This is a genomic window from Bradyrhizobium sp. CCBAU 51765 (genome assembly GCF_015291725.1).
Taxonomy (GTDB): Bacteria; Pseudomonadota; Alphaproteobacteria; order Rhizobiales; family Xanthobacteraceae; genus Bradyrhizobium; species Bradyrhizobium liaoningense.
Window position 1 is genome coordinate 1,667,461 of the sequence record NZ_CP030038.1, and the last position, 56,544, is coordinate 1,724,004.

50 protein-coding genes (2 of these 50 cut by a window edge) are annotated in these 56,544 nt (G+C 64.7%); 17 read left to right on the plus strand and 33 right to left on the minus strand.

What is annotated here, in order from left to right:
- Positions 1-891, plus strand: partial view of a histone deacetylase family protein gene (locus tag XH96_RS07825; protein WP_194391944.1) — the 3' portion only. Its footprint begins 135 nt before the window's first position; 891 of the gene's 1,026 nt are visible here — the last part of the coding sequence; the start codon falls outside the window, past its left edge; it ends in the stop codon at positions 889-891.
- Between the two features lie 263 nt (positions 892-1,154).
- Here XH96_RS07825 and XH96_RS07830 read toward each other — a convergent pair whose 3' ends face one another.
- From XH96_RS07830 to XH96_RS07845, 4 genes are all read right to left on the minus strand, one after another.
- Entirely contained in the window at positions 1,155-2,135 is a 981-nt protein-coding gene (locus XH96_RS07830) for an LLM class flavin-dependent oxidoreductase (protein WP_194391946.1), read from the minus strand.
- Positions 2,132-2,863: a 4'-phosphopantetheinyl transferase superfamily protein gene (locus tag XH96_RS07835; RefSeq protein ID WP_194391948.1), complete on the minus strand. Its 732-nt coding sequence runs from the start codon at positions 2,861-2,863 to the stop codon at positions 2,132-2,134. Before XH96_RS07835 ends, XH96_RS07830 begins: the two co-directional genes overlap by 4 nt.
- A 301-nt stretch (positions 2,864-3,164) precedes the next feature.
- A complete protein-coding gene (locus XH96_RS07840; RefSeq protein WP_165936361.1) occupies positions 3,165-3,335 on the minus strand; it encodes a hypothetical protein in 171 nt (56 codons plus the stop codon).
- A 139-nt stretch (positions 3,336-3,474) separates the two neighbouring features.
- On the minus strand, positions 3,475-9,918 hold the full coding sequence (locus XH96_RS07845) for a non-ribosomal peptide synthetase (RefSeq protein ID WP_194391949.1): 6,444 nt from the start codon (positions 9,916-9,918) through the stop codon (positions 3,475-3,477).
- A gap of 136 nt (positions 9,919-10,054) precedes the next feature.
- Here XH96_RS07845 and XH96_RS07850 point away from each other — a divergent pair, with 136 nt between their 5' ends.
- The 3 genes from XH96_RS07850 to XH96_RS07860 all read left to right on the plus strand — a co-directional run bounded on the left by XH96_RS07850 (position 10,055) and on the right by XH96_RS07860 (position 15,361).
- Complete coding sequence (locus tag XH96_RS07850) at positions 10,055-13,519, plus strand: AAA family ATPase (RefSeq protein ID WP_194391951.1); 3,465 nt, start codon at positions 10,055-10,057, stop codon at positions 13,517-13,519.
- 1 nt (position 13,520) lies between these two features.
- Positions 13,521-14,315 (plus strand): protein-L-isoaspartate O-methyltransferase, encoded by a 795-nt coding sequence (locus XH96_RS07855; protein WP_194391953.1) that lies wholly within the window; start codon positions 13,521-13,523, stop codon positions 14,313-14,315.
- 95 nt (positions 14,316-14,410) lie between these two features.
- Positions 14,411-15,361 (plus strand): DUF6492 family protein, encoded by a 951-nt coding sequence (locus tag XH96_RS07860; RefSeq protein WP_194391955.1) that lies wholly within the window; start codon positions 14,411-14,413, stop codon positions 15,359-15,361.
- A gap of 11 nt (positions 15,362-15,372) precedes the next feature.
- Here XH96_RS07860 and XH96_RS07865 read toward each other — a convergent pair whose 3' ends face one another.
- Together XH96_RS07865 and XH96_RS07870 are read right to left on the minus strand one after the other, a co-directional pair.
- Positions 15,373-16,440, minus strand: coding sequence for an endo-1,4-beta-xylanase (locus XH96_RS07865; RefSeq protein WP_194391957.1), 1,068 nt, complete (start codon positions 16,438-16,440; stop codon positions 15,373-15,375).
- Complete coding sequence (locus XH96_RS07870; RefSeq protein ID WP_194391958.1) at positions 16,437-17,525, minus strand: glycosyltransferase; 1,089 nt, start codon at positions 17,523-17,525, stop codon at positions 16,437-16,439. Before XH96_RS07870 ends, XH96_RS07865 begins: the two co-directional genes overlap by 4 nt.
- Positions 17,526-17,788: 263 nt before the next feature.
- Here XH96_RS07870 and XH96_RS07875 point away from each other — a divergent pair, with 263 nt between their 5' ends.
- Both XH96_RS07875 and XH96_RS07880 read left to right on the plus strand, forming a co-directional pair.
- On the plus strand, positions 17,789-19,225 hold the full coding sequence (locus tag XH96_RS07875; protein WP_194391960.1) for a lipopolysaccharide biosynthesis protein: 1,437 nt from the start codon (positions 17,789-17,791) through the stop codon (positions 19,223-19,225).
- 446 nt (positions 19,226-19,671) lie between these two features.
- The gene (locus tag XH96_RS07880) at positions 19,672-21,225 is read left to right on the plus strand and encodes a L,D-transpeptidase (RefSeq protein ID WP_194391962.1); all 1,554 of its coding nucleotides are present in this window, start codon (positions 19,672-19,674) and stop codon (positions 21,223-21,225) included.
- 31 nt (positions 21,226-21,256) lie between these two features.
- Here the strand turns inward: XH96_RS07880 and XH96_RS07885 are convergent, their stop codons facing one another.
- The 8 genes from XH96_RS07885 to XH96_RS07920 form a co-directional block, all read right to left on the minus strand.
- Complete coding sequence (locus XH96_RS07885) at positions 21,257-22,078, minus strand: enoyl-CoA hydratase/isomerase family protein (RefSeq protein WP_246789996.1); 822 nt, start codon at positions 22,076-22,078, stop codon at positions 21,257-21,259.
- 130 nt (positions 22,079-22,208) lie between these two features.
- Complete coding sequence (locus XH96_RS07890) at positions 22,209-22,856, minus strand: isochorismatase family cysteine hydrolase (protein ID WP_194391965.1); 648 nt, start codon at positions 22,854-22,856, stop codon at positions 22,209-22,211.
- A 14-nt stretch (positions 22,857-22,870) separates the two neighbouring features.
- Positions 22,871-23,398 carry a hypothetical protein gene (locus XH96_RS07895; protein ID WP_194391967.1) on the minus strand — a complete coding sequence of 176 codons (528 nt, stop codon included), beginning with the start codon at positions 23,396-23,398 and terminating at the stop codon, positions 22,871-22,873.
- A 355-nt stretch (positions 23,399-23,753) separates the two neighbouring features.
- The gene (locus XH96_RS07900) at positions 23,754-24,566 is read right to left on the minus strand and encodes a class I SAM-dependent methyltransferase (protein WP_194391969.1); all 813 of its coding nucleotides are present in this window, start codon (positions 24,564-24,566) and stop codon (positions 23,754-23,756) included.
- A gap of 109 nt (positions 24,567-24,675) precedes the next feature.
- Positions 24,676-25,215, minus strand: coding sequence for a VOC family protein (locus tag XH96_RS07905; RefSeq protein WP_194391970.1), 540 nt, complete (start codon positions 25,213-25,215; stop codon positions 24,676-24,678).
- A gap of 241 nt (positions 25,216-25,456) precedes the next feature.
- Positions 25,457-26,425 carry a tripartite tricarboxylate transporter substrate binding protein gene (locus XH96_RS07910; protein ID WP_194391972.1) on the minus strand — a complete coding sequence of 323 codons (969 nt, stop codon included), beginning with the start codon at positions 26,423-26,425 and terminating at the stop codon, positions 25,457-25,459.
- Positions 26,426-26,436: 11 nt separating this feature from the next.
- Entirely contained in the window at positions 26,437-27,330 is an 894-nt protein-coding gene (locus XH96_RS07915) for an MBL fold metallo-hydrolase (protein WP_194391973.1), read from the minus strand.
- A 2-nt stretch (positions 27,331-27,332) separates the two neighbouring features.
- The gene (locus XH96_RS07920; RefSeq protein WP_194391975.1) at positions 27,333-28,544 is read right to left on the minus strand and encodes an ABC transporter substrate-binding protein; all 1,212 of its coding nucleotides are present in this window, start codon (positions 28,542-28,544) and stop codon (positions 27,333-27,335) included.
- Positions 28,545-28,711: 167 nt separating this feature from the next.
- On the opposite strand from XH96_RS07920, the gene XH96_RS07925 reads away from it, so the two are divergent.
- The 3 genes from XH96_RS07925 to XH96_RS07935 are packed head-to-tail and all read left to right on the plus strand — an operon-like array spanning position 28,712 to position 30,795.
- On the plus strand, positions 28,712-29,410 hold the full coding sequence (locus XH96_RS07925) for a TetR/AcrR family transcriptional regulator (protein ID WP_194391977.1): 699 nt from the start codon (positions 28,712-28,714) through the stop codon (positions 29,408-29,410).
- A complete protein-coding gene (locus tag XH96_RS07930; protein WP_194391979.1) occupies positions 29,388-29,948 on the plus strand; it encodes a carboxymuconolactone decarboxylase family protein in 561 nt (186 codons plus the stop codon). The genes XH96_RS07925 and XH96_RS07930 overlap by 23 nt, the downstream gene beginning before the upstream one ends.
- A 1-nt stretch (position 29,949) precedes the next feature.
- On the plus strand, positions 29,950-30,795 hold the full coding sequence (locus XH96_RS07935) for an SDR family NAD(P)-dependent oxidoreductase (protein WP_194394068.1): 846 nt from the start codon (positions 29,950-29,952) through the stop codon (positions 30,793-30,795).
- An 8-nt stretch (positions 30,796-30,803) separates the two neighbouring features.
- Here XH96_RS07935 and XH96_RS07940 read toward each other — a convergent pair whose 3' ends face one another.
- From XH96_RS07940 to XH96_RS07955, 4 genes are read right to left on the minus strand one after another with little or no spacing between them, the layout of a single operon-like run.
- Positions 30,804-31,313 (minus strand): DoxX family protein, encoded by a 510-nt coding sequence (locus XH96_RS07940; RefSeq protein ID WP_194391981.1) that lies wholly within the window; start codon positions 31,311-31,313, stop codon positions 30,804-30,806.
- A complete protein-coding gene (locus XH96_RS07945; protein ID WP_194391983.1) occupies positions 31,310-32,092 on the minus strand; it encodes a DNA-binding domain-containing protein in 783 nt (260 codons plus the stop codon). Before XH96_RS07945 ends, XH96_RS07940 begins: the two co-directional genes overlap by 4 nt.
- Positions 32,082-32,999: a DUF692 domain-containing protein gene (locus tag XH96_RS07950; protein ID WP_194391984.1), complete on the minus strand. Its 918-nt coding sequence runs from the start codon at positions 32,997-32,999 to the stop codon at positions 32,082-32,084. Before XH96_RS07950 ends, XH96_RS07945 begins: the two co-directional genes overlap by 11 nt.
- Positions 33,000-33,042: 43 nt before the next feature.
- Positions 33,043-33,348, minus strand: a complete 306-nt coding sequence (locus XH96_RS07955) for a DUF2282 domain-containing protein (RefSeq protein ID WP_194391986.1) — start codon at positions 33,346-33,348, stop codon at positions 33,043-33,045.
- Positions 33,349-33,654: 306 nt separating this feature from the next.
- Between XH96_RS07955 and XH96_RS07960 the strand changes: the two genes are divergently transcribed.
- From XH96_RS07960 to XH96_RS07970, 3 genes are all read left to right on the plus strand, one after another.
- A complete protein-coding gene (locus XH96_RS07960) occupies positions 33,655-35,751 on the plus strand; it encodes an adenylate/guanylate cyclase domain-containing protein (protein ID WP_194391988.1) in 2,097 nt (698 codons plus the stop codon).
- A gap of 80 nt (positions 35,752-35,831) precedes the next feature.
- Complete coding sequence (locus XH96_RS07965) at positions 35,832-36,416, plus strand: HutD family protein (RefSeq protein WP_194391990.1); 585 nt, start codon at positions 35,832-35,834, stop codon at positions 36,414-36,416.
- A gap of 116 nt (positions 36,417-36,532) precedes the next feature.
- On the plus strand, positions 36,533-37,723 hold the full coding sequence (locus XH96_RS07970) for an adenylate/guanylate cyclase domain-containing protein (RefSeq protein ID WP_194391991.1): 1,191 nt from the start codon (positions 36,533-36,535) through the stop codon (positions 37,721-37,723).
- A 469-nt stretch (positions 37,724-38,192) separates the two neighbouring features.
- Here the strand turns inward: XH96_RS07970 and XH96_RS07975 are convergent, their stop codons facing one another.
- Together XH96_RS07975 and XH96_RS07980 are read right to left on the minus strand one after the other, a co-directional pair.
- Positions 38,193-38,372, minus strand: coding sequence for a hypothetical protein (locus tag XH96_RS07975; RefSeq protein ID WP_131874606.1), 180 nt, complete (start codon positions 38,370-38,372; stop codon positions 38,193-38,195).
- 201 nt (positions 38,373-38,573) lie between these two features.
- A complete protein-coding gene (locus XH96_RS07980) occupies positions 38,574-38,942 on the minus strand; it encodes a rhodanese-like domain-containing protein (protein WP_194391993.1) in 369 nt (122 codons plus the stop codon).
- Positions 38,943-39,500: 558 nt separating this feature from the next.
- Here XH96_RS07980 and XH96_RS07985 point away from each other — a divergent pair.
- From XH96_RS07985 to XH96_RS07995, 3 genes are all read left to right on the plus strand, one after another.
- A complete protein-coding gene (locus tag XH96_RS07985; RefSeq protein ID WP_246789999.1) occupies positions 39,501-39,686 on the plus strand; it encodes a hypothetical protein in 186 nt (61 codons plus the stop codon).
- Position 39,687: 1 nt separating this feature from the next.
- Entirely contained in the window at positions 39,688-39,897 is a 210-nt protein-coding gene (locus tag XH96_RS07990; protein WP_194391997.1) for a hypothetical protein, read from the plus strand.
- 188 nt (positions 39,898-40,085) lie between these two features.
- Positions 40,086-40,883, plus strand: coding sequence for an adenylate/guanylate cyclase domain-containing protein (locus XH96_RS07995; protein WP_194391999.1), 798 nt, complete (start codon positions 40,086-40,088; stop codon positions 40,881-40,883).
- Positions 40,884-40,952: 69 nt separating this feature from the next.
- Here the strand turns inward: XH96_RS07995 and XH96_RS08000 are convergent, their stop codons facing one another.
- Positions 40,953-41,939, minus strand: coding sequence for an MBL fold metallo-hydrolase (locus XH96_RS08000; protein WP_194392001.1), 987 nt, complete (start codon positions 41,937-41,939; stop codon positions 40,953-40,955).
- A 93-nt stretch (positions 41,940-42,032) separates the two neighbouring features.
- On the opposite strand from XH96_RS08000, the gene XH96_RS08005 reads away from it, so the two are divergent.
- Positions 42,033-42,962 (plus strand): LysR family transcriptional regulator, encoded by a 930-nt coding sequence (locus XH96_RS08005; protein WP_210337861.1) that lies wholly within the window; start codon positions 42,033-42,035, stop codon positions 42,960-42,962.
- A 278-nt stretch (positions 42,963-43,240) separates the two neighbouring features.
- On the opposite strand, the gene XH96_RS08010 is transcribed toward XH96_RS08005, so the two are convergent.
- The 8 genes from XH96_RS08010 to XH96_RS08045 all read right to left on the minus strand — a co-directional run bounded on the left by XH96_RS08010 (position 43,241) and on the right by XH96_RS08045 (position 51,837).
- Positions 43,241-44,119 carry an RsiV family protein gene (locus tag XH96_RS08010; protein ID WP_194392005.1) on the minus strand — a complete coding sequence of 293 codons (879 nt, stop codon included), beginning with the start codon at positions 44,117-44,119 and terminating at the stop codon, positions 43,241-43,243.
- Between the two features lie 58 nt (positions 44,120-44,177).
- Positions 44,178-44,312, minus strand: a complete 135-nt coding sequence (locus XH96_RS39790; RefSeq protein ID WP_194392006.1) for an SEC-C metal-binding domain-containing protein — start codon at positions 44,310-44,312, stop codon at positions 44,178-44,180.
- Positions 44,313-44,786: 474 nt separating this feature from the next.
- Positions 44,787-45,533 carry an ABC transporter ATP-binding protein gene (locus XH96_RS08020; RefSeq protein WP_210286528.1) on the minus strand — a complete coding sequence of 249 codons (747 nt, stop codon included), beginning with the start codon at positions 45,531-45,533 and terminating at the stop codon, positions 44,787-44,789.
- Positions 45,514-47,253, minus strand: coding sequence for an ATP-binding cassette domain-containing protein (locus XH96_RS08025; protein ID WP_246790000.1), 1,740 nt, complete (start codon positions 47,251-47,253; stop codon positions 45,514-45,516). Before XH96_RS08025 ends, XH96_RS08020 begins: the two co-directional genes overlap by 20 nt.
- 65 nt (positions 47,254-47,318) lie before the next feature.
- Entirely contained in the window at positions 47,319-48,179 is an 861-nt protein-coding gene (locus tag XH96_RS08030; RefSeq protein WP_194392009.1) for a branched-chain amino acid ABC transporter permease, read from the minus strand.
- Positions 48,180-48,321: 142 nt separating this feature from the next.
- Positions 48,322-49,515 carry an ABC transporter substrate-binding protein gene (locus XH96_RS08035; protein WP_246790002.1) on the minus strand — a complete coding sequence of 398 codons (1,194 nt, stop codon included), beginning with the start codon at positions 49,513-49,515 and terminating at the stop codon, positions 48,322-48,324.
- Positions 49,516-49,618: 103 nt separating this feature from the next.
- The gene (locus XH96_RS08040; RefSeq protein ID WP_194392011.1) at positions 49,619-50,719 is read right to left on the minus strand and encodes a mandelate racemase/muconate lactonizing enzyme family protein; all 1,101 of its coding nucleotides are present in this window, start codon (positions 50,717-50,719) and stop codon (positions 49,619-49,621) included.
- Entirely contained in the window at positions 50,716-51,837 is a 1,122-nt protein-coding gene (locus tag XH96_RS08045) for a mandelate racemase/muconate lactonizing enzyme family protein (protein ID WP_194392013.1), read from the minus strand. Before XH96_RS08045 ends, XH96_RS08040 begins: the two co-directional genes overlap by 4 nt.
- A 98-nt stretch (positions 51,838-51,935) precedes the next feature.
- Here XH96_RS08045 and XH96_RS08050 point away from each other — a divergent pair, with 98 nt between their 5' ends.
- Entirely contained in the window at positions 51,936-52,847 is a 912-nt protein-coding gene (locus tag XH96_RS08050) for a LysR substrate-binding domain-containing protein (RefSeq protein ID WP_194392015.1), read from the plus strand.
- 251 nt (positions 52,848-53,098) lie between these two features.
- Here the strand turns inward: XH96_RS08050 and XH96_RS08055 are convergent, their stop codons facing one another.
- The 4 genes in view from XH96_RS08055 to XH96_RS08070 are tightly spaced (at most 52 nt apart) and all read right to left on the minus strand, a layout consistent with a single transcriptional unit that may run on beyond the window.
- Positions 53,099-54,295 carry a hypothetical protein gene (locus XH96_RS08055; protein WP_194392016.1) on the minus strand — a complete coding sequence of 399 codons (1,197 nt, stop codon included), beginning with the start codon at positions 54,293-54,295 and terminating at the stop codon, positions 53,099-53,101.
- A gap of 52 nt (positions 54,296-54,347) precedes the next feature.
- A complete protein-coding gene (locus tag XH96_RS08060) occupies positions 54,348-55,712 on the minus strand; it encodes a thiamine biosynthesis protein ThiF (RefSeq protein ID WP_194392018.1) in 1,365 nt (454 codons plus the stop codon).
- 1 nt (position 55,713) lies between these two features.
- Positions 55,714-56,178 carry a hypothetical protein gene (locus tag XH96_RS08065; protein WP_194392020.1) on the minus strand — a complete coding sequence of 155 codons (465 nt, stop codon included), beginning with the start codon at positions 56,176-56,178 and terminating at the stop codon, positions 55,714-55,716.
- Position 56,179: 1 nt separating this feature from the next.
- Positions 56,180-56,544, minus strand: the 3' portion of a protein-coding gene (locus XH96_RS08070) for a hypothetical protein (RefSeq protein WP_194392022.1). Its footprint extends 103 nt past the window's final position; only the last 365 of its 468 coding nucleotides appear in the window; its start codon lies beyond the right edge, outside the window — the gene reads right to left on this strand; it ends in the stop codon at positions 56,180-56,182.

The window sequence follows — 56,544 nt, forward strand, 5'->3', positions numbered from 1 at the left end:
CAACTGGTCGAACCGACCAGGTTCGGGCAGGGGCCGCGCGCGCGCATTCACAGTCCGGAATATCTGTCGTTCCTGAGCGAAGCCTGGGACGCCTGGACCGCGCTCGGCGATTCCGGCCCGGAGATGATCGGCAACATCCATCCGGTGCGCCATGCCGCGACCTATCCCACCCACATCGTTGGCAAGCTCGGCTGGCACACCGCCGACACCGCGGCGCCGATCGGGCCGGGCACGTGGGCGGCCGCCTGCGCCGCAACCGATGTCGCAGTTACCGCGGCGCAGATGGTGATGGACGGCGAGGACGCGACCTACGCGCTGTGCCGTCCTCCCGGCCATCACGCCTATCGCGATATGGCCGGCGGCTTCTGCTTTCTCAACAACAGCGCGATCGCCGCCGCGCATCTGCGGCTCAAGCACGAGCGCGTCGTGATCCTCGACGTCGACGTTCATCACGGCAACGGCACGCAAGGCATTTTTTATGCTCGGCCCGACGTCTACACGATCTCGATCCATGCCGACCCCGTCGCGTACTATCCTTACGTGTGGGGCTATGCGCATGAGCGTGGCGAAGGCCCCGGTCTCGGCACCAATCTCAACATTCCCCTCGCCATCGGCACCGGCGATGACGGCTACATCCAGGCGCTGGACCTCGCGCGAAAGGCGATCGAGGCGTTTGCGCCGGGCGCCCTCGTCATCGCGCTTGGTCTCGATGCCTCCGAGCACGATCCACTGAAGGGATTGGCCGTCACCACGCCCGGCTTCCGCCGCATCGGCCAGGCCATCGCGAAAATGGGGCTGCCGACCGTGTTCGTGCAGGAGGGCGGTTATCTCTCGGATATCCTCGGCGCGAACCTGACCTCAGTGCTGGCAGGATTCGAAGAAGCGCGATGAGGTCTCTTTCGCCTCTCCCTGCAAGCGAGCAGGGCTATCGCATATGACAGTGGGGGGTTGCCGGATGAGCCGGGCCTGCATGGTTCGAGACGCCCGCTTTGGCGGGCTCCTCACCATGAGGGTCTGATATCTCGCCGCAAAACGCGCCCTCATCCTGAGGGCCCGCCGGAGGCGGGCGTCTCGAAGGATGGCCGCAGGCGAGTTTCCCGCCGCGTTCCCTCATATGCGATAACCCCTGCCGCGTGCGGAGGAGGGAGAAGAACCTAGAACATCCCGCTCGCCGCGAGCGCTTTGCAGACGTGCTGCATCTCGGATTCGTCGGCGACCATGTCGAGCATGATCGTCGTCAGGCCTTTCGCCGAAAACTGCTTCAGCTTCGCGCCGATCTCGTCGTAGCTGCCGACGAGATACGGGCAGTCGGCCTGGAAGGTCAGGAACGGCAGCAGCCAGTAGCCGTTGTCCTGAAGCTCGCCGCTTTGCCCCTCATGGAGCCGCCGCTTCCACACGGAGTCGCTGTTCTCCACCGTGAGCGCGAGCAGCTCGCGATCATCTTGATTGTCGCGGAAGCGCGCCGTTGCGGCCTGCCGGGCTTCGTTGCGGTCCGCGCGCGCGAAGATTCCAAAGTTCATGCCTGCTGCGTCGAGCCCGCGATCGAGGTCGGGCGGCAGCATCTGCATCTTGATGCAGCCGGTCTCCTCCGCGACGCGCTGGGCCGCCTCGGATTGGCCGGCGATCAGGAACTCCGGCATCAGCTCCGCGGGCAGGCGCGGACGAAGCTGCAGATTGCTGGCGCGGTAGAACCGGCCCGCGAAATTGACGGGTCGCGGGCTTGCCAGCAACTGGCGCATCAGTGCGACGTATTCGCCGAGCCGAACGTAACGATCGGCATGCGACTGGTCGTCGCCCAGTCCCTGCAAGTCGCTGATCGCCGTCCCCGTGATCATGTTGAGATAGACCTTGCGGCCGTAGAGCTGCGCGAAGGACGAAACGAATTTCGCGGCCGTGAACGGGTGCATGTAGAGCGGATTGACGGCGATCAGCGGCGAACTCCGCGTCGTCTCTGCCATGATGTGCTGGGCCATCGCCCAGGGCTCGACGAACACGTCATTGCCTTCGAACAGCAGGATGCCTTCGAAGCCGTTGCGGTCGGCGAACCCGGCCACCCGCATCAGCTCGCCGACATAGGCCTTGGGATCGCGGTTGCGTGAAATCGCCGGAAAGACGCGCAGCCGCGGCGGCATCATTCAGCCGCTTGCTGGAGCGGCCAGGCGTGGCGGCTGATGGGAAGGCCGCCGTCCGCACGGGAGCCGTCGGCGATCGCGAGGCGATGCGAGGGCGATGGCGAGCACAGCGAGAAGCGCCAGCCGTCCGGATCGTCGGCGATGTCGGGCTTGAAGCTGATCTCGATGGCCTCGCTCGACACCTGCATCGCGAACGCGTCGAGCGGCAAATTGAGTCCGAAGCCTCTGGCCTTCAGATAGGCCTCCTTGAGCGTCCAATAGTCGAAGAAGCGCTCGATGGCCGCGGGCTCAGGCAGCCCACGCAGCGTCTCCACTTCCTCCGGCGCAAAGAAGCGGAGCGCGGTGGACAGCGGGGCGACGCGCCGTGACACGGTTTCGACGTCGATGCCGACGGCCTCATGCCGCGACACCACGCAGGCAACGCATCCATCGGCATGCGACAGGCTGAAATGCAGCGGGGTCGAGCTGACCGGCGCTGCGACAAACGGCCGCCCATAGCGGCCCGCGGCAAAGGACCAGTCGGAGGGTGCGACGTTGCGCGCGACCTGCGATAGTGCGAGGCGCAACATGGCGTGTGCGAAGATGTATTGCCGCCGGTGCCGCTCGAACATGAAGCGATCGGCCCGGGCTCGTTCGTCGACCGAGAGCAGACGCCGGCACGCCTCGACCGCGCCCGGCCTGTCAATGGCCTCGATCAGCCCGACAAAGAGTTCAATTCTGTCGTCCGCCATCACTTGGGCCCATGACGTCAGGCGGGGCCAAATCCCCGGTCCTGACGGAAGATTCAACTGCGCAAGAATCACCAAGAGGACCGTTCCTAACGGTCCACCCAGGCGAATTCTTGTCGATTTGCAGGCCGGTTTACAGGCGCAAGCTTGTGCGAGACCCCAACTCGACCAGCGAGCGGCCGACGACCGAAAACCAAAGGCCGAAAATTAAAGGCCGAAAGTCAAAGACTGAAATCCAAAGTCCGAGAACTGAAGCTCGAACGTTGAAGTCTGGAGATTGCTGCGGCGTCCCGGCCGGCGAATCTTACTTCTTTTTCTTCTTGGTCTTCTTCGACCCGCCCAGCATCGAAAGGCTGGCGTCGACGTCCTTCAGCGCGGATTGCAGCTTCTTCTTCTCGTTGGTCAGCAGCTTCTGGAGGGCCTTGCGGTCCTTGTCGCTCAACGAGGTGCCCTTGGTAAATTTGACGAAACCCATAATATTCCCCCGGTTGAAAACAATCGTCCAAATCGAAGCGCGAGAATAATCTTGCGCGGCGACGCCAAATAATCAAGACGCAACTTGATCATTCACAGCCTTCGCACGTGAATCCGCACTCGTCCGCGACGCAATCCGCTCAGGCTGCCCTGCGTGCGAGTAACCGGCCGAGCGGTGTGTTGGGCTGCGCGACGGCCGCCGTCAGCAGCGCGACGAGATCGTCCATCCACTCGCCGACTATTCGGCCCGCGAGCAACTCGCGCTTGTAGTTGCATGAGCCGGTGATGCCGGTCGGCCGTTCCTTGAGCATCAGCGACAGCCGGGTCTGGTCGATCGGCAGCACCGGCTGGCCTTCGCGGGCGATGTTGCCGATCGATCCTGTCGCGAGATCGGGAAGATCGAGCGGCTGGCGCAGCGGATTCTGCAGCGTGAAATAGACCTGCAGCAGCGAGGCCGGATCGATCCCCTCCTGCTCCAGATGGTCGGCCAGGATACTGAACGGCAGCTCCTGCCGCGCATGCGCGTCGAGCACGCTCTGGCGCACCCGCACCAGGGCCTGCGCGAACGACAGCTCCGGCGTGATCGTCGTACGGACGATCACCGTGTTCTCGAACGGGCCGATGATGCGGTCGGTGTCCGGCTGGGCTCGATTGGCCATGGCGGTCGCGACCGCGATGTCGGTGCGGCCCGTCCGCGCCAGCAGCATGCCCTTCAGGCCGGTGAGCAGGCACATGAACAGCGTGCAATTGTGCCGGCCGGCGAACGCCGTGAGCCGGCCGACCAGTTCACGCTCGAGGCTGACCGGATGGTGCCCGGTGGATGCGCCCGGGCGTGCTTCGCCGTCGAAGACGGGACCCGCTCCGCGCAAATTCTCCGTCCAGTCTGACGCCTGGCGGCGGGCGGCGTCGGTATCGCACCACCAGCGCTGCCAGCGTGCGACAGCCGAATAAGCCGCTGGCGGCTTCGGCAGCGGCGCCGACGGATATCCGGCCAGCGCCGCATACCGGCTCGACAATTCCTCGAACAGCACGCCGATCGACCAGCCGTCGACAACGGCGTGATGCAGCGTCAGCAAGAGCACGTGGTCGTCGTCGTGGAGCCGCAATAACCGGGCGCGCAGCAGCGGCGCGCGCGTGGTGTCGATCGGGGTATAGGTCTCCTGCTCGATCAGGAGATTGATCTTCCTGAGTTCGAGCGCCCTGCGCCGCTTGTTGTTGTGGGGCTGACCGTCGCCGATCGTCTCGACGGTCATGACGGGGCCAAGGGCGCGAGGCGCGACGATGCGGCTTTCGGGCTCCTCGCCGTTCCAGGTGAACGCGGTCCGCAGCGATTCGTGCCGGCGCACGACGTCGTCGATCGCCTTTGCCAGGGCGACCGGATCGAGCGGGCCCTCTAGACGGAACGCGAAGGGCAGGTTGAACAACGGCAGCTCCGGCAGATTCCGCTCGATCCGCAGCATCTGGTCCTGCGCGATGGAAAGCGCAGGAGGCCCGCTCGCGGCCAATCGCGGCACGCCTGCGACAGGCTTGTGCGGCTTCGCCGCCACGGCCTCGTCGACCCGCCGAGCGAGCTCCTCGATCGTCGGTGCCTCGAAGATGGTCTTGATCGGCAGCGACACGCCAAGCGCGCGCGCAACGCGCGCCATCGCCTGGCCGGCCAGCAGCGAATGGCCGCCGAGATCAAAGAAATTGTCGGTCACACCGATGCTCTCCAGCTTCAGCAGGTCGACCCAGATGTCGGAGAGCACCTTTTCGGTGAAGCGCCGCGCCGGCACGGCCGCGTCCGGCCCGGACGTTTCCGGCGGGGCGGAGGCCAGCAGCGCGGAGCGGTCGATCTTGCCGTGGGCGTTGAGCGGCACCTGGTCCAGGAACAGGAAGGCGGACGGGATGGCGTGGGCTGACAGCCTGGCTTTCAGGAATTCGCGCAGCTCGCTGGCGCTGCTCCGGCGGCCGGGCTTGGCGACGATGTGGGCGATCAGCCTGATATCGCCGCTCGCCTCGCGGCGCGGCTCGACGATGCCGGCGCGCACGCCTGGATGATCGGCAAGCGCGTTCTCGATCTCCTTGAGCTCGATACGATGGCCGCGGATCTTGACCTGGTGGTCGGCACGGCCGAGGCATTCGATCGTCCCGTCGGCGCGGCGCCGGGCGAGATCGCCAGTCCGGTAGAGTCGGCTGCCTTGCTGGCGCGAGAACGGATCGGGGAGGAAGCGCTGCCGGCTTTGCGCGGGATCGTTGACATAGCCGCGGCCGACGCCGGCACCGCCGACGCAGAGTTCGCCGGTCACGCCGATCGGCTGCGGCTGGAGGTTTGCGTCGAGCACGTAGAGCTGGGTGTTCGGCAGCGGCGCGCCGACCGGAACGTTGCCGGTCGCGACCGCCGGGGCCTTGCTCAGGCGATGCAGGGAGACGTCGTCGGAGCACTCCGACGCGCCATAGGCATTGATCACCGGCACTTTCGGACAGCGGGCGAACCACGCGCGGCAGAGCTCGACGGGCAACGGCTCTCCGGTCGAGATCAGGAGACGCAACCTGGAGAAGGCGCGCAGCACCGGCACTTCCTCCAGGCGATCGAGAATGACGCGCAGCAGCGAAGGCACGATCTCGAGCACCGTGATGCCCTCACGCTCGATCTCCCGCGCCAGCAGGATCGGGTCCCGCGCGATCGCGTTGCCGCAGACATGCACGCGCGCGCCGACCATCGGCCCGGCGAGGAATTGCCAGACCGAGATGACGAAGCTCTGCGGCGCGGTCTGCGCGATCACGTCACCGGCGGAGAGGTCGAGCTCGGAGATGAGCGAAGCGAGGTGGTTCGACAGGCCGCGCTGCTCGATCATGACGCCCTTCGGCGCGCCGGAGGAGCCGGACGTATAGACGAGATAGGCGAGGCTGGAGGCGGCCCGCGCTGCGGCGCGAGCGGGCTTGGTCACCCCCGAGGCAATCGCGTCTTCGAGCGCGGCCACCTGGATGCGTTCGACCAGCGGCTCGAGCAGTGTCTCGACCATGGCGGACTGAGCCCGTCCGGTCAGCAGCACGCGGGCACAGCTCGATCCGAGGATGGTCGTGAGCTGGGCGGTCGGCTGGTCGGGATCGAGATTGAGGAAAGCCGCGCCGACGCGCTGCACCGCGATCATCGCAGCGAGCAGGTCGGGCCCGCGCTCCGCGAGCAAGGCGACGACGCTCTCGGCGCCGATACCCTCACGGGTCAGCCAGCGCGCGGCCGCCAGGCTGCGGTGCGCCAGCTCACGATAGCTCAGGGAGGTGCGGCCGTCCGACACCGCAACAGCGTTCGGCGTCTTCCTCGTCTGGCGTGCGAAGCGTTCGCTCAAATTGCCGCGCGTCGTGAAATTGGCCGGCACGCCCCGGCCCTTCGCCAGCAACAGCCGGCGTTCGGCCTCGGTCAGCAGCGGCAGGCGCGAGATGCGCTGTTCCGGATTGGCGATGACGGCCTTGAGCAGAGTCCTGAGCTGGGCGGCCATGCCTGCGATCGTCGCGGCGTCGAACAGATCGGTGGCGTATTCGAAGAACCCGCTGAAGCGGCCATCGGCCTCGACCAGTTCGAGCGTAATGTCGAAGCGCGCCACCTTCGGATCGATTTCCAGCCGCCGTGCCGACAGGCCGGGAAAGCGTGCCGTCTCGATCGAGGCGTTCTGCAGGATGAACATGATCCGAAACAGCGGATTGCCGTCGCTGCGGCGCGCGATCTGGAGCGTGCGCAACACCTCCTCGATCGGGAGGTCCTGGTTGCGATAGGCGTCCAACGTGACCTGTCGCACCCGCCGCAACATCTCGCCGAAGCTCGGATCGCCGCTGAAATCGTTGCGCAGGATGAGGGTGTTGGCGAACAGCCCGATCAGGCGCTCGCTCTCGATCTGGTTGCGGTTGGCGATCAGCGATCCCGTCGCGACATCCTCATGCGAGGTGTGGCGGAACAACAGGCACTGGAAGGCCGCCAGCAGCGTCATGAACGGTGTGACGCCCTGGCTCTGGCTCAGTGCGCGCAGATCGCCCGACAGCGTTCTGGAAAATTCGAGATAGTGGCGCGCGCCGTGACCGCTCCAGACCTCCGGCCTGGGCCGGTCCGTTCGCAGCGGCAGCGTGGTGACGCCGTTGAGCTTGGCCCTCCAATAATCGAGCTGCTCCTTCGCCGCCGGCGTCTGCGCCCAGCTCTGCTGCCAGAGCGCGAAGTCGCGATATTGGAACGCAGGCGGAGGCAGCGCGGCCGGTTGCGTCTTGCGTGCCGCGGCGTAGTGGACGGCAAGCTCCTCCCAGAACAGCCGCTGCGACCAGCCGTCGGTGACGAGATGATGGACGTTGACCAACAGCGCATGGCTGTTTCCGTCGAACGACAGCAACGTGACCTTCAGCGGCGGCTCGTGAGCCAGGTCGAACGGATGTTGCGCGAGCTTGAGCGCCTCGCGCCGGACAACCGCCAGCCGCTTGCCGGCAGGGCAGGGCTTGAGCCTGATGCGCGCGAGTTGCGGCAGTGATGACAGCACAAGCTGCACCGGTTCGCCCCGACGTTCGATGAAGATTGTGCGCAGCGCCTCATGGCGTGTGCAGATCGCAGTGAGGCTCGCAGAAAGCGCGGCGACGTCGACCGGGCCGTCGAGCAGCGCAACTTCGACGACATTGTAATTGTAACGGGTCGGGTCGAGCCGCGAGAGGACGTACATCCGCTGCTGCTGGAACGACAGCGGTGCGTCTACGCCCGTAGCGGGGCGCCAGGCCGGCAGCGCCGCCTCGCGCCGGCTCGCGGCGGTTTCGATCCGCGCCGCAAGTGCTACGACCGTGGTGCAATCGAAGATGTCCTCGAACGAGAACTCGACATTGAAACGTTCGCGCAGGCGCGAGCGCATCTGCGTCACCGCGAGCGAGTCTGCGCCGAGCGCGAAGACGTCCTGGTCGGCGCCGAGCTGCGGCAGCTCCAGCAGACCGGCCCAGATTTCGGCGAGCTGGGCCTCCATCGCATTGTGCGGCAGCCGGGTCTCGTCACGGCCGTCTACTGCTGCAATCAGTCCGGCCAGCGCACCGCGTTTGACCTTGCCGCTGGCGCCCTTCGGCAGTGCCGCGACGCTGCGGATCAGGCTCGGGACCTTGTAGGCTGCGAGCCGCTTTCGTGCGAACTGGCGCAGCTGGTCGGAAGTGGCCTCGGAATTCGGCCGCAGCACCACGACGGCGGCGACGTTCTCGCCAAGCTTCGGGTGCGGCACGGCAAACACGCCGGCCTCCAGCACCGCCGGGTGGCCGAGCAGGATTTCTTCCACCTCCAGCGGCGAGATCTTCTGCCCACCGCGGTTGATGACGTCCTTGATGCGGCCGACGATGAAGAGATAGCCGTCGGCATCGAGATAGCCGAGGTCGCCGGTCCGGAACCAGCCATTGCGGAACGCAGCCTGCGTCGCCGCCTCGTCATTATAATAGCCGCGGCTCATGTTGGGCCCGCGCAGCATGATCTCGCCGCGTGCGCCGTTTGCAAGCGTGCGGCCCGTCTCGTCCATGATCGCGATCTCGGGGCCGGCGGCGCGGCCGACCGATCCGACCTTGCGCAGCTCGAACGGATTGGCCGCGATCTGCGAGGCCGCTTCCGTCATCCCGTAGGTCTCCAGCACGGGAACGCCGAACGTCGCCTCCAGCCCTCGAAGAATCGCAGGCGCGAGCGAGGCCGAGGCCGAGCGGATCACGCGCAGCGACGACGACCGGGCACGGTCCGGGTTCGCTTCCGCCGCCGTCAGCAATGCGCGATGAATGGTCGGCACCGCCGTGTACCAGGTCGGTTGCAGCTCCCGCATCCAGCCGAAGAAGGACGAAGAATCGAAGCCGTCGGTGCAGATCACGCTGGAGCCAGCGGCCAGCGCCGTGAGAAGGCCGGAGATCAAGCCATGGGCATGAAACAGCGGCAGGACGTTGAGCAGGCGATCGCGCGACGTGAGCGACAGCACATGGCCGGCATTGTAAGCGGACAGGCAGACATTGCGATGCGTCAGCGGCACCATCTTCGGCCGCGCCGCCGTGCCTGACGTCAACAGGATGAACGCATCGTCGTCGCCGCGCGAGGGACCACTGGTGCTCGCCGGCCCGACCGAGGGGCCGATGAACGCGCAACCGCCGAGATCGTCTTCCGGCCCCGGCACGAAATCGATCACCGCGATATCGAGCGTCCTGGCGACGTCGCGGCTCGCCGAGTTCATGTCGGCCCGGGTCACGAGCGCCGCCAGCTTCAATTCGCTGAAATAACGTTGCAGCTCGTCCGCCGTCAGATCCGGACTGACGGGGATGCATACGGCGGCCGACGCGACCGCGATCAATGCCAACGCGCTGTCGGCGCCACGCGGCAGTGCAACTGCAATGCGGTCCGCAGGCGCGATGCCGAGCCCGCGCAGCGTGCCGATCAGATCCTGCGTCCGGTCGCCCAAGGTGCGGTAGGTGAGAACCGGCCGGCCAGGCGCGAGGAGTGCGGGCGCCGCCGGTGTCCTGCGCGCGTAGAACTCGAGAAGGCCGCTGATATGCGCGAATATCTTCGTTTCGGCCGTCGCACCGGCTGATCCTTCGTCTGCTCCGGATGCAATGTCCGACAACGCCATTCCCTTTTGATCCGATTGGGCTATTCTTCCAAGAAGTTGGGGAACGCGTCCAGTCCGAGGTGAAGTTTGAGCCCCAAAATCTGTGGTTGAGGGGCATCGGAGCCCTTCGACGGAGTGATGGTCGGGCAGAATCACCATGCTGGAGAATGAGCCGGGCACGGGGACGGAAGGCGAGCTGAAGCGCTGGCTCGACGGTATCGGCCTCGGTCACTACACCGATCTCTTCGCGCAGCACCGTCTCGATCTCGACGTGATCGGGGACCTGACCGAATCCGATCTGGTCGAACTCGGATTGCCGCTCGGCGATCGCAAGCGGATCCAGCGGGCGATGGCGGCGCTGTTTCAAGCGGAAACGGCGGAGGCGCCAATCGAGGCGGTGCGTCCGCAAGCACGGGCGGAGGTCGGAGCCGAACGGCGCCAGCTCACCACGATGTTCTGCGACATGGTGGATTCCACCTCGCTGTCCGCGCAGTTCGATCCCGAAGACGTCCGCGACATGATTGCGGGCTTCCGCGAAACCTGCGTTCGCGTGGTCAAGCATTATGAGGGCTTTGCCGCCCGTTTCGTCGGCGACGGTATCCTGGTCTATTTCGGCTATCCGACCGCACATGAGGACGATGCCGAGCGCGCGGTGCGCGCCGGGCTCGAGATCGTGCGGGTGCTGTCGACGGCGCACGCGGTCGAGCAGCGCGGTGCGCTCGGCCATTCACCCGCAGTCCGTATCGGGATCGCGACCGGCCTCGTCGTGGTAGGCGACCTCGTCGGGCAGGGCACCGAAGAACGCGACTCCGCGGTCGGCGAAACCGTCAATCTCGCTGCGCGCCTGCAGGCCCTGGCGCCGCCCAATGGCGTGGTGATCTCGGCTGCGACGCAGTCGCTGCTGAAGGGGAAGTTCGACTACCGCAATCTCGGCGTCCATGTCCTGAAGGGGATCCCCGAGAAGGCACAGGCCTGGCACGTGGTGCGCGCCTCGCGGGTGGAGACCCGCTTCGCCGCCGCCAGGGGCTCGCGGTTGACGCCGCTCGTCAACCGCGAGGAGGAGATCGCGCTGTTGATGGGGCGCTGGCAGCAGGCCAAGGACGGCGACGGCCAGGTCGTGGTCAAGTTCGGCGAGCCCGGCATCGGCAAGTCGCGCATCATCCAGGAGATCTTCGAGCGGATATCGGGCGACCGCCATGGACAAGTCTCGCTCCAATGCTCGCCCTACTACACCTCCACGGCGTTCCATCCGTTCGTCGACCAGCTCAAATTCTCCCTCGGCCTCGATCGCGAGGAGTCGTCCGCGCTGTCGCTCGCGAGCCTTGAGACCGCGATCGCCGCCGCTCATGGCGACATCGAGCAGGTCACGCCGCTGTTTGCCGCGCTGCTGTCGATACCGACCGGGAACCGCTATCCGCCGCTCGAACTGTCGCCGCGGCAGCAGAAGGATGCGACCGTCGTGGCGCTAGTCGACCACTTCCTCGGCCTTGCGCGCGAGATGCCGCTGGTGATCGCGTTCGAGGACCTGCACTGGATCGACCCGACGTCCCGCGAAGTGATCGACCTTCTGGTCGACCGGGTGCAGAACCGGCCGATCCTGGTCATCATCACCGCGCGCTCCGAATTCCAGCCGAGCTGGAACGCGCATTCACACATCACCACCGTGGTCCTGAACCGCCTGAGCCGGCAATTGCGCACGACGCTGGTCGAGCGCGTGGCGGGACGCGAGCTGCCCAAGGAGGTCGTCGAGGAGATCATCGTCAAGACCGACGGCGTGCCGCTGTTTTTGGAAGAGCTGACCAAGACGGTTCTCGAATCCGACCTGCTGACCGAGCGGCACGGGCGCTATGTGCTGTCCGGGCCGTGGCGGCAGCTTGCAATCCCGGCAACCCTGACCGACTCGCTGATGGCGCGGCTCGACCGGATGGGACCGTTCAAGCGGATCGCGCAGATCGGCGCCACGATAGGTCGCGAGTTCTCCTACGAGACGCTGCACGCCGTCGCCAACACGCCGGCCGAGCAGATCGTGGCGGCACTCAATCATCTGGAGGATGCGGGGCTGATCATGCGCCGCGGCCATCCACCGGACGCGCTCTACTCCTTCAAGCACGTGATGATCCAGAACGCCGCGCATGCGAGCCTGTTGCACAGCGAGCGGCGCAAGCTGCATTCCCGGATCGTGCAGGTGCTTTCCGAATTGTATCCGGAGAAGTCCGAGCGCGAGCCGGAGCTGCTCGCCCATCACCTGACCGAATCCGGCCAGAGCGAGGGCGCCGCCAGCTTTTGGCTGAAGGCCGGCAAGCAGGCGGCGAGGAGCGGCGCCAATCTGGAGGCGATCGGCCATCTGCGCCGCGGCCTCAGCGTCGTGCACGCCAGCGCGGGCATACCGGGGGCCGACGTGATGGAGCTCGAGCTGCGCATCGCATTGGGCAATTCGCTGATTGCCGCCAAGGGCTATGCGGTGCAGGAAGTCGAGGAAAACTACATCCGCGCGCTGGAGCTCGGCCATCAGCTCGATGACGACGAAAAGGTCTTCGCGGCCACTCGCGGACTCTGGGTGTGCCATTTCATCCGCGCCGATCTCACCCGCGCGCACGATCTCAGCGTCGAGTTGTTGAGATTCGCCAAGCGGCAGCGGCTGAGCGAGCGTTCGCAGCCGGCGCAGCAGACCGGGTATCTGATCGAGGCGCACCGTTCGATCGCGATGACCATGCTCTATCGCGGCCGCTTTGCCGCCTCGCAGCATCATCTGCACCGCTGCATCAATCTCTACAGCCCCGATTTGCACTCCGACCTGATGGAGCGGCACGGCACCGATCCCGGCGTCGTCTCGCTGTCCTATCTCGGCTATCTCCTCTGGTTCCTCGGCCGGCCCGACGCGGCGCGCCAGCACAGCGAGCAGGCGATCGCCAATGCCGAGAAGATCCGCCATCCCTTCACGCTCGCCTTTGCGCTCGTGTTCGGCGCCTATCTCTGCCAGCATCTGCGTGACGTCGAGGGTACGCGCGACCACGCCAACCGCGCCATGATCATCGCCAGCGAGCACAATTTCCTGCACTGGAAGCAGCAGGCGACGATCCTGCGCGGCTGGGCGCTGACGCAGCTCGGCGAGACCGACGAAGGCCTCAGCCAGATGCGCTTCGGTCTCGACGAGTACGAGGCGATGGATTCCTGGCTCGCCGGCTGCTGGTTCCGCTGCCTGCTCGCGGAAGCCTACGCCAAGGTCGGGATGCGGGATGCCGCCTTGCGCGCGCTGGACGGCGCGCTCGCAATCGCGCGGCGGACCGGTGATCATTCCTACCTCGCCGAGGTCTATCGCCTTCAAGGCGAGATCATCCTGTCGGATGGCGATCCCGCCTCGGTGCAGGAGGCCGAGGAGCTGTTCGCCCAGTCGCTGGCGACAGCGCGCAAGCAGGGTGCGCTGTCCTGGGAGCTTCGCACCGCCGTCAGCCTCGCGCGCCTGTCGCTCGAAGCCGGCAGGCGCGAGCACGCAAGTCTCCTGCTCGCGCCGGTCGTGGGCAAGTTCAGCGAAGGTTTTAACACGCCGGACCTGAAGCAGGCGATGCAGCTCGTGACCGAGCTCGGGACCGACACGCCCGCGCGCGAACAGGCCGATCTGTGACATGCGCGATCTTGCCGCCGCGCGTGCGCGCTACGTGGAGCGGATTGCCAGGCGCGAGCGGATTTCCTCGCCGCGCCTGCTCGAGGCGCTCGCCACCGTTCCGCGCGAGGATTTTCTGTCGAAGGGGCCCTGGCGCATCAAGAGCGAGGCGGCGCGCAGCTACCGGCTGACGCCCGACGCGGATCCCGTTCATCTCTACGACAATGTGTTGGTCGCGATCGACGCTCGCCGCAAGCTCGACACCGGCTTGCCGAGCCTGTGGGCGCATCTCATCGACATTCTCGACGTCAGGGAGAGGGACCGCGTCGTGCAGATCGGCTGCGGACTTGGCTATTTCTCCGCGGTGTTGTCGAAGATGGTCGGTCCAAAGGGCAGCGTACATGCGATCGAGTGCGACGAGCGGCTCGCGGCCCGGGCGGCGAACCACTTGCACGGATATCGCAACGTCACGGTCGTCAACGGCGACGGATGCAAGGACGTCGGCGAGCCCGCCGACGTGATCATCGTGCATGCCGGCTTCCCGCAGCCGCACCCGCTCTGGCTCCAGTCGCTCCGTCCGCGCGGCCGCCTCCTGGTGCCGCTGACCCAGCGGGATCGCGAAGGCGCGGCGCTCAGGATCACGCGCAAGGGCAGGGGCTTTGAAGCTGAGGCAATCCAGCAGATCCGGATCTTTCCCGGCCAAGGCCGCGGCACGACCGCCCTCGACGACCGCGTCGCCGACTGGTGGCAGCGAGCATCAGCCCTGGCACCGCTGCGCTTTCGCAGCCTCGCGCAGGGGCTGCCGGCGGATGGCTGATGCTCCGTGTCGCTTTACCTTGATTGCGATCGCAAGTTTCCATCGCCTCCCATTGCCGCTATGAGTGCGGACTGACTGCCATTCGAGTGCGCGCCATGCATTCCGTTGCCCTGCTGACTGCCAGCTACGCCAAGGATATCGAGCGCTTTTCGCTGCTCAGCGAGAGCATCGACACCTGGCTCTCGGGATATACGCGGCATTATGTTCTCGTTAACGATGAGGACGTTCCGCTGTTCGCGCGGTTCGCCTCCGACAAGCGGGTCATCGTTCCGGCCTCGCGCTACCTGCCGAAGTGGCTGTTCGCGGTGCCGCCGGCCCTCCAGTTCCTCAGCAGCCGGCGTGTCTGGCTCTCGCTGCTGTCGTCACCCGTGCATGGCTGGCACATCCAGCAGATGCTGAAGATCGCCGGGGTCCTCAATGCGCCCGAGCAGCGCGTCTGCATCCTGGATTCGGACAATCTGTTCTTCCGCGAATTCGACGTCGGCCTATATGCCGGCGGCGAGAAGACGCCGCTCTTCGTCACCCGCAGGGCGATCGGCGCGGACCATCCGGTGCATGGCGTGTGGCTCCGCACCATCGATCAGCTTCTGGGTATCAAGGAACGCTCGTTCCCGGCGGACGACTATGTCGGCAATGCGCTGGTCTGGGACAGGAGCACCGCGCGTGCGATGACCGACGCCATCAAGTCGGCGACGGGCCTCAGCTGGGCGCTGGCACTGTGCCGGAAGAAGAAGTTCTCCGAATACCTGCTGTATGGCAATTTCGTCGCCAATTCGCCGGAGCATCTGGCGGCCCATCGGGTCACCGAAGATAGTATCGCGGTCTCGCACTGGGACGACACGCCGCTCGACCGCCCGGCGATCGAGGCCATGATGCGCACGGCCTCGCCGGAGCAGGTCGCGCTCTGCATCCAGTCCTATTCGTCGACCTCGGTCGACGACATTCGTGACGTGTTCCGCCTCTCCTCGCGCGACCGTCGCAGTCCGAGCCTTGCTCCCGATCACATCGGAGATGCGCCCGCGTTCGAAACGCCGAAGACACGCTGAGGACCGGCGCCTCAGGCGTCCTTCGTAAACCTGCTGATGACGTCCATGAACGGCTTCGGCTTGAACTCGCCGTCGAGCGGCAGCGGACGGTTCGGCTGCTTGTCCTTGCGGGCGAAGGTGCCGTTGATCCAGCTGTAGCGGTCCGAGATGCCCCAGGTCAGGATCGAGCGCACCGGGCCGCTGCTCGAGATCGCGGTGAGGAGATCGTCGACGCGCTTGGCGACGATGGCGTCGCGTTCGGCCGGATTGCCGCTCAGCTTCTGGTCGTCGACGTCGAGCTCGGTGACCAGCACCTCGAGTCCCCAGGACCGCAGCTCGGCCACGAACGCGGCGAGCCCGTGCGTGTCGATCTCGAGCTCGGCGTGCAGATGCGACTGCAGGCCCACGGCGTGGAGCGGAATGCCCTGGTCGAGCAGCTCCATGATGAGGTTGCGATAGGCTGCCCGCTTGGCGATGAACGAGTCCTTTGCCGACTCGATGTCGTATTCGTTGATCGCGAGCTTGACCAAGGGATCCGCCGCAGCCGCCGTGCGGAACGCCAGCGGAATCCAGCCTTGACCCAGATGCTGCGTCCAGAACGTGTCACGGCGGTCCTTCGGACTGCGGGGACTGTCCGGAATCGGCTCGTTCACGACATCCCACGACGTCAGCTTGTCCTTGTAGTAGGAGACGACGGTGCCGATGTGGTCGCGATACGCGCGCTCGACGCCCCTGGAATCCTTGATCTGCTTGGTCCAGTCCGGAATGTCGTGATACCAGGCGAGCGCGTGGCCGCGCATCGTCAGGTCGTTCGCCTGCGCGAAATCAAGGATCGCGTCGGCGCGTTCGAAGGCGAACGTATGCGCGTCCGGCCGCAACATCGGCCATTTCAGCTCGAGCACCGGCACCACCTGGGTGCAATAGGTGCTGATGGCCTCGCCGAGCCTGGGATCGGCTTCCAGGTCCCAGAGCGTCGCCGCAGCGCCATAGCCGGGCCGGCGCTGGGCGCGTTTCGATGCCGGCACTGCGGACGCAGATGAGCCCGCCGCGAGGGCCGCGGCGCTGCCGAGCAGGAATTGGCGTCTGTCGATCCTGGTCACGCGTGACGCTGCATCGCCGCTTCCGCGATCTCGTAATAGTGAAGCGCGCCCTTCTCGAGCGTCAGGTGGTCCAGCACATAGTCGCGCGGCGCGAAGTCCCCCGCGCCGACGCGCGACCAGAAGTCGTCCCAGCTGGCGGTGAATCGGCTGGCATCGGTGAAGGTCATGCCACAGCGCCCGTCGAAATAGGGCACCGAGGACACGTCGCCCTCGAACCTCACCTTGTCCGGGAAATATTTCGGATCCTGCCACGGCCCGCCGCGATCCCAGGCAAAGACGGGAACGCCGCTCGACAGCGCCTGCTGGCAGGCGATGCCCTGGCTTTCGTGCTCGCAGAGGAAGACCATGCTGCGGCAACGCGCCAGCGCGGCCTTGTAATCGTCTTCCTTGTAGTGCCCGTAGCGGATCACTTCGACGGTACGTCCGCTTGCCTCGAGATGCCTGCGGATCGGCTCGATCAGCTCTCGCTCGTACCGCCCCTGATCCCAGCGGACCTTGTCGTAGAGCAACACGTCGACGCTCTTCTGATCCGCCGGCGCGGGTGTCCAGAGATCGGTCTCGATGCCGACCGGCCAGGCGCCGACGTGGGGCCAGTGCGGGCGGAACATGTCGGCATACCAGGCGCACGGCACCAGCACGCGCCTCACATCGAGGTCCTTCAGGCTCTCCGGCGCATCGATCGGGTGGTCATACATGGCGACGCCGAGCAGGAGCGGGTTCTTCCACTTGAACCAGTCGAGCACGAACGGCCGGCCGATGATGCAGGCCAGTTCCTCGGGGTGCTTCCGGATGTGGCGATAGTCGTTGACGCGGTAGCGGATTCCGAGCCGATCGAGGCCTGCGCACAGATTGAGCAGGACGCGCCGCTGGCCGCTGATGAAGGACTTGCCCAGCAGCAAACGTCGCAGCAGCGGCCGGAGATGGCGGTCGCCGGGAAACCAGCGGTCGTCCCGTTCTTCGAAAAAGAGGTTGAGGACCATCCTGTCGCGGCCTCCTGCGCCGAAATCCGAAGGAACAGAAGGCACGTTGGTGCCGCGACGCGGCAGCGAGGCCGGTTTCAGCCGGGTTGGTTCGGCAACGTCCATGTCGGTCACATCAACGCATCGGAGGAGTCGAGCGACGTTTCGCCATCATTGCTTCTTTTCCGTGATCGCACCGGCCGCTTCAAGGACAGGGCAAATTTAACGCTAACGCGCGATAACCGCGCGCTTGCTCCATTCGCGGTCCGATTTGCAGGCTTATGCAGCTATCTTCGCCGATGCCAGCGGCGCAATCCGATTGTCACACCAAAGTCCAACTGCCTTAACGTCTCGTTAATCCTGATGGCCGCCAACGGTCCCGTGCCCGCATGCTGAACCGCCATTTCTCGATCTATCTGGTCGCCTACATCCTGCCCGCGGCGGTGGGCTTTTTCGCTGTCACCGCCTATACGCGGCTCCTGAGCCCGGCGGAATACGGCGTCTATGTCGTCGGCATCAGCCTTGCGGGCATTCTGGGCGCGATCTTCTTCGCCTGGATCAAGCTGTCGGTGTCCCGCTATCAGGCGATGTCGGCGGAGGTCGATTTCCGCGGCACGGCGATGGTCGCCTTCGCTCTCACGGCCGCGGTGCTCTGTGCCACCACTCCGCTGGTAGTCCTGTTCCGCAGCGACGTCAGTGTCGAGCTGCTGCTCGCCAGCATGTTCGTCGCGATCATGGCCAACGCGGTCGACGTCGGCCAGGAGTTCGAGCGCGCCAAATTGCGCCCCTATCGGTTCGCGGCGATCTCGATCGTGCGCAGCGTCTCCAGCGTCGGCTTCGGTCTGCTCGGCATCTGGCTCGGCTGGGGCGGATTGGGGCTGCTCGCCGCGTTTGGTCTGGGGTCGCTCACGGGCATCATCCTGAACCTCGTCGGCGACCGCACCAGGATCGCGCGCTTCCAGCGCAGCCAGTTCATGCAGCTGGCGCGCTACGGCCTGCCGCTGACGCTGGCTGGATTGTCCGTCGCCGTCTATTCGGCCTCCGACCGGCTCATTGTCGCCTATTTGCTCGGCAAGGACGCTGCCGGCATCTTCGGCGTTGCCGCCGATCTGCCGCGCCAGTTCATGGTCATGATCGCATCCAGCGTTGCCGCGGCGACCGTGCCGCTGGTGTTCCGGTCATTGTCCGAGAACAACGGCGAGACGACACGCGAGCGGCTGACCGAAAGCCTCGAGCTCCTGCTGGTCGTCGTTGCGCCCGTGGCGGTCTGGCTCGCGCTCGCCGCGGACCAGGTGGCCGGCACGCTCGTCGGCGTCGACTTCCGGGCCGGCGTCTCGGTGCTGCTGCCGACCCTGGTGCTCGCCCGCTCCTTCGGTATCGCCAATCAGTTCTACGTGCAGATCAGCTTTCAGCTCGCCGAGCGGCCCTTCATGCTGTCGGCGCAATCCTTCCTCACGCTCGTGGTCAGCGTGATCCTGATGTTCGCGCTGATCCCCGGCTATGGCCTCCACGGCGCGGCGCTGGCAACCCTGGCGACCGAGGCGATCGGCTTCCTCGCTGCCGTCGTCCTGATGCATCGGGCCCACCCGGTCCCGTTCGAGTTCAACCGCCTCGCCGGTGTTGCCGTCTCCGCAGCCGTGATGGCAGCCGCGATCTTGATCGCGCGATCGCAGGCGGGCGGCACCGGCCTCGTGCCGCTCGCCATCGTCAGTCTCGCCGGCGGCCTCGCTTACGCGGCTGCGGCCTGGTTGCTGAATGTTGCGAATGTGCGAACCTTGTCGCTGCGATTTCTTCGCACGTTCAACCGCAAGGCGCTGGGCGTTTAGAGCGTGATGAGATCGGTTTGATCGCTACAACGGAGCTGCACTCCCTCTCCCGCTTGCGGGAGAGGGCTGGGGAGAGGGTGTTTCCGCGATGGGACAATCCCCTGGAGGAGAAAGCCCTCACCCGCGCCGGAGCCGAGCCCGTGGCCATCGATTCAGCCTAAAGCCATTCCCACTTTAGTTGCGCGCCGGTGGGCGTCGCCGTCACGACGCATCCACCGGGCAGCTAACTCGGACATTCTGCCGCAGCGATCGACGCCAGCTTCGGACCAGCCTCGGCCGCAGGCCGCCTTTCGCCAGCGCAGACCGTCGTATATGAGAGATTTATCGCGGGAACGTGCCGAATCTCGCCACAGACGGAACGTAAAGCAGCTGCGATTTCTTAATCCAATGATTCCAATCTGACGCGTGATCGACACAGGCGGACTGGCATTTCGACCGAGGATGGCATGAAAAACCGACTGACGACGGCGAAATCCACCTTGGCGATGCGGCGTTGGGGGCCCTCCGCAATTGTGGCCTTGGCGGCAATGGTCGCGTTAACCGCGACCCCGGCAACCGCCGCCAAGCAGCCGCGCCAGGCGGCCGAGGCCGTGGCGCCGCGTGTGGCCGGCGAGCCGATCATGGCGATCGTGTCGATCAAGAGCCAGCAGGTCACTTTCTACGACGCCGACGGCTGGATCATGCGCGCGCCGGTGTCGACCGGCACCACGGGCCGCGAGACGCCGGCCGGCGTGTTCGCCATCGTCGAGAAGGACAAGGACCACCGCTCGACCATGTATGACGATGCCTGGATGCCGAACATGCTGCGCATCACCTGGAACGGTATCGCGCTGCATGGCGGACCATTGCCCGGCTATGCCGCCTCGCACGGCTGCGTGCGCATGCCGTTCGGCTTTGCCGAGAATCTGTTCGACAAGACGAATATCGGGATGCGCGTGATCATCTCGCCGCACGACGCAGTCCCGGCCGACTTCTCCCACCCCTCGCTGTTTGTGCCGAAGTCGGACGCCATCGCGGCAGCGCCCGGCCTGGCCGACAAGCTCTCCGCCGAGGCCGAGGAGGCCACGAGGGCCGCCGATGCGGCCAAGAAGGCTGCTTCCGCTGCCGCGAAGGAAGCTGCCTCGCTTCCCGCCGCGCTGCGCAAGCTGGAACAGCAGAAGGCCCGCGCAGATGCCGAGCTCGCCTTCGCCGACAAGACGCTTGCGAACGCCAAAACCGATCAGGCCCGCGTCAAGGCCGAAGAGCTGAAGCAAAAGGCGGCGGCCAAGGCGGCCGACGCGACGACGCAGCTCGACGCCGCCAGGGCCGCCGCGCAGCCGAAGCGCGATGCGGTGGCCGCCACGAAGGAAGCCGCGAAGGCGGCCGCGACCCGGAAAGCCGACGCCGTCAAGGCGGCGACCGACGCGAAGCTCGCAGGCGAGCCGGTCTCGGTCTACATCAGCCGCGCTACGCAGAAGCTCTACGTGCGGCGGAACACGCACAAGCCGGCGCCCGACGGCGGCGGCGAGGTGTTCGACACTAGCATCGAGGTTCCCGTCACGATCCGCAATCCCGACCAGCCGCTCGGTACGCATATCTTCACGGCGATGGCGAAGACCGATACCGGCCTGCGCTGGAACGTGGTCACGATCGAGAACGGCGACGAGGCGAGGAATGCGCTCGACCGCATCACCATCCCGCAGGATGTGTGGGATCGCATCGGACCGACCGCGTTGCCGCGCTCGTCGATCGTCGTCTCGGATGAGCCCCTGAGCAGCGAGACCAATTACCGCACCGAGTTCGTCGCGGTGCTGAGCAACGAGCCGCAGGGCGGTTTCATCACGCGCAAGCCGACCGCGCCTGCCATGATCGCGAGCGATGACGGCTGGGACAACGGCGGTAACGGCTTCGGCTTCTTCTTCCAGCAGCGCGATCCCTATGTGCAGCCGGCCAATCCGCGCCGCCGCAGCCAATATCAGTACTATCAGCCGGCGCAGCCGATGCAGCGCGGCTTCTGGTAGGAATGCGCCGCGCGCATCGTCGCTGCGGACATCATCCGAGGTCGGCCACCGCTTGGCCCAGCCGCAACTCAATGTCGGAACGGAGCTGCAGGCCGCGCTCGACCAGAGCCGCCGCACGCGCGCGGGTGGCTGGGTGAGATGCCGAGCTGAAGAAGGCCGACAGCGCCGCCGGAAAGACGCCGTCCGCAGGGAGTGTGACGTCGTTCATCAGGGCCTTGGCGCCGACCAGCGCGTGCTTTTCGAACGAGGCGAGACGGCGTGCGAACGCATCGACGAATGCCTCGATCTCGCTGTCCGGCAGGGCTCTATTGACGTAGCCGTAGCGCTCGGCGAGGTCGGCTGAAAAATCGTCGGCGCCCAAGATCACCTCCAGCCCGCGTCCGCGTCCCATCAAGCCGGCCAGCCGCGCCATCGGATTTCCACCGGGCACCGAGCCGAGCCCGACCTCGAACTGCCCCAGGATCGCGCGCTCGCGACTGGCGAAGCGCATATCGCAGGCGAGGACGAATTCGCTCCCCGCGCCGCGTGCGCGGCCACGGATCTCGGCAATGGAGGCGACCGGCGCCCGCGACAGCCGCACGAGCACGTCGATCCACGGGTGCATTCCGGTCGGACCGGGCGGCATCGCTGCGACCTTGGTCTTGTCGGCAAGCACGTCCCAATGCGCGAGGAAGAAATCAGGGTCGGCACTCCGGAATACCACGACCTTCACATGCGCGTCGGTTTCGAGCGCTGCAACCAGCGCCTGCAGTTCGCCGATCGTGTCCGGATCGATCAGGTTGATGGGCGGATTGTTGAATGTGGCGGTCCAGAATCCTGGCAGCGACTTCTCGATCGTGATCTGTCGGCTCATTGCTGTCTCCATGTGATGTTGCGAGGACGTTCGGTCGCATTCGGGCTTTTGCCCGGCGTCGGCGCGCGGGCATTTCCGCGCGGATGCCGCCCGATCCGGTTCGACCGTCCCGGTCTTTCGTCGGATCAGGTCACTCGGCAGCGGTGATCGCCCGGTTTGACGACAGCGCTGCGACGACCTCGTCCGTTGTCACGATCGCACTGGCGTAGTTGGGCATGTTGATGTCGAGCGCTGCGTGCATCATCTCTTCGGAGTAGTCGGCAACCGCATCCTTGACGACCGTGACGTCGTAGCCAAGTTCGGCAGCAAAGCGGACAGTCGCTTCGATGCAGGTGTGCGCGACCAATCCGATGACGATGAGCCGCTGGATGCCGTGCCGCTTCAGCTGGAGATCCAGATCGGTATTGGCGAAGCCACTGGAGCACCAATGCTCGCTGGCGACGATCTCGCCGGGTGCGGGCACGAACTCGGCGCGGAATTCGCCGCCCCAGGTGCCGAATTCGAAGCTCCTGTTCCTCCACGCTCTCCGTTGGATCGGCGCAACGTACTTCCAGGATGCATAATCGCCTTCGCGGTAGCGATGGTGCATGGCGTAGACGACGCGAAGCTTCGCGTCGCGCGCGGCATGCAGGACCTGTTGCATGTGTGGAACGCAATTGTTCGATTCGGCGATGGCCTTGATCCGCGGCCAGATCTTGCCGCCTTCCGAAATGAAGTCGTTGTAGGGATCGACCACCAGGAGCGCCGTGACGGTCTTGTCGTAGGATAGGTCGGTCATGGGACTCTCCGTCGTCAGGCGTTCGCCAGGGCCGCGCGCTCGATGCTTGCAGCGAACAATGGTGTTTCGCCCTGATTGTGGGCGATCGAGGCGGGCTGGCGCTGGGCGCGGAACAGGTCGAACGGAATGCCCTGCTTGCCGATGAACGCCATGAACTCGTCCGTCGCGTACGACCTGACGCGGTTGGTGAACTCGCACTTGCCGGGCTCGATCTCCTTCACGCTCAATTCCCAGGTCACATGAATGGTGGTGCGTCCATTGGGCGTGAACACGTCGGAGGTGGAATCGAGGATCAGATGGTCCTTCTCGCCCAGCGTCTCGACATAGTGCTGCACCATGAGGCTGCCGCCGATGATCTCGACATTGATGGACATCCGCTTGCCATCCGGCGCCGTCGTGAAGCCCGCGGCGATGTGCGCGGGCGAGCAACCCTGATATTCGCGTTCCGGCAGGTTGAAGCACCATTCGGCGATGTCGATCCGGTCGATCGGTGCGTTGATGATGGCGGTGAAACTTGAATCGACGATCTGGTTATCGGTCATCTCCGGAACTCCTCATGGGTTGCAGGCTCGAGGCGTCACGGCTCCGTGTCCCAACGCTGCCCAATGTGCTCGCAGGGGCGGCTGGCCGCTCGTCCTGCGACCAGATTGGCGCGAGCCGCCGGAAATTGCTCGTTATGGGTTGTTATAGGTCGTTAGCTTCCGAGGAGCCGTGGAAAGCGCGCGGATAACGCGCAGACCGCCGCCCGGCGCCGATCGGACCGCCCGGTGTTAGGGACTGCGAGATTTTGTTATGGCGGTGATCGGGAGGCCGCAGGTCTGCGCCTGCCGGCCGGATGCATGCGCCGTTGGTCTTGAAGGCGAAGCCGGTGGCGCAGTGGATTACGCTCCGCGCAAATTACCCGCGCGCCTCGATCACGATAGCCTGGATCTTGCCCTCGACCGGTCCAGAGCCATGGTTCGCCCGGATCGCCTCGGCAACGATATCAGTTGCAGCCTGAAGCTTGCTCGCATCCTTTGCCTCGATCTCGCTGCGCAGCGGTGTGCCCTGGCAGAGCGCGGTGGCGACATATTCGGCCGACGGCGCGCGGCTGATCTCAGATCGGGTTTCGATCGATATGTCATGGAAGCCCGCCCGTTCGAGGTCGCCTCTGATGACGGTCTTGTCGCAATAGCCGTGCGGCGTCCGGATCATGAAACGGGGCGGATCGTCGGGAAACAGCTTTTCGAGCGCGACCATCGCTTCCCGCGTGAGCACATTGTCCTCGATGCGATCCCATACGTTGAAGACGAACGTGCCGTCCGCCTTCAGGACTCGCTTCACCTCTCCGTAAGCCTTGATCCGGTCCGGAAAGAACATCGCGCCGAACTGGCAGCAGACCACGTCGAACTCGGCATCGTCGAAGGGCAGGGCCATTCCGTCCGCCTGGCGCCAGGTGATGCGATTATCTCCCGCCTGGCGCTGTGCGGCAACAGCCAGCATCGGCTCGTTCAGATCGGTCGCAACGTAGCGGATGCTGCCCGGCAACGCCGCCGCCACGGCGCGTGTCACCGCGCCGGTGCCTGCCGCGATCTCCAGCAGCACGGAGGGCGAGAGCGCAGCGATCCGTCTTGCGATGTCCTCGGCGTAAACGGCGAAGATCATCGGCACCAGATATTCGTCGTAGAGTCTGGGGATCGAGCCGGCGAAAACCTTGTCGGTGTCGGGCATGCTTGCCTCCCTGAAGGTTCGGACACGGCTTCAGATTAGCATGATTTGGCCTCGGTCCTTACGTCGTCTTGCGCGCTTCGAACGACGCCGACCAAGCCGGTGATCGGTCCTACGATCGGCTCCCGCCGACCTCCCGGATCGGCCGCGTGCCGTCCCAGCTCATCGCGGCCTGCCGGACCTTCTCGAAGAACGGTCCCTTGGTGCCGCTGATATCGGAGATCTCGATCACGGTGCCCGGATGGGCCTGTGTGTCGAAATAGGCAAAGCGCCCCTTGTCGCCGCCGATCTGGCCCTCATGGCCGATCCTGTAGCCGAGCCCGAGCGCCCTGTCGTAGAGCGCCTGATAGTCGTGGCTCCAGTACGACATGTGCTGAAGGCCTTCGTGGCCGGCGTCGAGAAACTCCTTGTAGAGCGAGGGCGCGTCGTTGCGCTGCTGGATCAGCTCGATCTGGAGATCGCCGGAATTGGCCAGCGCAATGCTCATCTCGACGGCGGAATCCTGGCCGCGATGCCGGAACCAGTCGGTCTTGACGCGGTCCATGTAGTACCAGGGTCCGACGCCCATCACCTCGATCCAGTGTGTCATCGCGGCGTGGATGTCCCGCACCACATATCCGTTCTGGCGCACCGCGCCGAAGATGCGGCTCATGCCCGCGCTCCTTTTCTGCTCTCAATCAGGTCACCGCTATCGCATACAACCAGCGGGGGCTGCCGTATGAGCGCGGCGTGGTTCGAGACGCCCGCTTTGGCGGGCTCCTCACCATGAGGGTCTGAAATCTTGCCGCAAGACGTGACCTCATCCTGAGGGCCCGCCGCAGGCTGGCGTCTCGAAGGATGGGCTGCAGGCAAGCTGCCCGCCACGTCTTCTTCGTACGTGATAGCCCAGCCGCTCACTTGACCTCGATCCCGGCATCCTTGGCAACCTGCTTCCAGGCCGTGATGTCGCGGGCATTGATGTCGCGCTGCTCGTCGCCGGGGACAAATTGGGGCGTGATGCCGAGGCCCAGAAGTTTCTGCTTCACCACCTCGTCGCCGAGCGCCTCCTTCAGGGCTGCCGACAGCTTTTGCGCGGTCGGCGGAGCGAGCCCCGCCGGCGCATACATCGCCCAGGACAGGCTGCGGTCGAACGGCACGCCCTGTTCCTTGTAGCTGGCGACATCCGGCAGGCTCGGCGAACGTTCGCCGCAGGCGGCGAGCGCCTTGATCGATCCGTCCTTCACCAGCGGCGTCGCCGTGGCGACGTCGAGCGTCGCGAGCGAGATGTGGCCGCCGAGCAGATCGCCGGCCAATTTTGCGATGCCGTTGAACGGCACATGGTCCATCTTGATGCCGGCCTGCTGCATCAGGATCTCCGCGCAGAATTGACCGGTCGAGCCGACGCCCCAGCTGCCGTACTGGATCGGCTCGCCCTTCCTGGCCAGCGCGACCAGGCCCCTGATGTCATTGGCGGCAAAGTTCCTGGTCGCGACCAGCATGATCGAGGAGGTGCCGACGCGGCCGATGGTCGTGAAATCCTTGATCGGATCGTAGGGCAGTTTTGGATAGATCGCGGGGGCAAGCACATGCGTGGTCATGCCGCCGACGGTGATGGTGTAGCCGTCATTCGGAGATGTCGCGACCATCTGCGTGCCAAGCGTGCCGGCCGCGCCGGTGTGGTTCTCGATATAGATGCTCTGTCCGAGCGTCTTGCTCATCCTGTCCGCAAGCAGCCGGCCGACCACGTCGCCGCCGCCGCCGGCCGCATAGGGCAGCAGCATCTTGATCTTGCGGGTGGGGTAGGCGGCAGGGTCCTCGGCGCCTGCCGGCAATCCCGCCGACAGCAATGCGAACAATGAGAGCGTGACGGTCCTGAACTTCATGGCGTTTGTCCCTAATCCTCGAAACGAAATCGGTAGGTCTCGCCGTGCCGGATCACGCGGCCCGCAGTCGGCGCCGGGAAATGGCCGGTGAGCAGGTAGCTCGGCGTGTCCGCGAGCTCCTCCAGCAGCGCCATCCGCGTTGCGAGTGCCGCAGCCGGATCGACGTCGGCGGCATTCGACAGCCACGGCGCGGCGCACTGGATCGGATGATGGATGACGTCGCCGGACATCACCGCATGATCGTGGCCGCCGTTGAGGTGGATCTGCATGTTGCCGGCGGTGTGGCCGGGCGCCGGCGCGAAGCGCAGGGCCGCGTCGCGATCGCTGAACAGGCGGTGGTCGGTCTCGACGAGTTCGGCGAGGCCGGCCGCGACCACCGGCAGCACGGAATCCGCGAACGAGCCGTGGTTCACCGGGGTCTTCGGCGCAGCATTGTGCGCGACCTCGAAATGGCGGTACTCGTCCCGCCCCATCAGATAGCGCGCGTTGGGGAAGGTCGGCACCCAGCGCCCGTCCACGAGGCACGTGTTCCAGCCGACGTGGTCGACATGCAGGTGCGTGCACATCACGAAGTCGACCTGCTCGGGGGCAACGCCCAGCGCCTGCAAGTTTTCGAGATAGGGCTGGTCCAGGTTGTTCCACGCCGGCACGCGCGGCCGCGGTTTGTGATTGCCGCAGCAGGTGTCGACGACCGCGGTCCAGCGCGGCGTGCGCACCAGGTAGGAATGGTGACTGAGGATGAATCGGCCGGTCTCCGGCTCGATATAGCGGTGGTCGAGCCAACTCCGGTTCTCCGCGATCACATCGTCGGTGACGTTGGCGAACAGCCAGCTCTTGTCGAACGCGAGCGCAGGAATCTCGCTGACGAGATCGACCCGCATGCTGCCGATCCGCAACCCCCGCATGATCAGTTCTTCAGGAGGTCACCGAACGGCACCCAGCGCGTGCCGTCGAAGCGGATCAATTGAAGGCTCGTCATCGGCGTGACGCGCTCGGGCGAATTGCTCACGGCGGTGCCGTTGATCAGCATCGGCAGGCGCACGTCTTTCATGGTGGTCGCCTGCTTCATGACGCTGGCGCGGGTGAGGTCGTTGCCTGATGCCTTCAGCACGGTCACCAGCGTCTGCGCGATGGTGTAGCCGTAGACGTTGAGCCAGTCGCTCTTGTTGGCGTCCGGCATGTACTTGTCCATGAAGGCCAGCCACTCCTTGTAGCCGGCATCGTCCTTCAGCGCGGGGTCGGTCGCGTCCTTCAGGTATTGGCTGGAGATGACGCCGGTGGAATTATCCTTGCCGGCCGGCTCCAGCACGCCGCTGATCGAGGCCGAGACGTTCGAGATGATGATCACGGGCTTCCAGCCGATCTCGCCGATCTTGCGGATCGCCTGCGCCGCGAATTTCGGCGTCGCCGCGACGAGGACGACATCCGCGCCCGCGGTCTTCAATTGCAGGATCTGGGTGTCGACGGTCGGGGCCGAGGTCTCGTAAGCCGCCCGCGCGACGATCGCCTCGCCGCTGCCGAGCCCTTCCTCCAGCGCCTTCAGATAATCCTTGCCGAGATCGTCGTTCTGGTAGAGCACGCCGACCTTGGCATTGGCGTGGCTCGCCTTGATGTACTTGGCGTAGGCGATCGCCTCGTCGCGATAGGTCGGCTGCCAGCCGACGGTCCACGGGAAATTCTTCGGGTCGTCCCACTTGGCGGCGCCGGAGCCGAGGAAGAGCTGCGGCACCTTGCGCTCGTTGAGATATTTGTGCACGGCGCTGTTGGTCGGCGTGCCGACGCCGCCGAAGATCAAAAGCACTTCCTCGCTCTCGACCAGCCGCCGGGTCTGCTCCACCGTCTTGGGCGGGCTGTAGGCATCGTCGGCAATGATCATCTGGATGCGGCGGCCGTTGACGCCGCCCTCGTCATTCACTTTGCGGAAATAGGCTTCCGCCGATTTCGCGATCTGCGCGAAGGCCGACACCGGGCCGCTCAGCGGCGCGGTGGTACCGATCTTGATGGTCTTGTCGTCGGCGCCGGGATCGTATTTCCCGCTTTGGGCCTGGGCAGTGCTTGCTGCGAGCAGCGGCAACAGGATGCAGGCCGCATAAAGCCGAGGGCGGGCAAGGCGCGCCATGACGTCGTCTCCCAAAATTGCTCTCCGCCTCTCGATGGAGCGGAGTTGAAACGCGAGAACAGTGCCCGACAGCGATCTTGCGGGCCGCGACCGTTGCCGCCAGACTGGCAAAACGAACGATCGTTCGTACGGTTGACTAACGAACGATCGTTCGTTAGTCAAGCCGCATGGCTGTCCACACCTCCAGCGCGGCGGAAGCGGCTGCGCCCACGACCCGCGAGCGCATCCTCACCGAGGCGCTCCACCTGTTCGCGCAGAGCGGCTATGGCGGCGCCTCGATGCGCGAGCTGGCGCGCCGCGTCGGCATCCGCGAGAGCAGCCTCTACAATCATTTCCCCGGCAAGGCCGCGATCCTGGAGGCGATCGTCGCCGAGCACGGCCCGGCCAGCTCCGCGAGCCGGCTGGAGGAGCCGCGCTACAGGCAGCTCGCGCGCCAGCCCGCCGCGTTCTGCCGGCAGTTCGCGCTCGACCTCGTCGAGCAATGGTCCGATCCGCGCGAGCACCAGTTCCAGAAGGTCATCACTGCCGAACGAAATCGCGTGCCCGGCATCCGTGCCAAGTTCGCCGACCATTTCTACGCGCGCGAGCAGAGCCTGATGACGGACTACTTCCGTGGCTTTGCGCTCGCCGGCCTGATCTCGACGACTGATCCGCGCGAGACCGCGCGGCTGTTCGCCGCCGGGCTGATCTACATTCGTCTCGAACATTACGTGATGGGCGCTGCGCCCTCGCCGCGGGCGAAGGTGATCGAGGCGATCGACCGCTATCTCGCGTTCTTCCTGTCGCTGATCGCGGCAGGGAATGACGGCGACAACAAGAAACGAAAGCCCAAGGGAGAAACGCGTGGCAAGGTTGCCCCTGATTGATCCGGAGACGACGAGCGGCGACATCCGCGCCTCGTTCGACCGCATGCCGGTCAAGCTCAACATCTTCCGCATGATGGCCCACGCCGAGGCCAACATGATCCCGGCGATGCGGCTCGGCAATTCGATCCTGCACAAGCAGAAGCTCTCGGCCGTCAATCGCGAGCTGCTGATCCTGCAGGCCGCCCAGCTCGAAGGCGGCGCCTATGAATGGCGCCAGCACGTGCCGATCGCGCTCGGTGTCGGCTGTACGCAAGAACAGATCGATGCGATCGAACGCGCAGATTACGACGCCGCCGCGCTGGGTGAGGCCGAGCGTGCGCTGCTGAAGTTCGGCCGCGAGGTGGTCGAGAACGTCCGGGTAGCCGAGGCGACCTTCGCTGCGGCGCGAAACCACTTCAGCGACCAGGAGATCGTCGAATCCATCGTTGCGCTCGGCTTCTACATGATGATGGCCCGCCTCACCGAGGCCACCGAGACCGATCTGGATCCAGCCGCCGGCATGAAGGTCTATGACGGCGGCAAGAGGCCGGGTGGCTGAGATGACGGAGACCGAGAGCAAGCCGGACCGTTATGTTCGTCCGCCGAGTGCGGAATCGCTGGGCGAAGCGCCGGGCAGGGGACGCCTGACAGGGCGCCGCATCCTCATCGTCGGCGGCGGCCAGCGCGTCTTCGACGCCGCCACCGACCCGATCGGCAACGGCCGCGCCATGAGCATTTTATGCGCTCGCGAAGGTGCCAAGGTCGCGGTCGCCGATCTCAATCGCCCCTCTGCCGAGCAGACCGTCAGGCGCATCACCGATGAAGGTGGCGAGGGTTTCGCCATCGCCGCGGACGTCACCTCCGAAGCGGACGTCCGGCGCATGATCGAGGAGGCGCATCGCGCGATGGGCGGACTCGACGGCATGGTGCTGAACATCGGCACCTTCGGCAAGGTCGGGCTCGATGCCGTCAGCCCCGAGGAGTGGAATAAAATCTACGACGTCAACGTCCGCGGCCCCATGCTGTGCTGCCGCGCCGCGCTGCCGAAATTCGACGATGGCGGCGCCATCGTCTTCATCTCCTCGATCGCCGCGCTGAAGGCCGGCTCGCAGATGGCGGTGTACGATTCCTCCAAGGCCGCGCTCGGCGGCCTCATGCGCAACATCGCCCATCTCGGGTCGCGGCGCGGCATCCGCGCCAACCTCGTCTATCCCGGCCTCGTCGACACGCCCAACGGCCGCGAGGCCGGCGCCGGCCGCCCCAACCGCGGCAAGGGCCACGTCCCGTTCGGCCGCCAGGCCACCGCTTGGGAGATCGCCTATGCCGTGCTGTTCTTCCTCTCGGACGAAAGCGTCTACGTCACCGCGCAGACGCTCGCGGTCGATAGCGGCCTGAGCGGGATGTGACGGGCGCGCTACCGCGCCGTCGATCGCGCGCGACAGATCAGATGATCGAGCGAAATGCGCCCCGGCCCGTAGGCCATGATGCCGAGCGCCATCGCGGCCCAGGTGAGGTGGATCGGCCAGCCGTCCGGCACCGTGAGCTCGACGATCAGCGTCATGAACAGCAGCCCGAGCGCCGCGAATCGCGTCCCTAGTCCCAGCACCAGCAGGATCGGGAACATGATCTCGCCGGAGCCCGACAGGAAGGCCATCACCGTCGGTGCCGGAAAGTGATAGGGCCCACCCGGCAGATGCAGCATGAATTCGTCGCTGAACAGCGTCACGGCGGTGTCGTTGAGCCTCAGGAAGCCGCCCCATTTGAGCATGCCCGAGCGCCAGAACGGCACGGCCAGCGCGAGGCGCAGCACGAGCTGGACGAGCGATGGCGTCGCGAGCGTCTGCACCAGAAGATTGGCTCTATCGATGAGCGCTCCGGGCGACGGCAGGCCGCTGTCGGTGGCCATGTGTTGGTCCGTGATCATGTTGGGTCTCCAGAGGCGAGCGAAGTGAAGGCGCCGGCCTCGATCAGTCCGGCGATGTTCGCGGCGATGTCGAATTCGCTTGAAGCTTCCAGCGCCGCCGCCGCGGCCTCGCCGAGCGGCCGACCCGAGATCAGATGGTTCGCGAAGACCGCGCCGTCGGGCGGAAGGCGGCGCACTGCAACGTCGAACTCGGGGCGCGTGATCAGGGTATCCTCCGGCCTGGAGGCATCGATGCGCGTGACCGGTGCATCGTCGCGGTTGGCGGCAAAGATCGTCACGGCGGCATATTGAGAGCGCAGGCATCGTGTGGCGGGATGCGGAATGAATGCCAGATCGGCCAAACGATCGGGCGTCACCGCCGACAGCCGGCCCGGCGACAGCGGAAGCGCGTCGGCGGCGTGATAGGCATCGAGCCAGGCGCGTTCGATGCGGGCGACGTCGGGGAGCCAGGGCATGGCCTGCGCATGCTCATACTGCGCGATGAACTCCGGGAAGTAGCGGCCGTATTCGAACAACAGCGGCGATGTCGGCGGATTGCTGCGGACATGGGGACGCGCCATGGCGCGGAAGAAGTCGGCGCCGGTGATGCGCTGCACCGCCGGATAGATCGCGGCCAGCGCGTCGATCAGGCTGACCGTGACGTTGTTGCGGTAGACGTCGTAGCGCCGGCCGGCGGCCTTGCCGTTCGGGCCGGTCAAGTCCGCAGGCGTGCTGCGCGCCGGATCCAGCAGCGCCTGCGCGAATGAAGCGGCGAAGGACAGGCCGGCTTCATGCGGCATGACGGTCTCCAACCGGCATGGCGGACTGATGACGGTCGAGGATCGTCTGGGCCGCGGCGGCTTCCGCCTGCAGCACCGGCCAGTCCGGTATCTTGCTGTCCCACTCGATCAGCGTCGGCACCGCGCCGCGGCGCTGGATCACGATCTCGTAGAGCTTCCAGACGGCGTCCGCGACCGGGCCGTCATGGCTGTCTATCAACAGCAGGTCGCCTTCGTCGTCGGCCTGCTCGGCATGGCCGGCGAGATGAATTTCCCCGACCTGCGACAGCGGGAAGTTCGCGAGATATTCAAGCGCCGAGAAGCCATGATTTGTCGCGGAGACGAACACGTTGTTGACGTCGAGCAACAGTCCGCAGCCGGTGCGCTCGGCGACGGTGCGGATGAAATCGGTCTCGCTCATCGAGGACTGGCGAAACGCGACATAGGTCGACGGGTTTTCCAGCAGCAGCGGGCGCCGGATCGCCTCCTGCACCTGGTCGATGTGATCGCAAACGCAGGCCAGCGTCGCCGCGGTATAGGGCAGGGGCAACAGATCGTTGAAGAAGCTGGTCTCGTGCGTCGACCAGGCGAGATGTTCGGAGACCAGCGCCGGCTGGTAGCGTGCGACCAGGCCGCGGAAGCGCGCCAGATGCGCCTTGTCGAGCGGCCCGGGCCCGCCGATCGACATGCAGACGCCATGCAGCGAGAGCGGATGATCGCGGCGGATCGCCTCCAGCGCACGATGCGATGGGCCGCCGGCCCCCATGTAGTTCTCGGCGTGGACCTCGAAGAAGCCACGCCGAGGTCCTGCCTCGAGGATATCAGGGAGATGCTCGGGCTTGAAGCTCGTCCCGGCAACGCCGCCGATGGGCGTCGCGAAGCGGAGCGGCACGGCCGCAGGTCCGGTCGACTTGGTCACCGTGCTCATCGTGCTGCTCCCTTCGTGCGTCCTGGCGATGTCGCGCCGGCCGTTACACCGGCTTGAGCGAACCTTTCTTGCCGTTCGGCAGCTCGATGCTGGTGCAGGTGCCGCCCTGCACGAATTTCCAGGCGTTGCCCTGGAAGTCGACGGTCGAGGTGCCCTGGCAGGTCGTGCCCGGACCCGCCGCGCAATCGTTCTGGCCCTTCAGTGCGACGCCGAAGCACTTTTCCTTCTTGGCGGCGATGGCCGCATCGCCCTCGGCCTTCGTCAGTGGCCCGGCGGCGGCAAGGGTCGCGAGCGCGGTCGACATCGCGCCGGCGAGGACGAGGGAGGTGACGGCATGTTTGGCAGACATCGAGATTCTCCTGTTCGAGATGGCATCGCCTGGCAGGCGGCTGCGCATGATCTTTTTCGCTCCGCTCGCCACCTGCGTTACCGGCAGGCTGCTCACGAATCCGTGAGAGCGATTGGATCGGGCGCACGGGCGGTGCGCTCGAACGGGGATTAGCGGGCAAGCTTCGGCTCGAAGCCAATGCCCAGCTTCTATCGAGATGGTAGCCACCGGGCATTGGCTGCGCGCGCTCGCTCCTGCCAGACGTAACGAACGAGCGCCGGCGGCGTAAGACATGTCAGTGACTCGCAACGAGGCGCGAAAGCAGCGATGAAGGTTGATCCCGAACGACGGCTTCGCGCGATCGCAGGGTTGACGATCAGCATCCGCCTTGCGGTCTCCGCGCTGGTCCTGGCGGCAATCCTGCTGACGGCCGCGCTGTCGAGCCTGTTGTGGTGGCGCACGGCGGAAGCGACCAGCCGGCAGCTCGCCTCGACCATCAACGAGCAGATCGTGGCGGCCGTGCGCAAGGAGGTCTCGGCGATCGTTGACGAGGCGCGCGCCGCTCACACCGCGATCCGCACGCTGTTCCTCCAGAACGTGCTCGACACCCGCGAGGCTGACAAGCGCGAGTTCGTCTTTCTCTCGCAATTGCAGTCGCAGGCGACGATTTCCTGGGTCGCGTTCGGCTGGCCCGACGGCTCCTTCTTCGCTGCGCACAAGCTCGGCGATCGCCGCCTGGAGATGATGGAGATCTCGCTGACTGACCATGCCGGCCAGCGCCGCGTCGATGAGTATGACGTGGTGCCCGGCGACATCGAGTTCGCCAACCGCCGCTTCGAGCCGACCTCGTTTCGCGTCGCCGACCAGGCCTGGTTCAAGGCCGGGCTGACCGCAGATGATCCGCAATGGTTCAGGGTGATGGACCATGCGACCGGCGTGCGGCCGTCGATCGCCTTTGCAGGACCGATCGACGTCTATCAGGAGCGGCAAGGCGTACTGGCCGTCGTCATCGAATACACCAGGCTCGCGCGCTTCCTGTCCCAGCTCGAGGTCGGGCGCACGGGGACTGCCTTCATCGTCGATGGCAGCGGCGAGCTCGTCGCGGCGCCGGACAAGGATGCCGACGAGCTTCATCCGGCGCGCGGCGACACGGCGCTGCTGCCGCTCGCGCGTCTGGCGCTCCACAAGGCGGGCGAGGCCGGTGGCAGGGAGGCCTGGCGGAGCCGGCTCACGTCGGACGGCGCTGCCTATGAAGTCGCGCTGACGCCGCTGCCGTTTCCCGGCTGGTCGCTCGCGACCGTGATCCCCGAGGCCGAGTTTCTCGGGCCAGTCGAGACCACGCTGCGGCGCCTGATCCTTGGCCTTGCCATCGGCGCCGTGCTCGCGGCGCTGGCCTCGGCGATGCTGGCGCGCTCAGTCATCGCCGCACCGCTGTCGCGCGTCGCCGGCGAGCTGCGCCATGTCGAGGCCTTCGCGCTGGAGCAGGTCCGCCGCCATCCGTCGCGGCTCAGGGAAATCGCGAGCCTGTCGGGCGCGATCGCCGAGATGGCGGCCGGATTGTCGGCCTTCCGCAAGTTCATCCCGGCGGATCTCGTCCGCGGCTTGCTGCGCCAGGGCGTCGAGGCGAGGCCCGGCGGCAGCGTCCAGGAGCTCAGCGTGATGTTCATCGACATTGCCGGCTTCACCGGGCTGTCCGAGCGGCTGGGCGACCGCGTGGTGCCGCTGCTGTCGCGTTATCTCGACATCACTTCGGAGATCATCGTCGCCAATGGCGGGACCATCGACAAGTTCATCGGCGACGCCGTGATGGCGTTCTGGGGCGCGCCGCAGCCGCAAGACGATCACGCCGCGCGATGCTGCCGCGCGGCGCTCGCCTGCCGGAGGGCGATCGACCAGTCGGGTCTCGTCGACGACCTCGGCCAGCCGCTCCAGATCCGCATCGGCATCAATTCCGGCCGCATGCTGGTCGGCAATATCGGCTCGGAGCTGCGGCTGAACTACACCGTGATCGGCGATGCCGTGAACGTCGCCAGCCGGCTCGAAGGCGCCAACAAATCCTACGGGACTCAGATCTTGATCGGCGCGGCGACCGAACGTCTGGCGCGCGGCGTCGTCATCACGCGCGAGGTCGACAGCATCGCGGTCTACGGACGCGAGGAGGGGATCTCCGTGCACGAGCTGATCGGGATTGCGGGCGAGACGGCCGATGATAGTGACGCGATCGGCTGGATCGCGGATTACGAGCGCGGCCTCGCCGCCTATCGTGCACGCCGGTTTGCTGATGCGCTCGCCGATTTCGAGATGGTGTTGGAACAGCGGGGCCGCGATCGTCCGGCCGAGCTGATGCGCGACCGCTGCCGGCAGCTCGCTGCGACGTCGCCTGATAACGTCTGGCGACCCGTGGCGGCATTGACGTCGAAATAGCGACGTAAACCCAATTCGAGCTCCAGCGGCTGAAGTGAAAACCGGTGGCAAAGCCGGTCCATCCCGCGCATGATGTGGACATGAAAACCACACTGCTCAATCCTGAAAACTACACCCGCTCGCCGTGGAAGAACGGCGGCGGCATCTTCACCGACATTGCGGACGCTCATCGGGCCGATGCGCCGCAGAAGAGCTGGGACAGCCTGCTCTGGCGCTTCGCGAGCACGCCGATCGTGGCTCCCGGCCCCTTCTCCTACATGCCCGGCATCGACCGTTTGCAGATGGTCGTGGGTGGGCGCGGGCTCGTGCTGAAGTCACCCACGCAGGAATTCGACGAACGTGAACCTTTCACGACCGTGCGCTTCACCGGCGAGCTCGAGATCGTCACCGAGCTCGAAGCCGGCCCGGTCGAGGTCGTGAACCTGATGGCGCGGCGCGGTGCGGCGGAGATTGATCTCCGCGCGCTCAGGGAGCCCGGCGAGCGGCCGCTCGCGGCGGGCACGCATCTCCTCTACGCCGCGCGCGGCGAATGCCGCATCCGTCTCGATGACGAGAATTTTACGATTCCCGGCCAAGGCACGCTGAAGGTCGAGCTGACGGAGCCGGCGAAGCTCGCGCTCGTGTCGGGCCTCGCGGTGCTGGGATCGATCCGGCTGCTCGCTTAGGCCGCCGGCTGCGCCGGTCGCCTGCTGCGCACAATCCATGCAACTGGCCAGGTTGACGCCGCCCGGCCGGAGCATGATATCTGCCTTGCAACAGACCGCAGCTCGAGGGGCAGAATATGACCGCGCCAGACAACCATGCCCCCACGCCTGCCGACGGCGTCATCGACTGGCTGACCAACGGCACGCGCGACGAGCGCTTCATCGACGACATCTTCGCGCAGATGTGCATCCGCCTCCAGCAGGACGGCATTCCCGTGAAGCGGGCGACGCTCCACGTGTTGATCAATCACCCGCAATGGCTGGGGGCCCGCATGATGTGGTCCGACGGCAGCCGCGAGGCCGAGATTGCGCTGGTCGACTATGAAGTCCGCGAGCGGCCCGAATATATCGGCAGCGCCGCCCACGAGATCCATGACGGCGCCACCGAGCTGCGCGAGAGGCTCGAGCAGGATCCCTCGCTCGGCCGCAAGCACGCCCTCTATGACGAGATGCGGGCCAAGGGCCTCACCGACTACGTCGGCTGGCCGCTCTACCATACGCTCGGCAAGCGCCACATCGTCACCTTCGCGACTGACCGGCCCGGCGGCTTCGACGATGCGCATATCGCGGGTCTGAAGAAGCTGCTGCCGGTGCTGGCGCTGGTCAGCGAGATCCGCATCAAGAACCGGCTGGCCCGCACGCTGCTGGAGACCTATGTCGGCTCTCATGCCGGCGAGCTGATCCTGGCCGGTGCTACCAGGCGCGGTACCGGCACGACGGTCCGCGCCGCGATCATGATCTGCGACCTCAGGGATTTCACCAAGATCTCCGACAACTGGCCGCGCGACGACGTCATCGACCTGCTCAACGACTATTTCGACGCGATGTCGGAGCCGATCGCGCGGCACGGCGGCGAGATCCTGAAATTCATCGGCGACGGGCTGCTCGCCATCTTTCCGCTCAGCGCGCCCGGCGCCTGCGCGAACCTGCTGCATGCCGTGACCGAGGCCCGGCAGGCCATGGCCGCGCTGAATGAACGGAACAAAGGCACCGGCCGCGCGCCGCTGAACTACGGCATCGGCGTCCATGTCGGCGACGTCATGTACGGCAATATCGGATCGACCAGCCGCCTCGACTTCACCGTCATCGGCCCGGCCGTCAACATGGCCTCCCGCCTCGAGGCGCTGACCAAGACGATCGGCAAGAAGGTGCTGCTGTCGCGTGCCTTCGCCGAGCTGGTGGAGAAGGAGTTCGCGCTGGAGCATGTCGGCCGGCACGAGGTGCGCGGCTTCAACGAGCCGATCGATCTGTTCGCGTATCCGGAGTGAGGGCGCGAGCTTCCGCCCCGCGCCTATTTGCGGTTCGTTCCCATCGTGCCGGCGCCCGGTGCGTTCATCTGGCCGCCCTGGCTTTGCCTTGTGTCGTTGTCCCCGGGGCGCTCCGTCTTTGATTTCGCCGGTGCGCTCGAGCCCCCGCTGTTGGCGTCCGATGACGTGTTGAGGCTCGATGCGCCCGCACCCGTCGCGCCGCCTGTCCCGGTTGCATCGATGCTCGACCCGGATCTGGAGGCACCCGCGCCGCCTTGGGCGAACGCGGAAGGTTGAGACGCGAGAGCTGCAATGAGCCCTGCCAGAACAAGCGCTTTCATGTTCGCTCCTTTCGCGCGCGATCAGGCGGCCCCGGCCGTCCGGGGGCGGTTCATGCCGGGGCCGCCATTGCCGGAACAAGTGGGATCCGGCCCGGGCCAATGCGCGGGAACGCCTGGTCGTTCCAAATCCTGCGGGGCGGCGGCTGCCGCTACGCCGACCAGCGATCCTGCTCTTCCCGATGCGCGTGCTCGTTCAGCCGCTCGGCGATCTCGTCCGCAATCTGCTCCGATTCGGCCTCGGCGACGGGCTCGCCCTTGTGCGTCTTCAGCTTGTCCTTGTCGGCTTCGATCGGGAAATCGTCGGGCTTCAGTTCGTTATCCCTGGTCATGGCACGCCTCACGCGGTTCTCGGCGGAGGGAAAACTCGCGTGAAGGCGGATCGTTGCGTCGAGGATGAAGCTTCGATCGACCGCGCAAGTCAGGCGCCGCCGATCGCCCGGGGCGCGGCACCAAGGTCCGCGCCCCAGATCCATCGTTCATGGCCGTGATGTGCAAGCGCCAGGAAACGGGAACCGCGCGACCTGTTCCGCCTATTTTTCGACTGCCCCGGACCAATCCTTGAAGCCGCCGACGTTGTAGACCTTCTCGTAGCCCATATCCTTCAGCACCTTCCCGGCCAGCGCCGATCTGCCGCCGGACGCGCAATAGAGGATGACGGTCTTGGTCTTGTCGAACGCCTTGTCGTGATAGGGCGACTCCGGATCGGCGCGAAACTCCAGCATGCCGCGCGAGACGTTCACGGCGCCCGCGATCTTGCCGCTGGCGGCGACTTCCGGCGCATCGCGAACGTCGACGACCAGCGTGTCGCCGTTCTTGATCATCTCGGCTGCCTGGTCGGAGGTGATCTTCGGGACCGCCGCGTTCGCAGCTTCCAGCATTTGCTTGACGCTCGTTGCCATGGTTTCTCTCTCCTGCCGCCCCCGCGGGAGGATAGCACAACGCTTTTCGCTGCGTCTCCTCCAGTCGATCGACGCCGCGCCGGGCAGGCCGGCGTTGGCCGGCCCGTCATGTGCCGGGCCGCCGCGTCGTGCGGATGCGCAATTGGGGGCGCCTTGGTGAAAGAGACCGCCGCGCAGGACCCGTAGACTGGCATCGTTGGCGGCTGAGACGACGAATGCCGCCCGCGTCATCGGGAGGCAAGGCAAGCCCCGGTGCAACGGAAGAGGTGATCGGCGACATCAGGCGCGACAGCGAGAGGAGACGTCAATGCCAACCTGCTCTGGAAATCCTCATGGTCGAACCGGGCGCTGCGCCGTCTGCGACGGCCGGTTCGGCCTGGTCAGGTATTACGCGTGGCGCAAGCCGCTCTGCTCGAAGAAGTGCGTCGAACGTTTCGCGACGCGACGCCAGGATGACCGCGACTGGTTCGGCCGTGTCCCGATCGCCTTCGACCTATCTCCAGAGAACCGCGCGAGGATGCTATGACCCTGCAGATGTCACGACGAGGGAAGCAATACATGGAAACGGCGCAGAGCCTGCTGCGCGCGGCGATGAGCATGACCGACGAGGTGGTCGCGACGCGCCTGAAGCTGCTGGCCGACGACTATCAGCGCCGCGCCGAAAAGGCCTCGAGCGTCGACGCCGCCAAACCGGCGCGCTCGGCCGCCAGGCCCGAATACGATTGGCCGCAGGAGCTTGTGTGAGATGATCAGGATCATCGCCGTGCTCTGCAGCCTCTCGTCTCCGACGGACTGTCATGAACAGATCGTCACGACCTCGGACTTCGCCGACGTCACGATGCAGTCCTGCCTGATCGGCGCGCCGCAACTCGCCGCATGGATGGAGCAGCATCCGGCCGAACGCCTGGCCGGGTGGCGCTGCACGATCGGCAAGCAGGGCGGCAGAGGAATTTAGGTTGCCAGCCTGGGGAGCGCAGTGCAGGGCAATCGCAATGGCATCTTCTCAGGGGGAGGCCAAGCGCATCGGTGCCCGCTGAAACTGCTGCCCCGTGCGGAGGGGCGGACTGGGAGTCCGGTTGCCAACGCCAGATTGTGCGACTAGCTTTTGGGAAAGCTACGCAAACGGTCTTTGGCCGCACATTCATGCCGAAATTCCTTCGCATCGGTGTCCATCAGTCGAACGTCTCCGGGTACACGTCGAAGGCGTGGTGTGTCAGGCGCGTTGGCTCGGCGGTCTTCCTGAAGTGGGGCGCGGTGGAGGTGCATGGCGCCGGAGCCGGCCGCAAGGTCTACTGGTCGCGTCTGCCGCAGGAGAAGACGGTTCGTTGCGGCAGCGCGCAGCGCGCGCAGGACTACACCAAGGCCGCGATCGCGCGGCGCCGCAATCATCGCTATGAGCCGCTGACCGGACCCATCGCCAACCGGCTTCCCTCGGCCGTACGCGGCACCGAGCCCAAGCAGGCGCTCGCCACCATCCTGATCGTTGACATCGTCGGCTCCACCGCGAAGGCCGCCAAGCTCGGCGATGCCCGCTGGACCAAGGTGATGGGCCACTACTATGCCGCCGTCCGCAAGGAGCTGAAGACGTGCGGCGGCAAGGAGGTCGTGACCACCGGCGACGGCGTGCTCGCGACCTTCAAAAAGCCCGCCGCCGGCATCGCCTGCGCGACCGCGATCCAGAAGGCCATGCGCACGCTCGGCCTCGAGATCCGGGTCGGCCTGCACGCCGGCGAATACACCATCAGCGGCGGCGAAATGGTCGGCCTCGCCTTCCACATCGGCACCCGCGTCGCCGCAAAGGCGCGCGCAGGCGAGGTGCTGGTGTCGAGCGCCGTGAAGGAGCTGGTGACGGCGCAGTCCGCGATCAGCCTGAGGGATCACGGCGTGCACCGGCTCAAGGGCGTGCCGGAAAGGTGGAGGCTGTGGCGGGTGGAGGGGTGAGAGGCAAAGGAGCACGGCGCGTGATGCGCGTGTCACCCCGGATGACGGCCCTGGCATCTTTGCGCTTGCTCAGCCATCGAACCGCCAGTTCGCCGCCACCCAGCGATAGCCGCCGTCCGTTTTCCTGATGTTGCCGATGCCCGGAAACGGAAAATGAAACCCGAGCACCGGGATGCGGTCCGTCGCGGCCCGGTCGAACAATCGCCTGCGCGACTGCAAGGCGGTATCAGGATCGAGATCGGGGCCGGGCCGCCAGGCATTGTCGATGTTGAGCAGGGGGCTATAGGCGGCATCGGACGTGATCAGCAATGCTTGCGCGCCGGAATGCACCAGGATCGCCGACATGCCCGGCGTGTGGCCGCCGGCGGCGATCGTCGTGATGCCCGGCAATAATTCGCTGCCCGGCCGGTACAGCACGGCGGACTTGGCGACCGGCGCCACGCTGCGCTTGATGTTGGCGATGAAGGCGCGCCGGAAGTCTTCCGGCATCGGCAGCCGCGACAGGTCCGGCTCGCTGCGGATGAAGAAAGCGAAATCGTCCTCGGGAATATAGACGGCCGCCTTCGGAAAGGCGCTCGATCCGTCGGCGCGGCTGAGGTTGCCGACGTGATCGGGATGGGTATGCGTGATCACGATGGCGTCGATGTGCTCGGGCTCTACGCCGATCGCCGCAAGATTGCGGAACAGATGTCCGCCGTCGGGGCCGAGGGTTTGCGCTGCACCGGCCTCGATCAGGATTTTCCTGCCGCCGGTTTCCAGCAGAAGCGTGTTGAGGTTGAGCCTGAAAGTGTCGGTCGGCAGGAACGCATCGCTCAACGTCCTGCCGAGTTCCTCCGCCTGCGCGGTAGAGGCGTAGATGCGCGGATTGCCGCTCAGCGTGCCGTCGCTGACGACGGTTGCCTTGATCTCGCCGACCCGGAAGTTGTAGTGGCCGGAATTGATCTGAGGCGCCGGCGTTTGCGCGATCGCGGCCGGCATGCCCAGCAGCGGCGTCATCGCTCCGGCCGTGCTGCCGGCGAGCAGGAGGCGGCGACTGATGTTCAGATGGGATGGCATGACGGCTCCTCCGGCCTGGCGGCGATGGCAGGCTGTGTACGCCCACCTGGCGTCATCCACAAATATCATGATAGAAATTGCATTATGCGCTCAATGGATTTGGCGAAGGTCGATCTCAATCTGCTCGTGGTGTTGCATGCGCTGCTCGAGACCGGCAGTGTCACGCGCGCCGCCGAGCGTCTCGGCAGCAGCCAACCGGCGATCAGCCGTGCGCTGGCCAAGCTGCGGCGCCTGTTCGGGGACCGGCTGATGGTGAAGGCGGCAAGCGGCATGATGCCGACGCTCCGTGCCGAGGCGATGCGCGAGCCGCTGGCGACCCTGCTCGGCGGCGTCGAGACATTTCTCCACAAGCCGAAGTTCGATCCGTCCGCCACCGACCGCGTTTTTCGCATCGCGACGACCGATTATGGCGCGCTCGCCATCCTGCCCAATGTCGCCGCCCGCTTTGCGCGCGAGGCGCCCAATGCGGCGATCGAAATCGTCAGCTTCTCGCGCGATGTGTTTCGTATGCTCGCCGACGGTCAGGTCGATTTCGTGCTGTATGCCGATAATCCGGTGGCCGGCTCGTTTCGGGCGCGCGAGCTGTTTCGCGAAAGTTTCGTGACGCTGGTCCGGCAGGGGCATCCCTTGCTCAAGGAGATGCGCGGGGCGAAGGACGTGATGCCGATCAAGCTGTTCACGGCCTGGCCGCACATCGTGGTCAGTATTTTCGGCGGGCAGGGCGGGCCGATCGATACCACATTGGCCGAGCGCGGCTACAAGCGGCACGTCGCGCTGCGTGTTCCCTATTTCGCAACGGCCGCGGTGATCACGGCCGCGTCGGACTACCTGGTGACCATGCCCTCGCGGGCGGCCCGGCAACTCGCGCCGCGGCTCGGCCTCGTGATGCTGAAACCGCCGGCGCAGGTGACGCCCTACGGCTATCGCCTGCTCTGGCACGAACGAAGCCACGACGATCCCGGCGCGGTCTGGCTGCGCCGGCTGGTGATCGATGGTGTCAAATCGGGGGGCGCGGGCGCCTAACCGAAGTTCGAGAAATGAAGGAAGCCGACATGGCCGGCGGGCTCACTCGCTTTCCGCCGCCACCGTGTTGTCGGCTCGATTTGCTTTCCCCGCCCCCGGTCGAAAGCGATGGGCGACAATCTCCAGCACTGTCACCGTAAGTCTCCCGGTCGGACCGTCGCTGCGACTGGAACGGGTTTGAAGCATGGATATTACGCTGGCAACGGGCCATTTCTTTGAGCCTTCGAACCCGCGAAAGCGGTCGGAGCAATTAAATGCACTAGACTGCTCCCCTTAGCTCAGAAGAGGTTCAAAGCGTTCCTTAACCACGGAAGAAAGCGGGGCTTTAAGATGTGGTACGGGACCTTCGCAAATTGCGGGCCTGCCGCGTAGGGGGCGACCTGATACGGTCCGAACGAGAATTCCACTCCGTCCGTATCAAAGACGAATGTTCCGAATGCGTTCCAATCTGCCGTGCCTTCTTGGACCCACTCTTCCGACAAGGCTGAATCCCCATCCGGTAGAGGATACAGGAGCTGGTCCCTGACAGTAGCTTGGATCAAGCTCAGGGCCTCGTCTCGGTTCGCAAATACGTTTCTCAAGTCGCTGATGCGCAGCAGAGGATCGAGCAAGAAGCAAAAAGAGATGAAGAACTGATTTGGATGTGCTGCTCCAGCGCCGTACCAGTGAACGCTGTACCGCGTGGAGATAATTTTGCCGACAATCTTAGGTTCGCTCGGAAATGCCTCCCAAGTGTTAGTTCGGGCGTGTGGTTCCTGACCGAAGTTGAATGTGTCATGATTTTGTTCAAGCTTGGCAGAGCGATGGCTAGATACTGACTCTAGCAACGTACCTTTGATTATGTCCGTCACCTCGCCAATTTTTGGATATTTGTCCGACGTGAACTGCACGAGTTTGAATTCAGTCTCGTAACCGGGGAGTCCGTCCCAGCTTTCTCGGTAGGAGGAGTGGGACCATCGCACATTTGCAAGAGTTTGCGCTTCTGCGATATCGGAGCCTTGCTGTTGTAGTTGATGCTTGATGGCATCTTCGATCTTACTCACGCAATCATGATCGCTCGCGCGAACAACGTGTATGTGCTTTAGTTCCTCCGGAATAACTGCGTCGTCGTCTAGCAGTACTGGTATGAGGTAGATATCGCCCGATAGCTTCTCCATAGCCTTGTCGAGCGCGATCTTGATTTCACGCTGAACGTATCCCCTACGAGAGACCGAATTATTTGAGACGAATAAACTTCTTACCGCTCCCACATGCACAGAGTGCGTTTCGACCTCGTCTTGTCATCCTCATCGCCCTGCAATCACCGGCCGAACTTATAGTTCGGATGTCTATCAGCCACCACGCTACCATAGGTAAAATGATCGAGCAGGCTTCTGAAACCGGAACGTCGCGAGCTTATCAGCCGTACGGGAGGCAACTGTCGCTCTTAAGACCAGCAGCGGGGCGGCCCTGCTACACGCCGAAAGGGCAATCAGAAGCCACCGCTGATTTATTGGTGGGCCCGGCAGGACTCGAACCTGCAACCAGACCGTTATGAGCGGCAGGCCATCAATGAGTTTCGTTGATTTTGCTGCACTTTGGTTTGAATTTGATCGCGTTCATCGTGGTTTGTTCACGTCGTTTCTGGTGCGAAACTGGCGCGGTCAGTGAGCTTCGGTAGGCACTTTACGCCGTTGGCGACGCAGTCTGTCCCATGATGGATTGGACCGAGGCAGCTCGAAACCTGAAAGCGAAAAAGCGCTGACGAGGCTTTGAGAGCGGAGCGGTGACGCCTAACTTCAGTTTGGCTTTACGGGCCGCAGCCGACCGGATCTGAAGCGTTCTTCATGCATGCAGTGCGGTGGCGTGGTCCCGGCCGAAATAGGCCCGTTCCAGGCGGCGCGGTAGATCGGCCTCGGTGGTTGCGGCTTGCAGGACTACACGTCCTTGGGCCAGCGCGCAGACTCGATCCGCAGCGGCAAGCGCCTTCTCGATCAGTTGTTCGACCAGCAGCACGGCGGTGCCGTTCGCGCGCAGCTTCGCCACCACCGCAAGCACCCGGTCGACAAGGACAGGAGAGAGGCCTGCTGATGGCTCGTCGAGCATCAGCAGGCGCGGCCGCCGCACCAGCCCCTGGGCCACTGTCAGCATCTGCTGCTGCCCGCCGCTCAGCGCGCCGCCGCGCTGATGGCGCTTCTCGGCAATCTCCGGAAAGAAGTTTAGCGCCTCCTCGACGCGGGCCATGCGCTCGCCACGCGGCAGGTCATAGGCCGCGAGCAGCAGGTTGTCGGTGACCGATTGCTGGGTGAAGACGCGGTGACCCTCAATCACATGGACAAGGCCAGCCCGCGCCGTCTCCTGCGGGCCCCAGCCGCGCAAGTCCTGGCCTGCAAAACGCACGGCGCCGGTCCAAGGCAGCAGGCCGGAGACGGCGCGGAGAAGCGTGGTCTTGCCGCCGCCGTTAGGGCCGAGAAGGGCGACCACCTCGCCAGGGCCGATCGCAAGATCGATCCCGTGCAGCACGCGAATCTTGCCGTAGCCGGCTTCGAGACCTCGAATGTCGATCAGTGGTTCAGGCACCGAGATAGGCACTGATCACCTCCTTGTGCACGCGGATTTCGGCAGGCGTACCGTTCGCCAGCACGCGACCGAGATTGAGCACGGTAACCTCGTCGCAGATGTCGAAGATCAGGTCGGCGTGATGTTCCACTAGGAGAACGCCGGTGCCCTGGCGGCTGATCTCCTTGATCAACTGGCCGAGCCGCTCGATCTCGTCAGTCGCAAGGCCTGCTGCCGGTTCGTCAAGCAGCAGGAAGGCGGGTTTCAGCATCAGCGCGCGCGCGATCTCCACAAAGCGCAGTTCGCTGTGTTGCAGCCGGTCGGCCCTTACGTCGGCCAGTTCCTCCAGACCTACCGCACGCAGCGCAAGGCGCGCGGCCGCTTCCAGGCTCCGCTCGTCCTGACGATGACGTGGCAGCGACATGAGTGTTTCCACGAAGGACGATTGTCCCTCAATCCAGCCGCCGATCATCACATTGTCGATGACCGACGCCTCGCCAACAATCCGCGGCGTCTGGAACGTGCGGGCGATGCCATGTCCGGCCCGAGTCTCGGGTGCGCCTCTCGCCAAAGGCGAGTTGAGCCTGACTTCGCCTTCCTGCGGCGCGTAGTAGCCGGAAATAACGTTCAGCGTTGTGGTCTTGCCGCTGCCGTTCGGGCCAATCAGCCCGTGCACCTGGCCAGGCTGGATGTTGAGGTCGAGACCATCAATAGCCCGCACGCCGCCGAAGGTGAGCACGATGCCCTTCAGGGTCATGGGCCTACCGGCTCCACTGCGCTTCAGGATCTCGCCGAGCAGCGTCGGCCGCGGCTTGATCGCTCGATCGCTTTGAAGCGGCTTGCGGTTCTTGAAGTCGAGGAGCGCGGCAATGCCGCCGGGCATGGCGAGGACGATGATCAGGAGTAGCGCGGCATAGAGAAAGGTGGACCATGCGGCGAGCGGAGCGGCGATCTCCGGCAGGATGGTGAGGATGATCGTGCCGATGAGCGGACCGAGAATGGAACCTCGGCCGCCGATCAGCACCGCGATAAAGAATAGCAACGACAGTTCGAAAGTGAAAGCGTCCGGGGTGATATAAGTCTGGAGGCTTGCGAACAGGCCGCCTGCGACCGCCGCCACTGCGCCACTGAATAGAAAGATGGTGACGAACAGCTTCGGCTTGGAAATGCCGTTGGCCTCGGCCGCCACATCGGCGTCGCGCACGGCGATCAGCGCCCGGCCAAATCGGCTCTTGGCGACATTTGAGGTCGCCCAGGTGACCATCGCGGCAAGGGCCAGGCAAAGATAGAGAAAGCCCCATGCGGTGTTGAACGGCGCTGGCATTTCCGGCCCGCTGATGCCGATTCCGCCGCCGGTGACGCCCTCCCAGGCCAGCGCCACCTGGGTAACGATGGTTGCAAAGCCGAGTGTCGCCATGGCGAAATAAAAGGTGCGCAGCCTTAGCGCCGGCAGGCCGACGACGACGCCGAATACTGCACCCGCAACTGCGGCAATTGCCAGCGCCACGAAGGTCGGTAGGGGCGGCAACACATTGCCGGCGGCGAGCACGCTCGTCGTATATGCGCCGAGCGTCAGGAGGGCGACATAGCCGATGGCAAGCTGGCCGGCGTAGCCAACGACCAGGTTGAGGCCCGCAACCAGGACCCAATAGATCGCCGCACGGGTGGTGATCAGTGCCCAATACTCGTTATCCGTAAGCGGCAACAGCACGGCGAAGATGAACAGGGCAACCAAAGGCAGGACCTTCGGCAAGACGACGCGCCAGCCGATATCGGCAGGCGCATCCGAATGGATCGTTGGTTGACTCGTATCTGGCATTAGACTCTCCGCGCCGCGGGTGCGCCGAACAAGCCCTGCGGAGCTGCGAGCAGGACGACGATGAACAGCACGAAGACGGCAACCGAGGAGAAGATGCCGCCGACCAGGAAATTGGCGGCCTGCTGGAAGACGCCGAGCGCGAGCCCGCCGATGACCGCGCCGCGATTGTTGCCCAGGCCGCCGAGTGCAACCGGCACGAAGCCGTAGAAGTTGAGGAGCGGGCCGTTGGCAAAGAAGGCGAGCAACAATTGTCCGCCGGCGAAGCCCGCAAGCCCGCCGATGGCACCGGCGAGCGCGTAGCTGGCGATTCTCAGATTGCGCTCGGGCAGGCCAAGCGCGCGGGCAGCGAAATTATCCTCGGCGACGGCCAGGAAGGCGCGGCCGACCAAGGTCTTTCGGTAAAGAAGTTCGAGCCCGGCAATGGTTAGTCCGCAAGCAACGAGCGGGAGCCAGAACTTCTCGTCGAACACGCCCGAGCCGATGCCAAAGAGCTTTGGGAAAGGCTGCGGTTCGGTACTCCATTCGATAGCCGTGACCTGCTGGATCATCAGTGCCAGCGCCAGCGTGGAGAGCACATAGAGATGCTGTTCGAGGCTCTTCAAGACCGGACGCACCGCGACGATCTCGGTAACTACGCCGATCAGCGCGCAAGCGCCAAGCGATGCCAGCAAGCCGATCACCGGCGGCCAGCCGAGGCGCAGCATAAAGAGCGAGCCGAAGACGCCGCCGAGCATACCGAGCTGGCCAGCGGTGAAGCTCATTACACGGGAGGTGGCGAACATCGTGTTGTAGGTGATCCCGATGAGAGCGTAGATGGCGCCGACCGCGAGGCCGGACGCCAGGATTGAAGCGAGCATCATCACCTCACTAATTACCGAGAGAGCGGGTTCTGTGGTCCGCCGCGCCGGCCGGTTAGGCGCGATTGACTTGGAGCGGTCGAAGTCTTGAAGAGATCGTGGGGATCGCATCCGACGCGGCGTCGGATGCACGAAACCCAAGTCATCACCGTCCGCCAGAATAGCCGGGCGCCAGCGCGAAGGCGCCGTTCTTGGCCGAACTTGCTGCCGACATCACTACATCTGCGGTTGGATAGCCGTTGTGCTGAGTCGGGCTATAGCTGTAGTCGCCAAAATAGCCGTTATACTTCGAAAGACTGTTCCAGTAGCCGGTGATCGCCTCGCTCGAGGAGGACCCGCGCGTCTCCACCGCCTTGGCCACCAATTCGACGGCGTCGATGCCGCACGCGACCCACCAGAGCAGAGTGTCCGAAAGGTTCACCTTTCCCGCGAGTCGTTCGACCAGTTCCTGGTTGCGCCCTTGCAGTTTGCCGTCGGCGCCGTAGCTGCAGCTGCGATAGCCGACGGCATAAACCTTGTCCCAATTGGCCGGCTTGTCGATAAGGCTTCCGATTTCCCCGGAAGACAGCGACGGGTGTCCGACAAAGGGAACGTCCCAGCCCATGGCTGCGCGTGTGTTCATCATACGCGCTTCCATGCCAGTGGAGACGCTCCAGATCACGATCGCCTCCGCTCCGGCATTGCGGGCCCGCAACAGGTCGGGTGTCAGGTCCGGCTGGGTGGCGTCAATATTGGCCTGATAGACCACCTCGGCGCCGTCGTTCTTGAATCCGGCGACCGACGCCTTGACCGCCGAGACACCATAGCCGGTCGTGTCTCCGATCACCGCCACTTTCTTCAGCTTGAGGATCGCCAGGCAATAGTTGCGTACCGCGTCGTCCCACTGGGTATTGGACGGCGCGATGCGAAACGCGTTGGGGAATTTCTGGACGTCGATCAGGCTGTCGACCACGCAGGGGTGGATATTGGGCATCTTGGCGCGCGCCATGATCGGAGTCACCGCCAGCGACTCGCCGGAATTGGTCGGGCCCCAGATCGCGTGGACGCGAGCCTGGCTGATCATCTCCTGGGTGGCATTCACCGCCTTCGTCGGGTCGCCCTGGGTGTCGCGGGTTATCAGTTCCACCTTGCGCCCCTTGACGCCGCCGGCGCCGTTGATGGATTCGGTTGCAAAGATGACGCCGCGGTTGAAGCCGACGCCGGGCGCCGAACTTGGGCCAGTGAGTGCGGCCAGCCAGCCGATCTTGATCGGCTCGGTCTGGGCAATGGCCGGACGGGCGAGACCGACCATAGAAGCGCCCATTGCGGCCTTGGTGAATCGACGACGACTGATAATCATTTCGTTCTCCCTGTTATTGTATTCGCCGCTCGTCGGTTGCGAGCTTCGGCTTGTCCCTGTCGTATTATTCCGGCAAAGGCTTCGTATCGCCGGAACCTGTCGCTCACGCGCCTCGCGGGCCTGAGGTTCTCAAATGTCCGATGTAGTCGCGGTTGAAAGTGAAGCCCCAGCCGGGCCGCTCGGGCACGATGGCGCAGCCATCGGCAAAGCTCAGCCGTTCATTGTAGAGCGGCGAGAACCAGGGCATGTATTCAAGGAACACGGCATTGGACAGCGCGCCGAGTGCCTGGATGCTTGTCTCAGGGAACAAGTGGCTCGACACCGCCACGTCGTGGCTCTCCGCCATATGGCCGACCCGTATGAATTCGCTCAAACCCCCAACCCTTTGCATGTCGGGCATCAAGATGTCAGCCGAGCGCAACTCCAGCATGCGGCGGAAACCGTAGCGGGTATATTCCGTCTCGCCCGATGCGATCGGCGTGTCGAGCGCGGCTGAGACACGGGCGAGGCCTTCCAGATCCCAGGCCGGCAGCGGTTCCTCGAACCAGGTGAGATCGAATTCCTCCAGCATCCGGCCGAGCCGGATCGCTTGTGCTTCGTTCAGGCCCTGGTTCGCATCGGCCATCAGCTTAATCTTCGGGCCGATCGCCTGACGCACGGCCCGAACGCGGGCGATATCTTCCTTCGGGTCAGCATGGCCGAGCCGCATTTTCATGGCGCCAAAACCTTCGGCCGCGAAGCGGCCCGCTTCCTCGACCAACTCGTCGGTGGCGAGCGACAGCCAGAGTCCGCCGCTGTGATAGACCGGCACGCGGTCCTGGGCGCCGCCCAGCATGCGATAGAGCGGCAGGCCCGCGGCCTTTCCCGCAAGATCCCAAAGCGCGCCGTCCAGGGCCGAGATGCCGACGACGGGGACCCCCTTGTGGCCGAGGAAATTGATGTCCTTCCAGGCGCGCGCCCAAAAATTCGCGATATGTCCGGCGTCGCGCCCGATAATGAGATCGGCGAGTTCATCGACCATCTTGCGCAGCACGGCGGTGCGCCGGTCGTTCAGCGTGAAGATCAGATTCTCGCCGGTCAGGCCTTCATCCGTCCTGACCGTGATCAGCACGCAGCCGAAATCGCGGATCTGGCCCAAGGCGCTGCCGATCGGCGACGGCAGGGTTACGAGAACGACTTCTGTCTCGACTTTGAGAACCTTCATGAGTGGGCCCGCCATTCATTGCGTATGGTTTCGCCAACGCGGTAACGCCGGAGCACGTCCAGATCCGGTTCGCAGCCGAGCCCGGGACCATGAGGCAGGTTGAGTTTGCCGTCCTTGGCGCGCACCCACGGGTCGAACGGATTGGCCTCCATCTCGAGCCAGAGCACTTCGATGAACGGCTTTTCCATGCGCGCGGCAGCGATATGCAGAGTGGCGACGAAGCCCGGACCGAAATAGGGACTGTGCGGAGCAACCGCCACGCCATGGGTCTCGCACAAGTCGAAAACCCTGAGCATCTCGCCGATACCGCCCACCTTGGTGACGCTAGGCTGGGCGATGTCGATGGCTCCAGCCTCTATCAGCGACTTGAAACCGAACACCCCGGCGACATTCTCACCGGCCGAAATGGGGATGCCATGGGCGCGGATGCTGGCAAGCCCATGCACGTCCTCTGGTGGCCACACCGGCTCTTCGAGCCAGTAGAGCCCATCACCGGCCAGCGAGGCGGCCATTTCACGCGCCACCTGCGGCGACCAGGCACAATTAACATCAAGCATGATCGCAGCATCGCTCGCGACGCGCTGCGCAGCGAGCACTGCCGGCCTGGTCACCTCATGCAGCTTGATGAAGCGATAACCGGCGGCGCGTGCATCCGCCGTGTTCTTGGACACCAAGGCGTCGTCCCCATAGTTCAAGAGGCTAGCATAGCCGTCCATCGGCCCTGGATCGCGTCCGCCGAGCAGGCGATAGAGCGGTTGGCCCGCGCGCTTTCCCGCGAGGTCCCAAAGTGCGATTTCGATGCCGGACCAGCCATACAGAAAGGAGCCGTTGCGGCCGAGCAGATGCAGCGCATGTGATATTTGTCGTGACAAGCCGTTGATGTCCCCGGCATCCCGCCCGAGTACCAGCGGCGCTACGATGGTGTCGATCGCCGTTTTGGTGGCGGGAATGGCGGCATGGCCGAAAGCCTCCCCCCAGCCGCTGCGACCGTCCTCGGTCTCTACCTTGACGATAAGCACGTCGAGCGTCGTCCAGGGCTTGCCGGCAAAAGCGGGCTTCGGGCCGCCCATGTCGAAGGGCAGCGACACAACGCAGGTCTCAACCGCGGTAATCTTCATGGCTGGTCAGCGTTTCCTCAGGATTCTTGACCGGCACGCTAGGCATCCCCCGAAATAAGTTCAATTGCGCCTGCCTTAATTCTGTATAAGGCAAACTGATGTCACTCAGTCTGCGCCAGCTTGAAGTCGTCCATGCCGTCAGCCGCAGCGGCTCGGTGACGGCGGCTGCGGACGCGCTCGGAATCTCGCAGCCCGCGGTGAGCATGATGCTGAGGGACTGCGCCCGGCTCGCCGGCTTTCCCCTGTTCCTGAGAAAGCAAGGGCGGTTGCAGCCGACGGCCGAGACCAAGCTCCTGCTCCCCCACCTCGAACGGGTGTTCGACGGTGTCGAGCGGATCGGGCGGCTAATCGAAGACATGGGCGACGCCCATGTCGGCACCATTCAGATCGCCGCGACCGCAACGCTCGCGGACAATATCCTGCCCGTGGCGATCGCCGCGTTTCAGCAGGCGCGGCCGCGCGTTCACATCGTGGTGCGCACCACCGACAGCCCGAGCGTCATCGCCAGCGTCCTGCGCGAGGAGGTCGACCTAGGTCTCGTCCTGTCGCCGCTCATCCATCACGACGCGCTCGCGCTCGATCTTTGCATCGCCGACCTCGTCGCCATTGTCCATCCAGGCCACGAACTCGCCCGCCGCGAGGTCGTCGAGCCAAGCGATATGGAGCGCTTTCCGCTGATCTCATTCAGCCGCAGCCAGCCACTCGGCACGTTGGTCGAGCAGGCCTTTCGCGAGGCCGGCGTGCCCCGTCGCATCGCTCTCGAGGTCAACCAGTCGTCGGTCGCCTGTTCGCTGGCGCGCGCGGGTGCCGGCATCGCGGTGATTGACCCGTTCTGGATAATCGAAGCACGAGAGCATGGCGTCGTCTGTCTGAAATTCCGGCCAAAGACGCCGGTTACAGCCCAGGTTCTGGTCAACAAGAGCACGCCCCTGTCGCGGTCGGCGCGCCACTTCCTCGTCACGCTACGCCAAACGGCACGGTCCCTGCCGCATCAGGGTGCGCTGCGGTGACGATCAGCTGCTGAAATTCGGCCAGGGCTCCATCGCAGACTTTCCTCACGATATCTCAAGCAGAATCGATTTTTCCCTCTCAAGGCTGAAACAGGGGTTCGATTCCCCTAGGGAGCGCCAGAAATTTCAATGCCTTAGAGCTTGAACTGAAAAGTCGTCGAATATCCGTTGAATAAGCGTCGACGAACGTTGGCGAACCCCGCCGCACTAATTTAGTGATCCGGTGGCAACTTCGTGCGCCGAATTCAGAGCTACGCGTCATAAAGTTCATGCGCGAACATGCGGATCTCGCTGGACGCAGCATCGCCTAGCGCCCGGAGGTAATCGAGAAACTCTTGCGGATTGCTCATCGAGAAAATGCGCGCGCGGTAGTTCAGCTCGGAACGAAGCCGGCCTTGCTGTAACAAAGACGAGCATTGCCGATCGACAAACATGGCATCGACATATGGCGCATAGGTCGCGATCGCCGTAAAATCGCTAAGGATGCCCGCACTCAATTTTGGGCTTTGTCCCGACGAGACGCGCCAGCCGAGCGCAGCCATAAGATAGGCGAATATTTTATGCGCCGGCTGCTGCTCGTTGCCTTTCCAATCAAGGAAGGTAGACACGTCCTTGCCGGGCACGGCACGCTTGGCGAATAGGGTCGCGAGCTCCTTGTACCTGTTTTGCAAGCCGAAGCTTATATCCAGCACGCTGGATGGATCATCGGATGCAAAAGCCGCGTAGCTTCGCTTCACTTCCTCTTGGACGGCGTAGCGCATGGCCGGCCCATAGCTTGAGAGCTCATGCTTCAGGACCTGATCAAAGGTAGCTCGGTTCTTCACCCAGCCTTCCGCCAGCTGTTTCAGGCTGTCCTCGGCCGTTGCCTTGCTCTTCCGTAAGCCCGGCGCAAACATCGAATAGTCGGAGTTCACCCCGATATGATAGATCGGTAGCCAGACATTGCGATCGCCGGACAACACGTCGTCAACGTTGAAGCTCAGGGCAGGTGGTCCTTCCCCGCTGAGATAGGCTTCGGCAAATATCCACTCCTGCAGGCGGGCGATACTGTCGCTGTTCTCGAATCGCGTCTCGCCGCTGAACATCTCGTGCGCGAGACGGAGCTCCTCTGGCGAATGGAAAACAATCGTCTCGTCGGAATGAAGATTCGAGAATGGAAAGATGACCTGTTGCCTCAAATACGCGCGGTTGGCGAGCGCGTAGCAATCCTGCCAGAATTGCTCACTAGGTGCGCCGACGCGCCGCGTCTTTGTTTTGGTTTTGTATAGCTCACTGACGGCGAACTGGTCGAGGTAGACAACACGCTTATCCAGATCGGGAAGAATCTCTCCGTGCGAATAGCGACATTCTGCGCAGCGCTTCTCCGCTACGTTGCCGCCGACAGAAAGCGTGCCAAACGCTTCCGCTCTGCATTTCGGGCATTTTCGATATGGCGGCAATTCAAACATGCGGCGGTGTCAGGATCGAAAACATCAATTAGCAGGAAGAGGCGTACGCCCGTCACGCGGCTGCTGCGACACTGCCAGGATTGAAGGCCTGCAGCGCGGGTCCCTCGATCGCAGTGAAATCTCTTGGATCGCGCAGGTGGATCGAAACGAGTTCGTAGGATTGTCCACCCATACAAAGCCTCACAAGTTCGCTGATGGCGAGCGCTGCGGCCACTGAACCGACAAACGGGGCGCCAATCGATCGGCCAGCCAGCCTTATGGTCCCGCAGCGGTCGCCCGACTTCTCCAACATTGCGCGATAGGCGGGGAGGGTGATGTCCGCGTCCGATGATCCAGCCTGCGACCACACCTCTCGGGCAGGTATGGACGACGGAAATGTGTGTAGGTCGATCCCGAGGAAATCCTGCGGCCCTCGCCCGAGACCTGCTTCGATCACTCGGCCGAATCCCACGTCCTCGATCGCTTGCCGTGCAAGTGCATTGTCTACGCCGATCAATGCTACACTAGGCTCCCGAGGCCCGACCACAAAGTTTGGCGCGAAGTCTCGCTCGACAATTGAGGCTTCGAAGCCTCGGGCTTCAGCCCATGCTGCCATCGCACGCGTCTTCTTGGTGCGGAGCATGGTGCGTGTGGTCAACATTGACGTGCTGAGATTTGAAGGCGCGACGACATCAGTGTCCTGTAAGACTACGCGCAGGGCCTTGTGACCGTAGGGCAGAAGCCCGAGCGTCCAAAGGTAGGCCTGCCCGAGGTTACCCATACCTACCATCCAAATATCAGAAGGAAGTCGATCTAGCGAAGGTCCGCTTGCTCCCTTCAGCCAGTCACGGCGCAGGTCCCAAAGATCGAGTCCGACAGTTCGGCGGCAGGCGATCGGCGTACCGCCGCGCGCACGCTGGAACAACTCGGCAACACCGAGTGATCCCGCCAGGACTCCGGCCGGCGTGAAGACGCCCGTTTCAGCGAGGCGCAGTCTGCTGCTTGCTGGCACGACCCCGCCGCACCAGTCTGCAAAAGTGACGCGCAATGCAAGCGGTTCGAGGTCGACGCTGCCTATCGGCCCTATCACCAGCGTTGGTAGATCCTTGCGGACGTCACTTGCGACGCGTCCACCCAAGCCCGCCACCGCGTTCTCGACGCTTTCAAAGCCCGGGATCGAAACTAGTAGGCTGCCTCGTGCCCCTATGACGCTGACGCCGCCGAGAAATGCGCGTGCTCCGGAATTCACCGCAGTCAGCAGGGCGGCTTGCAACACCGCGCTGTCTGCGACGTCTGGCCCGACTACGATTTGCATGCGATACCCGGCGAAGATGCGTTCGGCTTCGTCTATGGTGGAAGCCTCGCCGGTGTCGAGCGCGATCTTAACTAGACGGTTGAGCCCATCGGCCTTCGCTTCGAGTTCAGTCATGCCGTTCATGTTATTCTCCAATCTTGAGGGTCGAGCCGCGGCAGCCGCCACGAGGCTGCCAACGATGATCACCCAAATATTCGTAAACCCCGACGCTCCATCGTCGTATGGGCGGCTTGGCCATGCGAGGCAGAATGATCGCGATGTGACCGGGACGCGCGATCATCGGATTTTGGCGATCGGAGCTGCTTTGGCCGGCTCCGAGCGGATGGACGTGCGCGTCGGCGATAACTGTCATTTCCAGCTCTGAGCATCTGTCCCACAGCCTTGAGAAGGCGTCGGCGTGCAAAATGCAGACGCCCGAATCATATGCGCCGCGATCGAGTTCGTCGTAGTAGACGAGCTTCAAAGCTCGACGCTCACCTTCTGTACGGTGACCAAGGAGAAACGCTCCGGATTCGTGTCGATTCTCCGTTTTGCGATGAAGCTCGGATGTGAGTTCGGTCCACAGGGGGCGCGCGATATGCAGAGCCATGTCAACCCGCCTGTCCCAAATAGTCGCCGGAATTGAGCAAGTCATGAACGATGCGCAGGTAGTGCACGATGCCGACCGACGGGTCCCAAATCAGGCTGGGATGTTCTCCGTACCAGTTTGCATGGCCCTCGATGGATTGGCGGTCGCACGGGAGGTAAAGACACGATCCGTTCTTCCATCCTGGATTGAAGGCCAGCGGAATGCGGCTCCTTCCTTTGGGCCATTGATTGTTGGCCAAGGGTGCATCACGAGCGATGTCCCAAGGCCGTGCCGTCGGCGGCGTTCGCGGGTAGCCGCAACATTCAAAGCGAAGGCCGTATTTTACGCCGTCCGCGGCCCGCACGCCGAATACTGCGTACGGCCAAC

Excerpts from the sequence above, each read along its gene's own strand:
- XH96_RS07835 (WP_194391948.1), bottom strand. The coding sequence starts at position 2,863 with ATGGCGGACGACAGAATTGAACTCTTTGTCGGGCTGATCGAGGCCATT.
- XH96_RS07985 (WP_246789999.1), top strand. The coding sequence starts at position 39,501 with ATGGAAACGGCGCAGAGCCTGCTGCGCGCGGCGATGAGCATGACCGAC.
- XH96_RS07845 (WP_194391949.1), bottom strand. The coding sequence starts at position 9,918 with ATGGCGTTGTCGGACATTGCATCCGGAGCAGACGAAGGATCAGCCGGT.
- XH96_RS07935 (WP_194394068.1), top strand. The coding sequence starts at position 29,950 with ATGACGGAGACCGAGAGCAAGCCGGACCGTTATGTTCGTCCGCCGAGT.
- XH96_RS07940 (WP_194391981.1), bottom strand. The coding sequence starts at position 31,313 with ATGATCACGGACCAACACATGGCCACCGACAGCGGCCTGCCGTCGCCC.
- XH96_RS07915 (WP_194391973.1), bottom strand. The coding sequence starts at position 27,330 with ATGCGGGGGTTGCGGATCGGCAGCATGCGGGTCGATCTCGTCAGCGAG.
- XH96_RS39790 (WP_194392006.1), bottom strand. The coding sequence starts at position 44,312 with ATGGTAGCGTGGTGGCTGATAGACATCCGAACTATAAGTTCGGCCGGT.
- XH96_RS08030 (WP_194392009.1), bottom strand. The coding sequence starts at position 48,179 with ATGATGCTCGCTTCAATCCTGGCGTCCGGCCTCGCGGTCGGCGCCATC.
- XH96_RS07970 (WP_194391991.1), top strand. The coding sequence starts at position 36,533 with ATGACCGCGCCAGACAACCATGCCCCCACGCCTGCCGACGGCGTCATC.
- XH96_RS07900 (WP_194391969.1), bottom strand. The coding sequence starts at position 24,566 with ATGCCCGACACCGACAAGGTTTTCGCCGGCTCGATCCCCAGACTCTAC.
- XH96_RS07945 (WP_194391983.1), bottom strand. The coding sequence starts at position 32,092 with ATGCCGCATGAAGCCGGCCTGTCCTTCGCCGCTTCATTCGCGCAGGCG.
- XH96_RS07840 (WP_165936361.1), bottom strand. The coding sequence starts at position 3,335 with ATGGGTTTCGTCAAATTTACCAAGGGCACCTCGTTGAGCGACAAGGAC.
- XH96_RS07830 (WP_194391946.1), bottom strand. The coding sequence starts at position 2,135 with ATGATGCCGCCGCGGCTGCGCGTCTTTCCGGCGATTTCACGCAACCGC.
- XH96_RS07925 (WP_194391977.1), top strand. The coding sequence starts at position 28,712 with ATGGCTGTCCACACCTCCAGCGCGGCGGAAGCGGCTGCGCCCACGACC.
- XH96_RS07990 (WP_194391997.1), top strand. The coding sequence starts at position 39,688 with ATGATCAGGATCATCGCCGTGCTCTGCAGCCTCTCGTCTCCGACGGAC.
- XH96_RS07875 (WP_194391960.1), top strand. The coding sequence starts at position 17,789 with ATGCTGAACCGCCATTTCTCGATCTATCTGGTCGCCTACATCCTGCCC.
- XH96_RS07885 (WP_246789996.1), bottom strand. The coding sequence starts at position 22,078 with ATGAGCCGACAGATCACGATCGAGAAGTCGCTGCCAGGATTCTGGACC.
- XH96_RS07910 (WP_194391972.1), bottom strand. The coding sequence starts at position 26,425 with ATGAAGTTCAGGACCGTCACGCTCTCATTGTTCGCATTGCTGTCGGCG.
- XH96_RS07855 (WP_194391953.1), top strand. The coding sequence starts at position 13,521 with ATGCGCGATCTTGCCGCCGCGCGTGCGCGCTACGTGGAGCGGATTGCC.
- XH96_RS07960 (WP_194391988.1), top strand. The coding sequence starts at position 33,655 with ATGAAGGTTGATCCCGAACGACGGCTTCGCGCGATCGCAGGGTTGACG.
- XH96_RS08045 (WP_194392013.1), bottom strand. The coding sequence starts at position 51,837 with ATGAAGATTACCGCGGTTGAGACCTGCGTTGTGTCGCTGCCCTTCGAC.
- XH96_RS07955 (WP_194391986.1), bottom strand. The coding sequence starts at position 33,348 with ATGTCTGCCAAACATGCCGTCACCTCCCTCGTCCTCGCCGGCGCGATG.
- XH96_RS08050 (WP_194392015.1), top strand. The coding sequence starts at position 51,936 with ATGTCACTCAGTCTGCGCCAGCTTGAAGTCGTCCATGCCGTCAGCCGC.
- XH96_RS07980 (WP_194391993.1), bottom strand. The coding sequence starts at position 38,942 with ATGGCAACGAGCGTCAAGCAAATGCTGGAAGCTGCGAACGCGGCGGTC.
- XH96_RS07880 (WP_194391962.1), top strand. The coding sequence starts at position 19,672 with ATGAAAAACCGACTGACGACGGCGAAATCCACCTTGGCGATGCGGCGT.
- XH96_RS07965 (WP_194391990.1), top strand. The coding sequence starts at position 35,832 with ATGAAAACCACACTGCTCAATCCTGAAAACTACACCCGCTCGCCGTGG.
- XH96_RS08005 (WP_210337861.1), top strand. The coding sequence starts at position 42,033 with ATGGATTTGGCGAAGGTCGATCTCAATCTGCTCGTGGTGTTGCATGCG.
- XH96_RS07950 (WP_194391984.1), bottom strand. The coding sequence starts at position 32,999 with ATGAGCACGGTGACCAAGTCGACCGGACCTGCGGCCGTGCCGCTCCGC.
- XH96_RS08010 (WP_194392005.1), bottom strand. The coding sequence starts at position 44,119 with ATGGAGAAGCTATCGGGCGATATCTACCTCATACCAGTACTGCTAGAC.
- XH96_RS08040 (WP_194392011.1), bottom strand. The coding sequence starts at position 50,719 with ATGAAGGTTCTCAAAGTCGAGACAGAAGTCGTTCTCGTAACCCTGCCG.
- XH96_RS07850 (WP_194391951.1), top strand. The coding sequence starts at position 10,055 with ATGCTGGAGAATGAGCCGGGCACGGGGACGGAAGGCGAGCTGAAGCGC.
- XH96_RS07995 (WP_194391999.1), top strand. The coding sequence starts at position 40,086 with ATGCCGAAATTCCTTCGCATCGGTGTCCATCAGTCGAACGTCTCCGGG.
- XH96_RS07860 (WP_194391955.1), top strand. The coding sequence starts at position 14,411 with ATGCATTCCGTTGCCCTGCTGACTGCCAGCTACGCCAAGGATATCGAG.
- XH96_RS08035 (WP_246790002.1), bottom strand. The coding sequence starts at position 49,515 with ATGATTATCAGTCGTCGTCGATTCACCAAGGCCGCAATGGGCGCTTCT.
- XH96_RS08065 (WP_194392020.1), bottom strand. The coding sequence starts at position 56,178 with ATGGCTCTGCATATCGCGCGCCCCCTGTGGACCGAACTCACATCCGAG.
- XH96_RS07920 (WP_194391975.1), bottom strand. The coding sequence starts at position 28,544 with ATGGCGCGCCTTGCCCGCCCTCGGCTTTATGCGGCCTGCATCCTGTTG.
- XH96_RS07905 (WP_194391970.1), bottom strand. The coding sequence starts at position 25,215 with ATGAGCCGCATCTTCGGCGCGGTGCGCCAGAACGGATATGTGGTGCGG.
- XH96_RS07975 (WP_131874606.1), bottom strand. The coding sequence starts at position 38,372 with ATGACCAGGGATAACGAACTGAAGCCCGACGATTTCCCGATCGAAGCC.
- XH96_RS08060 (WP_194392018.1), bottom strand. The coding sequence starts at position 55,712 with ATGAACGGCATGACTGAACTCGAAGCGAAGGCCGATGGGCTCAACCGT.
- XH96_RS07890 (WP_194391965.1), bottom strand. The coding sequence starts at position 22,856 with ATGACCGACCTATCCTACGACAAGACCGTCACGGCGCTCCTGGTGGTC.
- XH96_RS08000 (WP_194392001.1), bottom strand. The coding sequence starts at position 41,939 with ATGCCATCCCATCTGAACATCAGTCGCCGCCTCCTGCTCGCCGGCAGC.
- XH96_RS08055 (WP_194392016.1), bottom strand. The coding sequence starts at position 54,295 with ATGTTTGAATTGCCGCCATATCGAAAATGCCCGAAATGCAGAGCGGAA.
- XH96_RS07870 (WP_194391958.1), bottom strand. The coding sequence starts at position 17,525 with ATGGACGTTGCCGAACCAACCCGGCTGAAACCGGCCTCGCTGCCGCGT.
- XH96_RS07895 (WP_194391967.1), bottom strand. The coding sequence starts at position 23,398 with ATGACCGATAACCAGATCGTCGATTCAAGTTTCACCGCCATCATCAAC.